This window comes from Rhodococcus marinonascens NBRC 14363 (assembly GCF_001894885.1).
Classification (GTDB): Bacteria; Actinomycetota; Actinomycetes; order Mycobacteriales; family Mycobacteriaceae; genus Rhodococcus_F; species Rhodococcus_F marinonascens.
Map to the genome: position 1 here is coordinate 115,344 of NZ_BCXB01000002.1, position 57,671 is coordinate 173,014.

Here is a 57,671-nt window from a genome sequence, read left to right on the forward strand (position 1 = left end):
ACGGCTACGGCGTGTTCGAGGTGAACAAACAAGGAGCACAGATGGACTGGTTCTACGTCAGCGATGTGACCGACCCGCACGCCACGGCCCGTCACGCAATGAGCTACGGTGTCGCCGACGGCACCCAGCAGACGCACCCGGTTGCGGCCCCGCTCGATCCCGCCTCCTACCGCCCGGGAACCGGCGCATGAGCGCCGCGCTGACCCGACGGGACTTGCTGATCGGTGGCACCGCGCTCGCCGGCGGAGTCGCACTTGCCGGATTGGCCGGTCCGGGAACAGCAGGAGCCGCCGCCTCCACGGTTCGTCCTGACCTCGACGTCCATGTGCTCGTCGTCGACGGCATGCGTCCCGACGAACTCGACCCGTCGCTCACTCCGACTCTCACCGGTCTTGCGGCTGACGGCACGTTCTACCCCAACGCGTCCTCGATCATGATCGCGGAGACGCTGCCCAACCACGCGGCGATGATGACCGGGGTTCTGCCCTACCGGAACGGCGTTCCCTGCAATTCGATCTACGACCCGGAAGCCGGTGAAACGCGAGACCTCGACCGCGCGAGCGATCTGCGTGCGGCGACAATGCTCGACCGGGTCCGGACGGAGTTGGGGCTCACCACGGCAAGTGTGCTCTCCAAGCACTACCTACACGGATTGTTCGGCGACCGAGCGTCGGTGGTATGGGATCCGTTCCCGCTGCTGCCGGGTACCGAACATGCGCCCGACAACTTCACCACCGGGGCACTCATCCAGATCGTCGGTGAGCATTCGCCGCGGCTGACGTTCACCAATCTCGGAGACGTCGACCGGGTGGGCCATCTCGACCTGTCGGGGCCCTCAACCCGGATCGCCCGCACCGCGGCCCTGCGCAACACGGATGGCCAGGTGCAGAGGTTCGTCGACTTCCTGCACGCGACGGGACGTTGGGAACGCAGTGTGCTGATCGTGCTCGCGGACCACTCGATGGACTGGTCGGTGCCGACCAACCTGATCGGCCTCGACCGGCCCCTGAACGCGGATCCCCTTCTCGCCGGACAGATCCGGATCGCCGACAACGGCGGTGCCGACGTGATCTATTTCGTGGGCGACGACGCGCAGCGCAGCGAGGCCGTCGAGCGAATCAAACGCATCGCTGCCGGTGTCATCGGAGTCGAATCGGTACGCACCCCAGCGGAACTCGACCTCGGTGACCGCGCCGGCGACGTGGTGGCGTTCTGCGCTCCGGGTTGGCGGTTCAGCGATCCGACGCCATTGTCGAACCCGATCCCCGGCAATCACGGTCACGCCGTCACAACGCCCATTCCGTTCTTTGTCACCGGCGGCCATCAGATGGTGGGTCGCGGCCAGCGCATCGACGATGTCCAGGCCCGCACCATCGACGTCGCACCGACCGTCGCGGACCTGTTCGGTCTTGCTGCGCCACAGGGTGGCTGGGACGGCGTCAGCAGGATCGAGGGCCTCGTCATCGCCTGACGGCTCAGTCCCCCGAGTCGATTCGAGATACCAACCGGGTCGACGAGGCTGTTGTCTCGGACGGATGGATCAACGAGCCCGATACTCGGGTCGCACTACTTCGGCGGTGCGACCCGAGTTCGTTCCGGCTCAATAAGCGCAGTTCAGCGTAGGGAACAAGGTCGAGAACGGAAGCTCAGGCGCGGACTGTCAGCCCAACCTTCTGGAACTCCTTGAGATCCGAGTACCCCGACTTGGCCATCGAGCGGCGCAGACCACCGACGAGGTTCAGGGAACCGAACGGGTCGTCGGACGGACCGGTGAGGACCGTATCGAGCGAGGGCCGGTCCCCGAACGAGACCGGCAGCATCGAACCGCGGGGAACCGAGGGATGCGCAGCAACCGATGGCCAGTACCAGCCGCCGCCGGGAGCCTCTGCTGCAACAGCCAGTGGTGCGCCCAGAACGGCTGCGTCCGCACCGCAGGCGATGGCCTTGGCGAGGTCGCCCGAAGTCGCGATGTCGCCGTCGGCGATAACGTGGACGTAGCGACCACCGGTTTCGTCCAGGTAGTCACGGCGAGCCGCTGCGGCGTCCGCGATGGCCGTGGCCATCGGAACCCCGATACCGAGGACCTCACCGGTGGTTGTGGCCCCCTCTGTGGAGCCGTACCCGACGACGACACCCGCCGCACCCGTGCGCATCAGGTGCAGCGCGGTCCGATGATCGCTCACCCCTCCGGCGACTACGGGGACGTCGAGTTCGGAGATGAACGTCTTGAGGTTCAGCGGCTCGCTGTCGCCGTGCACAACGTGCTCGGCGGAGATGATCGTGCCGTGCACGACCAGCAGGTCGACGCCTGCTTCGAGTAACAGCGGGGTGAGCGCCCGTGCGTTCTGCGGGCTGACGCGCACCGCGGTGGTGACGCCCGCCTCACGAACTCGAGCCACGGCAGCGGCGAGCAAACCTGGCTGCAGCGGTGCCGCGTGCAACTCCTGCAGCTTCCTGATCGGAGCATCGACATCGCCTGAATCCGCCAGTGCTACCAGTTCGGCAAGCTTCGCCTCGACGTCTGCATGCCGGCCCCACAGGCCCTCACCGTTGATGACCCCGAGGCCACCACGCTTGCCGAGTTCGATCGCGAACAACGGGGACACGAGCGCGTCCGTGGGATGCGCCAGCACCGGGATATCGAACCGGTATGCGTCGAGCTGCCAGGTCGTCGACACCTCTTTAGAGGAGCGGGTCCGCCGGGAGGGGACTATGTCGATGTCGTCCAGCTCATAGGTTCGTCGGGCTGTTCGGCCCATGCCGATCTCAACGAGGTCGCGCACACGCGCCCCTTTCTCGTGAATCGTGAATGGTTTCTAGCGGGCGGTGTAGTTGGGAGCTTCGACCGTCATCGTGATGTCGTGCGGGTGGCTCTCCTTCAGGCCCGCCGCAGTGATCTGCACGAACTGCGCCGTTTGAAGCTCCTCTATCGAGGATGCACCCGTGTAACCCATCGCCGCCCGCAAACCACCTGTGAGCTGATGGGTGACCTGGGACAGTGGGCCACGGAACGCGACCCGGCCCTCGATGCCCTCCGGGACCAGCTTGTCCTCGGACAGCACGTCGTCCTGGAAGTAACGGTCCTTGGAATACGACTTCGCGACACCACGGCTCTGCATCGCACCGAGGGAACCCATTCCGCGGTAGATCTTGTACTGCTTACCGTTCACCAGGATCAGCTCACCCGGCGACTCGGCGGTGCCCGCGAGGAGCGAACCGAGCATGGCCGTCGAGGCCCCAGCCGCAAGAGCCTTGGCGATGTCGCCCGAAAATTGGAGTCCACCGTCCGCGATGACCGGCACACCATGCGTCTTGGCCGCGGCGACCGCTTCCAGGATCGCGGTGATCTGCGGGGCGCCAACACCGGCGATGACGCGGGTCGTGCAGATGGAGCCCGGGCCGACACCGACCTTGACCGCATCCACACCGGCCTCGATGAGCGCGGTCGCGCCACTGCGGGTCGCGACGTTGCCGCCGATGATCTGTACGCGCTCGTCGACCTCGGCCTTGAGCTTCGAGATCATGCCGAGCACGCCGGCGGAATGGCCATGCGCGCTGTCGACGACGAGAACATCGACTCCAGCGTCGGTCAGGGCCATCGCCCGATTCCACGCCTCGTCACCCACACCCACAGCCGCACCGACGAGCAGCCGTCCGTCGCGGTCCTTGGTAGCGTCCGGGTGCTGCTCGGTCTTTACGAAGTCCTTGACCGTGATGAGGCCGGTCAACTTGCCCTTCCCGTCCACGATCGGCAGTTTCTCGATCTTGTGGCGGCGGAGCAGGCCCAAAGCCACCTCCGCGGTGACGCCTTCCTGGGTCGTGATCAGGGGTGACTTCGTCATGACCTCAGATACCTGGCGGTTCTGATCGACCTCGAATCGCATGTCGCGGTTGGTGATGATGCCGACGAGCTGCCCGGACTCGTCGGTGACCGGCAGTCCGGAAATCCGGAAGCGGGCGCACTTGGCATCCACCTCGGCGAGGGTGTCGGACGGCTTACAAGTGACCGGATCAGTGACCATGCCCGCCTCGGACCGCTTGACCGTCTCGACCTGTCCGGCCTGGGCATCGACCGACAGGTTGCGGTGCAGGACACCCATTCCACCTGCGCGGGCCATCGCGATGGCCATGCGCGCCTCGGTGACGGTGTCCATCGCGGAGCTGACGAGAGGCACTCGCAGTCGGATATCGCGTGTCAACTGGCTTGACGTATCAACCTGGCCCGGGATGACATTCGACGCCGCCGGCAGGAGCAGGACGTCGTCGTACGTCAGACCCAACATCGCAACCTTGTTCGAGTCATCACCGCCGGTGTGCACTTGCCCTGCTGAACTTGTCATGCGGTTCAGGCCCTCCATGGAAAGATAGATGCAGCGCCGGTGACGCCGTCTGCGGTCGGTCGGATCTTCGATCTGGCGCAAAGTTTCGGAATGCAGATACTGGGAAGGAACGGATCGACGATCGAGATTCCCGGCTCCACACATCATGATATCGGCTCGACGTGATCGTCACAGAGCCCACCCACGCTGGGCGTACGCTGAACGGCTGGCGCAGACGGGGATAACCTGCGTACCGTGGTGCTGTGCGTGATCAACTGCCTCCAGGTCTGCCCCCGGACCCCTTCGCCGGAGACCCCGTCGACCCGTCCGCAGCTCTCGATGCGATCGAGCCAGGTCAGCCACTTGATCCTCATGAGCGCCTTGCCGTAGAGGAAGACTTGGCTGACCTCACCGTGTACGAGTCGCTGCTGGCACATCGTGGGATCCGCGGTCTCGTCGTGTGCTGCGAAGACTGCCAGCAAGATCACTACCACGATTGGGACATGCTCCGTGCGAACCTTCTCCAACTGTTGGTCGACGGCACCGTCCGCCCGCACGAGCCGGCGTACGACCCGACACCCGAGGCGTACGTCACTTGGGACTACTGCCGTGGTTACGCTGATGCCTCGATGAACGACGCGCTTCACGGGGACGGCCTCGACGCCTGACCTGACCGCCCGATACAGACGACTGTGGCCCGACACCAGATGTGTCGGGCCACAGTCGTCTGTGCCTGGCGGTCAGCCTTCAGTGCCTGGCGGTCAGCCGTCAGTGCCCGGCGGTCAGCCGTCAGTGCCCGGCGGTCAGCCGTCAGTGCCCGGCGGTCAGCCCACCGAACCGCGGGCGGGAGGAGCAGGAAGCGGCGTAGTCGGGGCCAGCGGCACCGACGGGAACTCCTGAGTTGGTTGCTGAGTGGTTGGTACCGGGGGCGAGTTCTGTTCCGGTGAAGTCGGGGCCGGCGGGATAGTGGAGTCGGGAGTCGTCGACGGTATCGTCGTGGGCGGAATTTGCGGCAGCGAGGTGGCCGGCAGCCCCGGGATCTGAGAAATGGTTGTCGGCACAGTTCCGCTGGGCAGTGGCTCGGTACTCGGCACCGTGGATCCCGGTGTCCCGGCAACGGTTGACGGTGGCTCGGTTGTCGTAGTCGGCTCATCCGTGGTAGTTGCACCGGGGGCTGTCGTCTCGGCCGGTGCGGTGGGGGCTATCTTCTCCACCTCCGCGGCCAGCTTCGAACGCCACCCGTCAAGTTCGTTCCGCACGTCGGGTTCACGCACACCATCGGCACGGTCTGCGGCGTTGGCCAACATGTCCCTTGCGCGCGGGGCGTCGCCTACAGCGATCATCCGCTCGGCTTGCTGCAGCTGGGACGTCGTGTCAATCTTCGCGACGGTCGAATCTGCCTGCTGACTGAACACGACCGATTTGACGCTCCACAGTGGGTCGCCCGGTTCGGCGTTGTACGAGAAGATGGTGGCACCGCCCATGACGACCGCGATCGCGGCGGCAGCGGCGGCGATTGGTCGCAACAGGCGGAGCTTTCCGAGTGCAGCGCGGCGTGCAGAGCGTGCTTCCGAGGCGTCGATGGCCGCGATCACATCATCGAGCAGCGGCCCGGGCGGCATCGGCGTCGCCGCGATGTCCGCACGCCAATTGGTCAGCAGGAGCGCAAGCTCGTACTGCTCCGGCGAATCCGTTGCAACCGGACCATCGGAGGCGATAGCGTCGATCAACGAATCGTCGCGTCGAACGGCCGCTACGTCCACCGGCGCGTCGTCTTCAGGCAGATCGGCATTGGGATTGCCGCTGCGATTGATACCCCTAGCCAAACCTCTCACCTGCCCTCGTCACTTCTTTTTTCAGTTTCGCGATAGCTCGGTGTTGAGCCACGCGGACAGCTCCCGCGGTACTACCCACTGCCGCAGCCGTCTCTTCTGCCGACATACCGACCACGAGGCGGAGGATCAAGATCTCCCGGTGCTTCTCCGGCAGCGTGCTCAGCAGGTCGCTCATCTGCCTGCTCGCTTCCGAGTCCAGCGCCCTCTGTTCGGGTCCGTCGTCGTTAGCTACTACATCTGGTACTTCGGCGACCGGCTCCGACTTGTTACGTGCGGAGTTCCGATGCGCGTCGGCGACCTTGTGCGCGGCGATCCCATAGACGAATGCCATGAACGGCCGACCTTGATCCTCGTAGCGAGGCAAAGCCGTCATCACGGCGAGGCACACTTCTTGTGCCACGTCATCTGCCGAGAGTTGCCCCCTCTCCGCAGCGCCGACCCTAGCTCTGCAATAGCGCACAACCATGGGCCGAATGGTTTCCAGAATCAGAGCAAGAGCCGCCCGGTCGCCCTGCTTTGCAGCAGAGACGGCAGAGCCCAACTCCTCGCTCATATCAGTCATCGTGGCTGAACGTCCTGGCGTTACAGTGGCACCGCCCGACGTGACGGGTGGGCTCCCGCGCTCAGCGGAACACTCCAAGGGTAACGGTGCCTACCGAACGGTATTGAACCGGATTCGGACAAAATTCGGCCCGAACACATGCCGGTAGCGTCAACTCCGGAAGCGTCCACCCCTCGCCCGGATGAGAGCTTCGCACTCCAGGCGAACCGCCTCCGCACCCGAATCGCCCGACACACCACTCAGCAACATCGCAGCCGCCCACTTCAGGGGTATCAGGCCGTGTTGATCACACCGGGTGAGCACATCCGCAGCAAGCCGCGCCGCGGGGCCCAAATCGGACTCCCCCGTCATCGAGGCACTGCGCAACAGATCCGACTTGATGCGGTGGCGTACCGACCCGGCAACATCCGAAATTTCTGCCGCGGTATCGGCGTGGCGCCGTGCCGCGGCGAAGTCCCCGTCAGCGAGAGACAGTTCTGCCCTCACCCAGCGACTTCGCACGCGCTGTCGCCACATCTCGTCCGCGGCACCCCCCGGCAGGTACGCACCGCAGCGATCGAGCAACCGCCATCCCAGCGCAAGCCGACCACATCCCAGCGCGTCCGCGGCGAGTCCGGTCAGTGCGTCACACCGCGCTTCGCGTACGAGGACGCTTCCCTCGGCACCGTCACGCTCTGACCCGACCAGGGCGAGAGCCCGGCCATCGAATCCGGCGGCGACGCTGTGCCAGCCGAGTTGCCTCAGGAGCGAGGCCTGCGTGCTCCAAGCCAACGAGGTCACGGCATCCGCGACCCCGCCTCGCGTCAACATCGCCAATTCCGCGCGGGACCGGCTGTAGTGCCCCTGCCCGCCCTGCGCGACCGCCAGCATCCAGCGCTCGACGGGAAGAACAGACTCCGGCAGCGTCAGTTCTCCCGGACCGGCACCGAACGCTGCCCGGGTCAAGGATTTCGTCACTTCACGGCGGAGAATCGTCGGGTCGGGCACGCCGAGATCATCGCATCATCCGAGATCCAGCGTCACCCGACTGGCACGCCCTCATCGAGCAGCATTGCTCACATCGAGGCGAATTTTCGTTCACAAAGCCCGAACGCCGATCCAAGAAAAGGATGGAAAAAGATTTAACAAGTCTGTTTTCGGTCCATTATTCGAGTTGGCATCTTGCTTTTTTCGAATGGCAAGCATGCCGATTTCGGCGAATACGTTTCCATTTCGCTATCTGCATCTTCGGCCGTCTCTGCGGAGTTCACTCCCCCCGTCCCTATGCCTGCTGGATGCATTCCTCGGCGGTACAGACGATGATCTCCAAGATGATCTCCAAGAGGGTTCACGGAAGGCCCACACCGTACCCGCGACCCGAGTTCGGGCAACCCGGGGAGCTAAACCAAGCCGTCTGAACAGCAACGATACCGAGATTGCAGCCTCTCATCCCGAGTTCCGTCAGGCTCCGTTCGGGGCCGCGACGCTTGCGCTTCATTGCCCCAATCCGCGCCTTCCGAATGCGGGACGTAACCATAGAACCATTAGAATGTAAAGATTATTCAGGCTGATTTTTGGCATCTGGTATATGCAATTTCCCACTTCCAACGCTATTGACGTGATTTATCACACGGCCCTATGGTTAGTCAGGTAAACGATTCGGTGGCTCGAACTTTCCTTCGGGCCCGCGATCCACTCGTCGCCTGAGGCGAGTTCGCAAGTAAGGAGTCCACATGCCTTCGCCCAATAACCTTCCCGGCACCAACGCGGATATCTGGGATTGGCAGATGCACGGACTCTGCCGCGGAGTGGACTCCTCGATGTTCTTCCACCCTGACGGCGAACGTGGACGAGCACGAAGGCAACGAGAGATGCGCGCCAAGGAAATGTGCGGTCGCTGTCCTGCCCTCACCGAGTGCCGGAACCATGCTCTGAGAGTGTCCGAGCCGTACGGGATCTGGGGCGGAATGTCCGAGACCGAGCGCGAAGGACATCCACGACACCGTCGCCGGCGTATCGCCGCCTGACGGTCCAGTCCTGCTCACCGAGGCACCACACGCCCCGCGGTCCCCTAGCCACCCGCATACCGGCCGACGCGGGGAGATGAGTGGCTACCCAGGACGAGACGAACCCCCGCACATTGATCCGTGCGGGGGTTCGTCTCGAACGCAATATGTTCGAGCGGTCTCGACAGCCGCGACTAGTGGCCGTGCCCGTGGCCCGTCGAGTCTTCTTCCGCCGCCGGCTTCTCGACCACTGCACTCTCGGTGGTGAGGATCATCCGCGCGACGGAGGCCGCGTTGACGACCGCGGAGCGGGTGACCTTGACAGGGTCCACCACACCGTCGGCGAGCAGGTCACCGTAGGTCAGTGTCGCGGCATTGAAACCGTGGCCCTTCGGCAGTTCCGCAACCTTGCTGGTCACGACGGAACCGTCGAGGCCTGCATTGTTGGCGATCCAGAACAGGGGAGCCTGCAGGGCCTGGCGGACCACCCTGACACCCGTGGCCTCGTCGCCGGTCAGACCGAGGCCGTCGGCCAGCTCTACGCCGGCCTGGACCAGAGCGGAACCGCCACCGGGGACGATACCCTCCGCGACAGCGGCCTTGGCTGCGTTCACGGCGTCCTCGACGCGGAACTTTCGCTCCTTGAGGTCGGTCTCCGTTGCCGCACCCACCTTGATGATGGCGACACCGCCGGCCAACTTCGCCAGACGCTCTTCGAGCTTCTCGCGATCCCAGTCGGAGTCGGTGTTTTCGATCTCCCGACGTAGTTGCGCGACGCGACCTTCGATGTCCGCGGCGGTGCCCGCACCGTCCACGATCGTGGTCTCGTCCTTGCTGACCACGACGCGGCGCGCGCTACCGAGCAGATCCAGCCCGGCATCCTTCAGCGTAAGGCCCACATCCGAGTTGATGACTGTGCCACCCGTGACGACGGCGAGGTCGTCGAGGAACGCCTTGCGTCGGTCGCCGAAGAACGGCGCCTTGACGGCGACGGTCTTGATGGTCTTGCGGATGGAGTTGACCACCAGCGTCGAGAGCGCCTCTCCCTCGACGTCCTCCGCGATGATGAGGAGCGGCTTGCCGCTCTCGGCAACCTTCTCCAGCAACGGCAGGAAGTCGGGCAGGGAGCTGATCTTCTCGCGGTACAGCAACACGAGAGCGTCCTCGTAGACAGCCTTCTGTGCATCGAGGTCCGTGACGAAGTACGGCGACAGGAAGCCCTTGTCGAACTGGACGCCCTCGGTGATCACGAGTTCGGTCGCGACGGTGGAGGACTCCTCCACCGTGACGACTCCGTCCGTGCCGACGCGAGTGAGAGCCTCGCCGACCAGTTCGCCGATCTCCTCGTCCCGCGAGGACACGGTAGCGACCTGGGCGATGGACTTCTTGCCTGCGACCGGGGTGGCTGCGGCGAGCAATGCCTCGACGACTTTTTCGGCTGCGGCGGTGATACCGACGCCGAGCGCCATCGGGTTCGCACCTGCCGCGATGTTCTTCAGACCGCCCCGCACGATGGCTTGCGCCAGCACGGTAGCCGTCGTCGTGCCATCTCCTGCGACATCGTTGGTCTTGGTGGCGACACTCTTGACGAGCTGCGCGCCGAGATTTTCGAACGGGTCCTCCAGCTCGATCTCCCTTGCGATACTGACACCGTCGTTAGTGACCGTGGGGCCACCGAACGCCTTGGCCAGTACTACGTGGCGGCCACGCGGACCCAAGGTCACCTTGACCGCGTCGGCAAGCTTGTCGACCCCACGCTCGAGTGACCGGCGCGCGGTTTCGTTGAACTCAATCTGCTTGGACATATGTTCTGTCTTCTCCTGGATCTCAGGGTTTTACGCGCGTGAACGCACTCCGCCCCGGGATCCTGTAGGGACTCCGGGGCGGATCACGTATGTCTTACTTAGAGACGACAGCCAGCACGTCACGTGCCGACAGGATCAGGTACTCCTGACCGGCGTACTTGATCTCGGTTCCGCCGTACTTGGAGTAGATGACCGTGTCACCTTCCTTGACGTCGACCGGGATGCGCTTGCCCTGCTCGTTGACGCGGCCTTCGCCGACGGCGACGACGGTGCCCTCCTGGGGCTTCTCCTTGGCCGTGTCGGGGATGACCAGGCCGGAGGCGGTCGTCGTCTCTGCCTCATTGGCCTGGACGAGGATCTTGTCCTCGAGCGGCTTGATGTTCACGCTCGCCACGATGAGCCCTCCACTTTGGGGTATCTCGGTCCGAGGACTTCCTCGGACTCCTGTTTGAGTGTTCCGTTTACGGCACTTCACACAGCCCCGTCGTCGCGGGTGCCGGAGCTCGATCGGCGCCACTTGGCACTCTATACGTGAGAGTGCCAACCCTCAAGGTGGAGGGTAGCGAATCAAGTATTGCGGAATTGTGAACTCTAGGTGAAGCGGGTGTGAATCGAGTATTGCGGAATCTCTAGCCTCTCGAGTATGGTTCCCGCGTGGCTGACATCACTCGACGTTCATTTCTGACTTTCGCTGGGCTCGGAGCGGTAGGGGCGGTGGGATTGGGAACGCGCCCTTGGGGTTTGCAATATGCGGGCGCGCAACCGCTACCCACCTCCGGCGCCGGCACTACCCTCGAAGCGGTGGCCCGCCCGGCCGGTAGCTCCGGATATCGCAAGCTCGAGGCGGGACCGGGCTGGGGGATGATCGTCCGCGACGAGCTCGCCGACGCCCAGACCGGTCGCGAGGACCGGCGCACCGCACTCACCTCCTTCGTACAAGTGACCGACGTCCACATCGTCGACGCCCAGTCCCCCGCTCGCGTCGAATACCTCCATCCCGTCGAAGGCTCCGCCCACCGTCCCCAGGAGACACTCACCACTCAGGGCCTCGCCGCCCTGGTCAGGCGGGTCAACACGCTCGCCGCCGGTCCGCACACCGGGCGCGGCTTCGACGCTGTCGTGTCCACCGGCGACAACACCGACAACAAGGAAACCGTCGAACTGAACTGGTTCCTCACCGCCATGAACGGCGGCACCATCGTCCCCAACACCGGTGATCTCACTACCTACGAAGGCGTGCAGAACTCCGGTGCCGACCTGTACTGGAACCCAGGCTCAGAAATCCGGGACATGTACAAGAGGGTTGGCTTCCCCGATCTACCGGGACTGCTCGACGCCGCGCTCACCACGTTCTCGAGCCCCGGCCTGAACACCCCGTGGTACTGCGTGTTCGGCAATCACGACGATTCGGTACAGGGCACCCTCCCGAACGGCATTTCGCTGCTCGAAGACATGTATACGGGCTCAAAGAAGTTCGAGGTGCCCTCGGCGAAGGAGTCCAGTTCGCTGGGCTCTGCCTCCAGTTCCGGCAGCGCGGGAGACGTGTTCACCGCATTGTCCGCGTTCACCTCGAAGCCGCGGACGGTCACAGCCGATCTCTCCCGAAAGCCATTCACACCGGAAGAATTCATTGCCGAACACCTGAGACCGGAGAACACCGGCCCGGGACCGGTCGGCCACGGTTTCGCACCGGACGCCGGCCAAACCGGGATCGGCTACTACTCCTTCGAGATCGCCCCCGGCGTCATCGGAATCAGCATGGACTCCACCAACCGCGCCGGCTACGTCGACGGCTCGCTCGGCGAGGCACAGTTCAAGTGGATCGAGCAAACCCTGATTGCCGGGAGCAGTCGGTACTACGACACCGACGACTCACCGGTCTCGAATCCAGGCAATGACACGTGGTTCATCCTGTTCAGCCACCACACCAGTGGCAGCATGGACAACCTGAACTCGGATCCGACAGACCCGTCCGAACGCCGGATACCCGGTGCCGAGGTGCTGGACCTGCTGCACCGGTTCCCGAACGTGCTCGCGTGGGTCAACGGCCACACCCATGAGAACAAGATCACCCCATGGCAAGGAAGCACTCCGGATCGGTCGTTCTGGGAGATCAACACGGCATCGCACATCGACTTCCCCCAACTCGGGCGGATCATCGAGGTGGCCGACAACAACGACGGCACTGTTTCCCTCATCGCCACCCTGTTCGAGGCCGACAGTCCCTATTCCGTCGGCTACACCGACCTCTCACCCCTAGGACTGGCGTCGCTGTACCGGGAGTTCTCCTTCAACGACATTCACGCCACTCCAGAACTACGCACCGGAGACGAGGGCGACCGTAACGTCGAACTGTTACTCCCTTCACGTGCCTGAGCCCGCATTCACTGTGGGTGCGAAATTATGCGGCCCGGGTGTCGGGGTGTAACACGCTGTCGAACAAACAGTGATCCACCCCGATCCTTCGGACCGTTCCCGGACTGCGCATGGAGGACTCGAGACGAAGTTTCGACAGTTGGGGACGCTCCGCACACTGCTGCCGCCAACAGCGGGTGCCTGACCGTGCGCCACGGCAGTCGACCGCGCTCACAGCCAGAGCGATGTGATGGGCATCACATGTAGTAGGTATTACAGAAACCGTCGTCGATCGATTAATCCTCACGTACGGTTCCCGCGTGGCTGATATCACTCGACGTTCATTTCTGACTTTCGCTGGGCTCGGAGCGGTAGGGGCGGTGGGATTGGGAACGCGCCCTTGGGGTTTGCAATACGCGGGCGCGACTCCGTTGCCCACCTCCGGCGCCGGCACCACTCTCCAAGCGGTCGCCCGCCCGCAAGGCAGCTCCGGATACCGCAGACTCGAGGCGGGGCCGGGCTGGCAGACGATCGTCCGCGACGAACTCGCCGAGGCAGCGAGCGGCCGCGAAGACCGGCGCACCGCACTGGCCTCCTTCGTGCAACTGACCGACGTCCACATAGTCGACGCCCAGTCCCCCGTTCGCTTCGAATACGTCGAAGGGTTTGCGGGTTCCGCTTACCGCCCCCAGGAGACACTCACCACCCAGGGCCTCGCCGCCCTCGTCAGGCAGGTCAACACGGTCGCCTCCGGTCCGTACACCGGGCGTGCATTCGACGCGGTCGTGACCACCGGCGACAACACCGACAACAAGGAAACCGTCGAACTGGACTGGTTCCTCACAGCCATGAACGGCGGCACCATCACCCCCAACACCGGTGATCCCGACACCTACGAAGGTGTGCAGGACTCCGGTGCAGACCTGTACTGGAACCCCGGGTTGTCGATCCAGGACATATACAAGAAGGCCGGTTTCCCCGACCTGCCGGGACTGCTCGACGCCGCGATCACACCCTTCACCAGCCCCGGCCTGAACACCCCGTGGTACTGCGTGTTCGGCAATCACGACGATTCGGTGCAGGGCACCCTCCCGAACGGCATCACACTGATCGAAGAGATGTACACGGGCTCACGAAAGTTCGAGTTGCCCCCGACGAAGGAGTCGATGTCGGTCGGCTCTGCCGCCAGTTCTGGCCGCGCAGGAGACGTTCTCACCGCATTGTCTGCGGTGACGACGCCGCGACGGACGGTCACGGCCGACCTCTCCCGGAAACCGTTCACACCGGAAGAATTCATTGCCGAACACCTGAAACCGGAGAACACCGGCCCTGGACCGGTCGGCCACGGTTTCAACTCGGACGCCGGTGAGACTGGGATCGGCTACTACACATTCGAGATCGCCCCCGGCGTCATCGGAATCAGCATGGACTCCACCAACCGCGCCGGCACTACCGAGGGCTCGCTCGGCGAGGCACAGTTCCGGTGGATTGAGAAAACCCTCAGGGACGGGAGCAGTCGCTACTACGACACGGACGGCTCACCGGTGGCGGGACAGGGCAGCGACACCTGGTTCATCCTGTTCAGCCACCACACCAGTTGGAGCATGGACGATCTCGAACCGGATCCGACACACCCGTCCGAACGCCGGATCCCGGGTGCCGAGTTGGTGGACCTGCTGCACCGGTTCCCGAATGTACTCGCGTGGGTGAACGGCCACACCCATAGGAACAGGATCAAGCCCTGGGAAGGATCCAGCCCGGATCGGTCGTTCTGGGAGATCAACACGGCGTCGCACATCGACTTCCCCCAACTCGGGCGGATCATCGAGGTGGCCGACAACGCCGACGGCACCGTCTCACTCCTCGCCACTCTCTTCGAGGCCGACAGCCCCTATTCCGTCAATTACACCGACCTCTCACCCCTAGGGTTGGCGTCGCTGTACCGGGAATTCTCCTTCAACGACTCTCCGGATTCCAATAGCAATAGAGAGGGCAAGGCCCGGGACCAGAACGTCGAACTGTTGCTCGAGTCGGGCCGTTCCTGATCCTGGACTCACTGTAAGCGTGCCCGCTCTGCGTGAGCTAACTCCGTCGTCGTCTTGACCAGCCGACGACGGCCACGACTAGTCGGATACCCACCCCGATGGCAATCATGTTGCCGATGATCTGCAGGCTCACGACGGCTCTGGCCGGATCGGTCGACGCGACGATGTCGCCGAACCCGACAGTCGAGAAGACCGTGAGCGAGAAGTACAGTGCCCCCATCCGAGTGAGGGGTTCGGAAAAATACTCGGGAAATCGCTCGGACATCAGCAGATAGGTGGCCGAGAAGCCGAGGAGATACACGGGCAGGATCACGGCAAGCGCTTCGACGCCCTGGAGTACCGGGGCTTCCGAGGTGATGATGCGCTGCAGCTGCCAGGCCGCCACGGCGAGAACGACAATTAGACCGCCGACCAGGAGACCTGGCACAGAAAGGTCGTCGATGGACGTCCAGGGCAGGACGAAGTAAGCCACTACGCAGATGGCCACCATGAACAGCGGGCGAATGACCGCGCGCCACAACAGTCGACGACGCTCACTGTGAGTGAGGTTACGAGAATCACTCGCGCGTCCCATAAGGTTCCTTTGGACAACTATGCAGGTGAGTCGGGCTATCGAGCGCAATCCTCCGCCCCTGGTTCTGAAGCCGGGAGCAATGTCCGCGAATTTTCTGTAACGTTCGGGTAACATTCGCCGATGCAGCGGGTAGGAATTCTCGGCTGAGGTGGACGCTCCGACAGAGACAGCAGGTCACGCGTCGAATATGCAAGGTGGTGTGCGATGGGTTCGTCGTTGGGGATGTCTATCGGTGCAGCAGGCGTCGGTTCTGCCCTCGTCACCACCTCGTCGAACGGTGCGCAGAACGTCGAGTTTCGCTTCCTCTCTGCGGACCAATCGCGTTCCGATCTCAGCCATCTGGTCCGGTCATCGATCTCACTGATGACCACGCAGGTTCCCGTGGCCCCCGCCACCCCCGATGCGGTCGCTGTCGCCTATCGAACCCCCAAACAGGCCCGCGCGATTCGGAACGCCGTCAGCAGACAGCGGCACCGCGTGCATCTCGTACCCGAGGCCGTCGCGGCGCTCTCCTACTTGCGGCACACCGGCCAGGTCGCCCAACACGCCACCGTGGCCATTGCCGACTTCGGCGAGTCCGGACTGTCCGTTGTCGTGGTCGATCAGGTGACCGGCACTGTGCTACACGCCGACCGCACAAGCGATGTCAGTGGCCGCGGAATTGACGACCTCATCTATGGCCACGTAATGGGCAGTCTCCCAACCCCGCATCCATTGCGCTACTTGGACAGGGCCCTGCTCTCGGCTCGATGCCGCGTCGCCAAGGAGCAACTGTCTTCGGAGCCGAGCGCGCATGTGGACGTCGATCTGCAGGGCGTTCGGCCGGTCGAGATCAGCCGTACCAGTTTCGACGAGATCGCCGCACCGACCGTCCATGCCGCCGTCGAGTTCATCCGTGCCACGATCGCCGACTCGGCGCGCCCTCCCGACGCCCTGGCCCTGGTCGGCGGTGTCGCGAACATTCCCACGATCAAAGCCACCGCTACCGATGCCCTCACCATCCAGGTCGTCACGGTGCCCGAACCCGACACCGCGACGGCAAGGGGCGCGGCGCTGCTCGCCGTCTCCTCGACCATCCACGAGTATCCAGCCACCGGATCGAACCGCCCAGTCTCAATCTCGAGAGTATCCGGCACCCTCGCCGGGGCTCTCGTGGTCGGCGCACTCGTTCTCAGCTTCGGTGTCCATGAACTCATACCCCCCGCCGCTCCCAATGTGTTCCCGGTGGGCACCGATATGTTCCAGGCCACCGAACGTCTCGCGACCACGACGAAAGTGCCCACCACTTCTCAGGTTTCGTCCTTCGACCCCCCGCCGACCTCGGAACACTCTCCGGGTGGGGTCGTTCAGCACACATCCAAGCCGGAGATTCGCGATGCTCACGCGCGAGCATTCGATTCGACGACCCAGACCACCACCACGCGGTCGATTCCGATCAATCCGGCGCAACGCCCGGCGCCGCGCATCGAGTGGCCGGCCACTCCGCCCCTTTGGCCACAGGTTCCGGGAGAATCCCCCCTGCGGGAGCTGACAACCTCCGAGCCCGAACCGGCAGTTCCCACCGCATCCCCCGCCACACTTGAGGAACCGCTCCCGATGATTCCGGGATCCGGCACAACCTCGCCGGATCCCGGCGAGACGCAATCTGTCAGCGACGCCGACACAGTCCCCGGCGACGCTCAACCCAGTGTGCGCATGACCCTCCCAATCACGGATGTGGCCACGGAGGCATCGGTCAGCTGAACACCTGGCTGGTCGCGACGGACAGACCGGGATCACTCGCCGTGGTGAGCAGCGAGGGTTCGGCACCGCCCGCGATCAGGTGCGCGCCAAGCGACGCGATCATCACTCCGTTATCGGTGCACAGTCGCGGTTTAGGGATCCGCAGCGTCAGAGCGGCTTCCGCGCAGCGCTCCTCTGCAAGTGCGCGAATGCGCGAGTTCGCCGTGGCACCGCCACCGAGCACCAGTGTGTCCACCCCGACGTCGCGCGCGGCGCGTACCGCTTTCATCGTCAGAACGTCGGCGACGGCTTCCTGGAAGCTCGCCGCGATGTCAGGCACAGACCAGGACTCGCCCGCCCGCTCCTTGGACTCCACGTAGCGTGCGACAGCCGTCTTCAGTCCAGAGAAGGAGAAATCGTGGCGCGCATCCCTCGGCCCGGTCATGCCTCGAGGGAAGGGGATGGCATTCCCGTCGCCCGACTGTGCCGCGGCATCAAGGGCAGGGCCACCGGGGAATCCAAGTCCGAGGAGCCGGGCCACCTTGTCGAAAGCCTCCCCGGCAGCATCGTCGACGGTAGTGCCGAGTTCGGCGATCGGCTCCGCGAGATCCTCGACGTGCAGCAGGTGGGTGTGTCCACCCGAGACGAGCAACGCCACACACGGCGGCATCGGTCCGTGTTCGAGAGTGTCGACTGCAACGTGGCCGCCAAGATGATTCACCGCGTAGAACGGCACGTTCCAGGCCGCCGCATACGCTTTCGCGGCTGCGACACCTACGAGCAGGGCGCCGGCGAGACCGGGGCCAATGGTGACGGCAAGCGCGTCCGGCTTGGAGATCCCGGCGACTGCGAGAGCGCGCCGCATGGTCGGAACGATCGCCTCGAGGTGGGCGCGGGATGCGACCTCAGGTACGACCCCGCCGTAGCGGGCGTGCTGGTCGACGCTGGATGCCACCTCGTCCGCGAGGAGTTCACACGTGCCGTCGCCGTTCCACCGAACGATCCCGACTCCGGTTTCGTCACAAGAGCTTTCGATACCCATGACGATCATTGCACTTGCTCCTCACGCGATCCGGACCGCCGCATCGTGAACGCGTCGGCACCGCTCGGTTGGTAGTACTTCTTACGGGTTCCCACGATCTCGAATCCAACATGTCGGTACAGCGCGATTGCCGCATCGTTATCCGTTCGCACTTCGAGATACACCGGGCCGCCGTGAGCATCGGCCCTTCGGAGGAGTTCGTCCAGGAGAGCGCGGCCGACACCCCGGCGCCGGCATGCCGGATCCGTCCCGATCGTGTGTATCTCGGATTCGGGCTGCGAACTGTTGCCCAACAGTGCGATTCCAGCGTATCCAACGAGTTGACCCACGTCGTCCCGCGCCACCGTGTAGTGCGCGTGCGGGGCGACGAGTTCCGCCCGGAAAGCCTCAGCGCTCCACGGTCCGTCACCAGTGAAAAGAAGTACCTCTAGTTCCGCGCACCGCTCCGCGTCCGCTCCCGCCATTGGTTCGATGCGGAACGTCATTTCTTCCGGTCCGCCAACTCGACCGCATCCGGGCGCCGAAGGTAGAGCGGTACGAGCGGATCAGGCGTCGCGCCACCAAGCAGTGCGTCCGCTGCCACCGAGACAAGACCTGCGGGCGAAGGTGTTTCGACGGGTTCCACCGGAAGATCGAACAAGTCGACATGCGAAGGAGAACCTGCCACCACCTCCGACGGCATGGGCTCGAGTTCGCGCGGCTTCACGACGGCGGGGCCCTCCACCCGCTGCCCTGCCGAGTACCGCGCCCAGTACACCTCGCGGCGGCGGGCATCGGTGACGACGAGCAGGTTTCGATCGCCGTCTACCTGCGCTGCGATGGCATCGAGGCTGCACACTCCGTGGACCGGAATACCCAGTGCGTCCGCGAATGCGGCGGCGGTGGCCATCCCCACCCGCAGACCGGTGAACGGTCCCGGCCCCGTACCGACCACGACCACGTCGAGATCCGCTGCCACGTGACCTGACGCGGTGAGGCACTCCAGGATGTGTGGAGTCAGCACTTCCGCGTGCGCGCGCGGGTTGACCGTCACGCGCACCGCGAGGGTATCCACCGCTCCCACGGTTGCAGAGTCGCCCGAGACGCGGACGACCCCGGCGGTCACGGCAGGCGTGGACGTGTCAATGGCGAGAACAAGCACGGTAATTGAGAGTACTCGCACGCCGGAATCGCTCCCGACACCTGACCCTTCAAGAAGTCCACTCCCAGTGCGCCGTCCGGACATCCATCTCCGGTTCACGGCGCAGGCGCACACGCAGGTGACGATCGGTCAACTGTTCGACGATGCCCTCTCCCCATTCGACGACCACCACTGCGGACGCCAGGTCGGTATCGAGGTCGAGGGCGTCGAGTTCGTCCAGTGCGTGCGGTCCGCTTCCACCCAGTCGGTAGGCGTCCACATGCACCATACCGACCGGCGTGCCCCCGTCTGTTCTTGTCCCCGGCCGATGTTCGCGCGCGATGACGAAGGTGGGGGATGTTACTCGGCCGCGCACCCCGAGTCCCGCTCCAATACCCTTCGTCAGTGCGGTTTTCCCCGCACCGAGGGGTCCGTCGAGTACTACGAGATCACCCGCAACGAGTCCCCTCGCGAGGGTTCGCCCGAACTGTTCGGTATCCGCCGACGTGGGCAACACCACTGTCCCGCTCATGGCGAGCCCACCGTCCTCAGACGACATCGGACTCACGTCGGCGTTCCACCGACGTAGCTGCGCACGGTGCGTCCTCGCACCCCGGTCACCACCTCATAGTGGATGGTGTCGAGTTCGTCGGCCCACGCCTGCGCGGTAGGTTCGCCGAGATCCCCGTTGCCGAAGAACACCGCGGTATCGCCTTCGCTGACTCCGCCGCCATCGGGTCCTAGGTCTACGACCACCTGGTCCATGCAGACGCGGCCGATACCGGGACGGCGCGACGAGCCGAGTTGGACCTCGAATCGACCGCTGAGCGCACGGGGGAGTCCGTCGGCGTATCCGAACGGAAGCAACGCCACCGTCGTGTCGCGGGGTGCCACCCACTGATGCCCGTAGGACACGCCTTCGCCTACCGAAACCTTCTTCACCAGGGCCACCCTCGATCTCAGGGTCATCGCCGGACGCAATCCGTACTGACCAGGAACGGGAGATAAGCCGTATATCGCAATTCCCGGGCGGACCATGTCGAATCGAAGGTCGGGCCGGGTCAGCGTGGCCGCAGAATTGGAGAGATGGACCACTTCGGGGATCAGGCCCTGACGCTTGGCGTCCCCGACAGCACTCACCAAGCGTTCCTGCTGAGAGTCAATGGTGGCATGGTGCAGATCGTCGGCGTGGGCCAGATGCGAGAAGATACCGCGAAGCCGCACCGAACCCTCGGCCTGTGCACGCGCCAGATCGACCAGAACCTGCTCCAATTCGTCGGGTGCCACACCGTTGCGGTTCAGTCCCGTGTCCACCTTGATCGTGACGATCGCCGTGGTCCCGACTCTGTGCGCGCCCGCGACCACTGCGGCGACATGGCGCGGCGAGGACACCCCCAACTCGACCCCTGCCAAGATCGCGGGCGCGAAATCGGCGTCGACGGTGTGCATCCAGGCGAGGACGGGCGCGTCGATTCCCGCTCGTCGCAGTGCAAGTGCCTCCGACACCGTCGTCACCCCGAGTTCCGACGCTCCGGCGGCCAACGCTGCCTTCGCGACGGGCACGGCGCCATGGTTATAGCCGTCCGCCTTCACGACGGCCATCAGAGCGGCGTCGCGGGCGCTTTCGCGCAGAATTCGGACGTTGTGGGCGATCGCAGCCAAATCCACCACCGCTTCCGCCTGCGGCGCAGGCTTCGCCCGGGCTCGGGCTACACGGCCTGTGTGGTGGCCGCGCTCACCCGACGACACTGTTTCAGCGAACCTCATGTGCTCGATCTTCTCATTCACGATAGATCCGACATTCTCTCGGGTGAAATCCCCGCACGCAGGACCCTGATCGATTCCCTGAGGTGCGCGAGCAGCGCCCCGGCCGAGATCGGAGCGGCCCCACGTCCTGCAGAGGGGCCCGCACACTCACCTCGGGCGGCCAGATTCGCAGCCAGTGAGTGTGCGCGCGCGCCCATCGCCGCTGCGCGGTTCGGGGCGATGCCCGCGGCCATCAGTGATCCCACGATCCCGGCGAGCACGTCCCCCGCACCTGCTGTGGCCGACCACGAACTACCGGCCTCGTTGACGAAGACGTGACCACCAGGTTCCGCGATCACCGTGGCCCTGCCCTTGAGTAGCACGTGAGCCTGCCAGTCGGCGGCGAGGGCACGTACCGCCGCCATCCGGTCCGGCCCTGGATCCGTCCCGGTCAGTCGGGCGAACTCGGCGGCATGGGGGGTCAGCAATGTCGGCGCGGTCCGGAAACGCACCAGGTCGGGATCCTCGGCGAGCAAGGTGAGACCGTCCGCGTCGACCAGCACCGGAACGTCCGACTCGAGCACCGTCCGCAGCGTGCGACGACCCGCGTCATCCGTGCCCATGCCCGGTCCCACCGCCCAGCACTGGACGCGCCCCGCTTTCGCGAGGTCGGGGGTCGCGATCACCTCCGGCGAATGCGCGAGCACCTCGCTCGTGCAAGGGCCGACGTAGCGGACCAGTCCGGATGTGGCGGTGACCGCTGCGCCGGTGCACAGGACGCCCGCGCCGGGGTATCCCTCGCTCCCCGCCACCACCCCGACCACACCCTGCGAGTACTTGTCGTCCTCGGCTCCCGGAGTCGGCCACGCCGCGCCCACCTCGGCGGGTTCGAATGCGCTCGTCCCAGCCTCGCCGAGAGACAAGCCGATGGGCACCAACTCCACCCGGCCGCAGTGCGTCGCCCCGAGCACATGGACCGGTTTGAGCGCACCGAAAGCCACGGTGACCGCGGCATGCACGGCAGGACCTTCGACCGCCCCGGTATCCGGGTCCACTCCGCTCGGCAGGTCCACCGAAACAATCGGAACCTCGATCCGGCGGACCAGCGCAGCCGCGTCAGGACGCAACGGACCCTTTCCGGAGAGCCCCACGATCCCGTCGATCACGAGGTCCGGTGGCCCCAGTCCGTCTGTGTGAGCGGCAATCCGCCCCCCGGCGGCCATGAAGGCTGCCAACCCTTCCTTGTGGGCCTTCTCCGGTATCAGCAACACCGCGGAAACTGCGACCGAGCGCTTACGCAGCATCACCCCTGCCCAGAGTGCATCACCGCCATTGTCGCCGGACCCCACCAGTAGCGTGACGACGCGACCCGCGACCCCACCCGTCCGCACCCGCAGTTCGGACGCCACCGTCGACGCGAGCCCGCGCGCTGCGCGCCGCATCAGTGCACCTTCGGGAAGAGACGCCATCAGCGGCGCCTCTGCGGATCGAACCTCGTCAGCGGTGTAGTAGCCCCTCATGGGAACTCCTCATCGAAAAGGGTCGGTACGGGGCTCAGACTACGCTCGACAGCATGCTTGGACGTGGAAAGTCGTGGGTCGCCGGAATAGTTGTCGCCGCCGGTATTTCAACCGCGGGCGTCGTCGCCGGCTGTGGTTCGGGCAATCAGGAGGTCGCCGACTTGCCGGGCAGCCCGGTCGTCGAGGTCGCGAATATGGCCTACGCACCCGCAATGCTCACCATCAGGGCAGGGGAAACCGTCACCTGGAATTTCGACGACAGGGGTGTCACCCATGACGTGACGGGAATCGGCGCCGCGAAGAGTGTGCTGAGGAGTCAGTTGATGCGGACGGGCAGCTACACCCACGCATTCACAGAACCTGGAACCTACGAATACACATGTTCACTGCACCCCGACATGCGGGGCACGGTCGTCGTGACCCAATAGGGTGCGGTCCGTGCCCGCCCCGTAGGTGCCGCCCCGGTAGGCGCTATTCGACGGTGACCGACTTCGCGAGGTTACGCGGCTTGTCGACGTCGTAGCCTCGGGTCTGCGCAACCTCGGCCGCGAAGACCTGCAACGGCACCGTCGACAGCAACGGTTGCAGCAGCGTCGGCGCCGCCGGGATCTCGATCAGGTGGTCGGCGAACGGGCGCACGGCCTCGTCTCCTTCCTCCGCGATCACGACGGTCCGCGCACCCCGGGCCTGAATCTCCCGGATGTTGCTGAGCAGCTTCGAGTGCAGCACCGCCCGGCCCTTCGGCGACGGCATCACGATGATCACCGGCAGACCGTCTTCGATCAATGCGATCGGTCCGTGCTTGAGCTCACCGGCCGCGAACCCCTCGGCATGCATGTACGCCAGCTCCTTGAGCTTGAGCGCACCCTCCAGTGCCACGGGGTAGCCGACGTGACGGCCCAGGAACAACACCGTCGACGACGACGCCAACTCTCGCGCCAGGGCACGCACCGGTTCGACAGTCCCGAGGACCCGGCGGACCAGATCAGGCATCGCCTCGAGGTCTGCGTACTCGCGCGCGACCTCGTCTGGATACTTGGTACCGCGCGCTTGGGCGAGCGCCAGGCCGACCAGGTAGTTCGCTGTGACCTGGGCGAGGAAAGCCTTAGTTGACGCGACACCGATCTCCGGACCTGCTCGGGTGTAGAGGACGGCGTCGGCTTCGCGAGGGATCTGGGCACCATTCGTGTTGCATACCGCCAGGACCCGCGCCTTCTGATCCTTGGCATGGCGCACGGCTTCGAGGGTGTCCGCCGTCTCACCGGACTGAGAGATCGCCACGACCAGCGTGGACCGGTCCAACACCGGGTCGCGGTACCGGAACTCGCTGGCCAGTTCCACCTCGACAGGCAGGCGCGTCCAGTGCTCGATCGCATACTTCGCGAGTAGACCCGAGTGGTAGGCGCTGCCACAGGCGACGACGAAGACTTTATCGACGTCGCGCAGCTCCTGATCCGACAGTCGCTGCTCGTCGAGGACGATTTTCCCGTCCGCGAAGTGACCGAGCAGGGTGTCCGCGACAGCGGCCGGTTGTTCCTCGATCTCCTTGAGCATGAAGTAGTCGTGGCCGCCCTTCTCTGCGGCCGCAAGATCCCAGTCGATGCGGAACGGTCGGCCCTGCGCCTCCGAACCGTCGAAGTTCAGAATCGAGTACCCATCGGCTGTGATCACCACAACCTGATCTTGACCCAGTTCCACCGCGTCGCGGGTGTGCTCGATGAACGCCGCGACGTCGGAACCGAGGAACGTCTCTCCCTTGCCGACACCGATGACCAACGGCGTCGAGCGACGCGCCGCGACGATGGTATCCGGGTGGTCAGCGTGCGCGAAGACAAGAGTGAATGCACCCTCGAGCCTCCGCAGCACGCTCAGCGCGCTCGCGACGAAGTCACCAGCAGTCTCGCCCGCGGCGTACGCGCGGGCGACGAGGTGTACCGCGACCTCGGTGTCGGTGTCGCTGGCGAACTCGACTCCGTCGCGTTCGAGTTCTGCCCGCAGCGGGGCGAAATTCTCGATAATGCCGTTGTGCACCACGGCGACCGTGCCGTTCGCATCACGGTGCGGGTGCGCATTCCGGTCGGTGGGGCGACCGTGCGTCGCCCATCGCGTATGGCCGATCCCCGTACTACCGGTGAAGGCCGGTGCGCCTATCTCGTCGAGTTCGGCCTCGAGATTCGCCAGCCGACCGGCCTTCCGCTCGACCGTCATCCCACGGTTCCCGTCGAGAACGGCAATTCCGGCAGAATCGTATCCGCGGTATTCCATCCGCCGCAAAGCTTCCACCACAACAGTCAGAGCCTGACGGTGGCCGACGTATCCCACGATTCCGCACATGGTTGATCAGGGTACTGCGGCCGTGGGCCGCCGCGAAGTCGGAGTGCGGGCCGCACCGGATGTTCCAGTGGAGACCCCATCGGCTCTCTCGACGACTCAGGGATCGGATAACGTTCTCCTCGTGGCGCCGAATCCGAAGACCCTGGCCCGTGAACTGTCCAAGCGGGGACCGCACCGCGTACTGAGGGGCGACCTCGCCGTGGCGGGACAGCCGGGAGTCGTATACACGCCGGAATCAGGCTTCGACCTGCCCGCCGTCGCATTCGCCCACGGCTGGATGACCGGCGCCGACCACTATCGGAAGACGCTCGAACACCTCGCTTCCTGGGGAATCGTCGTGGCTGCCCCCGACAGCGAACGCGGTCCTCTGCCCTCCCACCTGGGTCTCGCTACAGACCTGAAAGCCACAATCGACATCTGCGTGGGTGTGCGCCTCGGTCCCGGTCAGATCAGCGTGCACCCCGGTCGGGTGGCTCTCGCGGGTCACGGAATGGGTGCGGGAGCGGCTGTCCTCGCCGCCGCCCGGCGGGACGTGTCTGCGGTCGCCGCACTCTTCCCGGCACCGACTGCCCCGAAGGCCGAGAACTATGCGTCCGAGATCACAGCTCCGGCGCTCATCGTCGCCGGCACCGACATCGACACCATGAACAGCAACGCCAAGTCCCTCGCCGCGGCGTGGGGCGGAGAGCAGATCCTCCGCGCCGTCGATGACGCGTCGGATTCCGGTCTCATCGAAGGTCGCCGATTGCTCGGCGCACTCGGGGTCGGTGGCTCCGAGCGGAAGACCCAGCAGACCACACGAGCCCTGTTGACCGGCTTCCTGCTCTATCGCCTTCTCGGAGACAAGAAGTACGAGATGTTCGCGGAGCAAGATGCCGAACTCCCCCACACGACGCTCGTCGATCCGCACGAGGAGCGCGCGGGCGCCGATTTCGAAGGCCTGCGCTCCCACATCTGAAGTAGGTCCGTCGTCGCAACCGGCTACCGCGATCCGATACCCTCGTTCGGCCCTGAGACAGAACTCAGGACTTCACCCACAAGAGCGGGACTTTATGAGCAAGGCCCACAGCGCCATTCGAGCGCTGGCGGCGACGGCGCTCGCTGCGGCGAGCGTTATCGGATTGACCGGTGTCGCGTCGGCACAGGAGGCGCAGCCGCCTGTCCTCCGCCCCGATGTATTCAAGCGGGGCGGCATCTTGGGAGACGATGTCGTCCACTTCCTCAGTAGAGGATGCGGCGGCGTGGTCCATACGAGAATTCAGGACCACCCCGAAGAGCCGGGAATGGCGACCATCACCCTCACCTCTCAGGGAAGAGCCGCCCCGGGCTGCGACGCCACCATGAAGGCGATCTGGGTCGACGGGGTTTTCCCATTCGAGCACGTACAGTATCTCCCGCTCGACGGCGGGGTCGGCCCGCAGGAGCCGGTCAGCTACCAAGTACCCATCGGGGCCGGAGTAAGTCTCATGTCAATCGGCTCTGCCTCACACATCGCCAAGGGCGTGTCCCACTACATCTACATCAGCTAGCCTGAATGCTCGCTCTCTTCGCGGCGATCACACCGCGGGCAGGGTAGGGCGGGGGTCGGGTCAGAACAGCCTGGCCCCGGAGATCGAACCGACATTGCCCAGACCCGCTGCCGTACCAGCGCATTCAACCTGATCGGGAAGTACCTCCGGCTACACCAGCCAGCTACGCGGACGGTAGAATTCGTCATCGTCTTCGACTGGTTCGCGCCTCGGTGCAGAAGACCTCGATACCGACTCTGCCTCGGGTCGGGGAACATGTCGGGGAACATTGGGTCCGGCACGACGGTGATCGGCCGCCACGTCGTCTCTCACCCGGCGTTCGGCGATCCGCTCCCGAAACACCTCCAGGTCGGCTCTCATCTGGGTACGGTGCGCGCGCAACTGTGCGGCACGATCACTCACAGGGGGCCGGCCTCAGCCAACTCGGCGCCGCTGTCGCCTGTTTCCGTGCCGAGCTCAGATTCGGGGATCGGCAACGATTCCCGTAACGGCTGAGGCTCCGAAGACGAGTCGGGAGCCGATTCGTGCTGTGTCACGATCAACGGTTGCGGCGCACCTGCGGGCGCTTCGTCCGGCGCGGGAAGCAGTACCTCCTCCTGCTGGGGTGCACAGACCGCGGGGCTGGCTTCGAGCACCGACTCTGCAGTCGACCCTTCGCCTTGGTCCCCTCCGATGCCGGGATCCTGCGAATCGGGCACCACGTCCGGTGTCGCCTCGGAAGGCACCTCGCTCGCACCGGTTTCCTCCACGATGCGAGGCAGTCCGTCCGGGCCGATCTCGACGCCGAACCTGGACGTTCCGCCCTGCCCGTCAGTCATCTCGAGGTGAATGCCCCGATCGTCCTCGTCGATCGAGAGCGTCCACGACTTTCCGTCGATGATCAACTCGAGATTCTTCTCGCGAACTGCTCCGGCGAGGCCGTCGTGAACCTCTTCTTCGCGTGAATCACCAAGTTCGTCGCGGAGATCTTCGTCGTGCGTCCTAGCGAGCCCCGACACGGCGTCGTCGATCAGCGGGCGAATGATCGAACCGAGTTCGCCCAGACCTGCTGCCAGCCCCTGTCGCACATCGGCGGAATCACCCGAGACGGGTGCAGCTCCGACACCGGGGAACGCGCCCAACCCCGGGAGACCGCCCCAGCCGGGTACGCCACCCGGTGTGGGAGCGAGGCTCGGACCAGTCGGCGCGACCGGCCCCGGCACAACGGACGGGGACGCAGCAGGTGCGGTCGAGGCAGGGGCAGAACCCCCGCCGCCACCGGGCTGACCGGCCTGCGCGGCTGTAGTGCCCGCACACCCGGGATCCGGCGGCGCCGCGATCGGTCCCGGGTGGGGTGCTGGTGCGCTCTCAGCGTTGGGAACTCCGTTGCAGTCGACTATCGGTCCTTGATCAGCGATGCCCTCAGGCCGGATACCCTTCTGCGCCTCGATGGTTCGCGCCTCGGCGATCGCGCTGTCGTAGGCCGCGTCGACTGCTTCGGAACAGTCCTCGCACGCCGCCGCGAATTCCCGCTGCTTCTCCTCGTACACCCACCGGAAATTTGAGGCGAACCAATCCTTGACGATTCCGGCCGCCCGCCGCACGACGTCGTCTCGGTCGAGTCGGCGAAGATTGCCACTGCCGCCGTCCTTGTACAGGCCGTTTATGTGGCGGTAGTCGTCGTCCGCGAGTTCCGGGAACCAGTACGACGCATCTTCCATACAATCTTTCGCACGGGAATTGTCGCCGTCCTTGCCATTGACATAGATGTCGGCGAGGACATCGATTTGCGCGGCGCTGTACCCACCGACGGTGGATTGATGCAGTGACACCACCTTGAATGCCTTACTCGTCACCGCAGCACTCAGTGTCAGGTTGGCCTCGAACAACACCTCGGCGAGACCGTCCAGCCGGGCGAGACCGGCCTCGGCCCTCGCGTTCTGCCGATCCGCCGTCTCCATCGCTGCCGTAGCGGCGATCCCGCTCCACCCCGAGCGCACCGTGGACAGACACTTCTCGTGTTCGCTCAGTTCGGAGCGCCCAGCGTCGAGACTGCGGCCGAGGATGTCGAGGTCGTGGCCGAGTGACTGCAGGCGCATCCCCCGCTCGGCGTCGAACCGGGCGTAGTAGTCGGTGAGCAACCTGCTCTCGTACCCCAGCTTTCTTGCCGCCGGAAGGAACAGTTCGAACAACTCGAGACCGCGCGCGCCCAGGTCGAGCATGTCATCGGGCTCATTCAGGGAATCCGGACGAATCCGCTCCTCCAACTCGAGGCGCGATGCGTTCGCTTTCTGCGCGTCGTCTCCGTCCCGAAGGAGTTTGGTGTAGCGCTGATCGGCGGCCGGCGTCTGGTCACGCTCACCGAGCCGGTACTCGTCCAGATAGGGCTGCCACGAAGCCTCATCGCCCTGACGTGCGGCCGCCCATGCCCGCAGGAGCTGCACCTTGTACTCGCGGCTCAGGTTCGGATCGTCGATCAACGCCCTCGGATCGGTACTCACCATCGCACCTCGCCGATGTTCGCGGAGAAGTTCGTGTCCGTTCCCGAGTACCGCGCCGCGGCTGCCTCGAGCGCGCGGCCGACCGACTCGGCGTCCGCGGCCCATTCCCCGAAGACAACTCCCACGACACCGAGTGCGTCGCGCAAAGCCTCGCCCTTAGCGGCATAGTCGCGACCCGCCTGCGCCCCGCAGAACTCGAGTCGATCGAGATCGATCGTCTGCTGTCTCAGAACCTCCGCGGACCGCACCATTCTCGCCCCGGCGTTAATCACCGCCGTGACATCCACCTCGAGTCCATCGCTCATTGCCCCACCCTCCCTCGGCGACCTACTGCATTAGACGCGACAGCGCATCGATCGGTTCCCCTGTCCGACCGGCGCCCCGTGATCGATTACACCGCGACCGACTACACCGCGACCGACTACACCGTGACTGATTACACGGAGACTGATTACACGGAGGCGACGGTGCCTGCCAGTTCGTCGGCAAGTTTTCGAGCAATGTCGAAGTCCGAGGCCTCGACCATCACGCGTACGAGTTGTTCAGTGCCCGACGGGCGCAGCAGTACCCGGCCGTTCTCTCCGAGGCTTCGTTCGGCCGCAGCTACCGCCTGCAGCACGGCCGAAGACCCGGCGACGGCCCGCTTGTCAGCGACCTTCACGTTCACCAGGACCTGCGGAAGCGTCTTCATCGCAGACGCGAGTTCCGCGATCGGCTGTCCGGTCTGCGCCATCCGCCCCATCAGTAGCAGTCCCGTCAGGACCCCGTCGCCGGTCGTGCCGAACGCGGGGAGCACGACGTGGCCCGACTGCTCCCCGCCCAGGCTGAAGCCACCGGATCGGAGTCCTTCGAGGACGTAACGGTCACCGACGGCGGTCGTAACGAGTGAGATCCCGGCCTCGCGCATTGCGATGTGCAGGCCGAGGTTGCTCATGACGGTCGCGACGAGAGTGTTGTCGACCAATTCCCCCGCGTCACGCATGCCCAGCGCGAGCACCGTCATGATCGCGTCTCCGTCGATCAGCGAGCCGCTCGCATCAACCGCGAGGCATCGATCGGCGTCTCCGTCGTGCGCGAGTCCGAGATCGGCGGCGTGATCGAGAACTGCCTTCTGTAAGCCCTCGATGTGCGTGGACCCGCAGCTATCGTTGATGTTGAGTCCGTCGGGTTCGGCATTGATCGCGACCACGGTGGCGCCGGCAGCCCGGTAGGCGGCGGGAGCCACACCGGACGCGGCACCGTGCGCGCAGTCCACAACCACGGTCAGGCCCGCGAGGCTGCACTCGAGTGCTGTGGCCAAGTGCCGCAGATACCTGTCGGCAGCGTCCGGCACGGTGTGAACGCGTCCGATGCCGACACCGGTCGGTGCTCGTCGGGTCAAAGTTCCGGCGGCAACCGCCTCGATCCGGTCTTCCACTTCGTCGTCGAGTTTGTGTCCCCCCTCCGCGAAGATCTTGATGCCGTTGTCCGGCATCGGATTGTGCGAGGCGGAGATCATGACACCGAGGGCCGACTCCAACTCAGCGGTCAGGAAGGCCACGGCAGGCGTCGGCAGCACCCCGACGTTCAGAACGTCCACCCCAGCAGATGTCAACCCTGCGATGACGGCTGCCTCGAGCATCTCGCCGCTGGCCCGGGGATCCCGCCCGACCACAGCTGTCCGGCGGGCCGACCCCGGCGCCAAGACTGTCGCGGCGGCGACGGACAGCTGCAATGCCAGCTCGGCGGTCAGCTCGGTATTCGCCAGACCGCGAACCCCATCCGTCCCGAACAACCGACCCATAGACCAGACCCCTCGCATCTTGGAAATCCACTACATCTCGGATAACGCCCGAGAGCAGGCGTCCGGTAACCATGGACGCCTGCTCTCGGGAAGAACAGGTGCCGAGGCCGACCTCGCGGGCCGACCTCGGCGGCACATCAGCGCTTTGAGTACTGAGATGCCTTGCGGGCCTTCTTCAGACCGTACTTCTTGCGCTCAACGGCGCGGGCGTCACGCGTGAGGAATCCGGCGGCCTTGAGGGCGGGGCGGTCCTCCGGCGTGACCTCGATGAGCGCGCGGGCGATGGCCAGGCGCAGGGCGCCGGCCTGTCCGGACGGTCCGCCACCGTGCAGCAGTGCGACGATGTCGAAGGACTCTGCCCGCTCGACCGTGACCAGCGGAGCCTTGATCAGCTGCTGGTGCACCTTGTTCGGGAAGTAGTCCTCGATCGTGCGGCCGTTGAGCTTGAAGTCTCCCGAACCGGGGGTCATACGGACGCGGACGACCGCTTCCTTACGGCGACCGACGGTCTGGATGGCCCGATCGATCACGATCGGGGCTTGCGAAGCAGTCGCGACCTCGATGTCCTCTGCGACCTCAACGGACACGTACTCGTCCGCCGCGACCTCGACAGCCTCGGTGATCTCTTCGGGGTTGGACACGTTCTGCTCCTCCGGCGCCGTCACTGGGCCACCTGCTTGATCTCGAATGGCGCCGGCTGCTGCGCGGCGTGGGGGTGGTTCGGGCCCGCGTAGACCTTCAGCTTGCTGCTCATGGCGCGGCCCAGCTTGGTCTTGGGGAGCATGCCGACGATGGCCTTCTCCACGAGGCGGTCGGGGTTCTTGTCGAGAACCTCACCGACTGAGCGGGACTTCAGACCACCGGGGAATCCGGAGTGGTGGTACAGGAACTTGCCGTCGCGCTTGTTGCCGCTGATGGCAACCTTGTCTGCGTTGATGATGACGACGAAGTCGCCACCGTCGATGTGCGGTGCATAGGTGGGCTTGTGCTTGCCGCGCAGCAAGTTGGCTGCCTGGACGGCAAGGCGGCCGAGCACCACGTCAGTGGCGTCGATGACGTGCCACGTGTGGGTCACATCTCCGGCCTTCGGGGTGTACGTAGACACAGAACTTCCTCGTCTTGTTCAATCCGCTGCTGGCCATTGCGTATCGTCGAAGCGATTCTCGGCGGCCAGTTGAGACCCGAGAACCGCCAGCCACTGCGACACGAGGACACAGCAACGCACGGCACGCCAACCGAGAACGATACCGGTTGCGCGCCCCTGGGGTCAAAATCACCCGGCAAGCGCGGCGGCCAGTTGTTCTACCGCCCATGTCAGCTCGTCACGTTCGATCACCAACGGCGGCGCGATGCGGATCGTCCCCTCGTGAGCGTCCTTCGCGAGAACCCTTCGCGCGAGAAGTCGTTCACAGATCACCCGTGCGGAAGGCATGCCGTCAGCCAGCTGCACACCCGCCCACAATCCGCGTCCCCGCACCTCCGACACATGGGCGGGAGGCAGTTGCGACAACATGCTGTGAAGGTAGTCACCCAGTTCGCGGCTTCGCTGCTGATACTCGCCGGTCTCTAGCAGATCGACAACCGCGCTTCCCACCACGCAAGCGAGCGGATTGCCTCCGAACGTGCTCCCGTGCTGTCCCGGGCCGATCACCGACATCACCGGCCAGTCGGCCACGACTGCGGAAATCGGCACCAAACCACCACCGAGAGCCTTCCCCAGAATGTAGATGTCGGGCGTCACGTCCTCGTGATCGCACGCGAATGTGTCGCCCGTTCGCCCGAGACCACTCTGGATCTCGTCGGCGATCATCAGGATCCCGCGGCGGGTGCAAATATCGCGCACTGCCGCCAGATAGCCCGGCGACGGCACCAGGACACCCGCCTCACCCTGGATCGGTTCGAGGAGCACCGCCACGGTGTCGCACGTGATCGCGGACTCGAGCGCGTCCGCGTCGCCGTATTGCACGGAACCGAATCCGGGGGGGTACGGCCCGAATCCCGTGTACGCGTCCGGATCGGACGAGAACCCCACGATCGCGATGGTGCGACCGTGGAAATTCCCGGTACACGTGATCACCTCGGCCCGCCCCGGCGGCACGCCCTTGACGTCGTACCCCCACTTACGGGCCAGCTTCAGCGCGGTCTCGACTGCCTCCGCGCCGGTGTTCATGGGCAGAACGGTTTCCTTGCGGCACAGCCTGCTCAGGTCCTCGCAGAAAGAAGCAAAACGATCGTGCTGAAACGCTCGGCTCGTCAGAGTGAGCCGACCCAGTTGCTCGCGCGCCACCCGCACCAGGGTGGGATGGGAGTGACCGAAATTGAGTGCCGAGTATCCAGCAAGCACGTCCAGGTAGTCGACGCCGTCGATTCCCTTCACCCATGAGCCGGCGCCCGACTCGATCACAACCGGCAACGGAGAGTAGTTGTGCGCGCTGTGGGCATCAGCCCTGCTCAGCTGCGCCCACGTGGCATCCGACACGGAAACGACACCGTCCTGCATTGATTCTCACCCCTGATTTCCGGCGTCGCGGAGTTTGCGGAAGCCGCGAAGTTCCAAAGTGCAGCACTTGATTCCGCCCCCCGATTTGAGGAACTCCGAATAGTCCACCGGCACGGGTTCGTACCCGCGGTCGGACAACTGTTCTGCGAGACGCGCGGCCTGCACCGGCAGGACCACATTGGCGCCGTCGCTCACCAGGTTGAGCCCGAGCCAGTCGGTGTCCGACTCGGCGGCAACTACCGCATCCGGGAACATGCGCTCGAGCAGTGCGCGGCTCTCGGGGGAAAACGCCGCGGGAAGATAGGCGATGGTGGCGTCGTCGAGCACACCCACCGCGGTATTGAGGTGGTAGAAGCGAGGATTGACCAGGTTCAACGTGATCACCCGGCGATTCAGATGCGCCGACGCCTCGGCGTGCGACCGCGGGTCGGACCGGAACCCGGTCCCGGCGAGGATCACGTCACCGACGACGAGAAAGTCGCCCTCGCCCTCGTTCACGTATCGCGGCACTGCCGGCCTGGTCAGCCCGTTCTGCTGAAACCATCGGAACACGTGGCCGGCCTCGGCCCGCCGTTCGGGGGATCGGTAGCGAGCACCGAGAGCCACGCCGTCGACGACAAGCCCGCTATCGGTGACGAATACCATGTCTGGGAGCCCCGGGGCCGGGTCGATCGTCAGAACTTCGTGCCCGAGTCGCCGGTAGGTGTCCGCGAGCTCGCACCACTGCGACATGGCCCGATCACGATCCACCGGTTCGCCCGGCCGCATCCAGTCGTTGATGGCGTAGACGACGTCGAAATATGTCGGCGGGCACATCAGGTAGCTGCGCATGCGAGCCTGCCGAACCGCGCGGGCGGCATCGCCCTGCACCTCCGCAGTCCCCTCGTACGGGTGTTCGGACTCGATAGCAGTGGGCGCCATCTCCACTCCCCTCGATCGGTGTCGGTGTCGGTGAAATCAGTATCCACCATCGAAAGGGCTCGAGATGCGCCCAATGACGCACAAAAGTGCCCCGGCAGCCTGCACCGCCGGGGCACTTCGGGTGAGCGAGAGAATCAGAGCCAAGCAGCCGCGTTCCGGTCTTCCGCACTCTGCATGTCGATGGCGCCGTCCTGGACGACCTTCGAGATCGTCTGCAGAACCTGGAGCAGGTCGTTGTGTGCGCTGTTCCACCGCGCCTGGGAGGCCTGGTAGTTCTCCTGAGCGCCACTCTCCCACTGCGCGACGAGTCCCTGCACGTAGCTCTGGAGCTCCTCGTGGGTTTCGCGCAGCTTGCCTTCGTTCGACTTGATGTCGCTCGCGAGGGCCTGCAGCTCGGCAAATCCATACTTCAAAGACATTCCGTGCTCCTCTTACGTTTCGTAGGTGATCGCGAACTCGAAGAGTCCCTAGATGTCGAGTGAACCCGAATTTCCGGCCGAATGGATTGCATCCTGGTTCGCCTGTTCAGCGGCGTCGTAACCCTTGCCGTTCTCACGGATCTTCACCGCGATGTCGGCCAGCGACTCCTGCTGCCTGCGCGAGGCATCGGCGTAGCGGACCATCAGTGCCTGGAAAGCATTCTGCGCTCCACCGGCCCACGCCGACGAGGACTCCTCGCAACGACCCTTGAGTCCGTTGATGGTGGACTGCAACTGCGCGTTCACCGTCTCGACATGGTTGGCCGCAGCCTCCATCTGCCCGACATCGGTAACAACTCCCGCCATTGTGACTCCTTCTGTTTCTAGGTGTGGCGGCCCCCGCTGGACTGCCCGATCCACCCCTACACAAGATTGGACGCATCAACAGCCCAATCGGTTCCACCGAAGTGGAAGATATTCTAACGGCGAGAATCTCTACGATCACTCTGCGATGACCAGTGACCGCACGACCTCCTCGCATTCGCTGGAAATCGAGTCCCAATCCCCGGACAGGAACTGACAGCCGACGCTCACCTGCAAACCATCGTCGACGAGCACATGCCATGCCACCGACGAACTTTCGTCGGGAAACTCACTGTACGAGATGCCGAGTCGGTCACCGAAAACGACGTCACGCTCCACTTCCCCGAACAGGCCGGGGAGGCCGCGCTCAGCAATTTCCGCCGATAGCCCCGTCGCCACTTCGTCGTAGCCGGCACCATCCCGAACCACATTCTGCGCGATGATAATTCGTTTGTCGGATCCGCCGCCAGGGACCAACTCCACCCGATTGCTCGTTGACGTCGGTGCAGATGCCTCCCGCTGCGACCACCCGTCCGGCAGCGTCACGCGAACACCGTCCAGGCCGAGGTCCGCTGTCCCTGCGGTCGGAGCGGTGCTCGCGGTCGCGATCGGTGTCCGTGCTGCATCTCCGTCCAGGGCGCGTACGGATTCACTCGTGCGATCTGACTCCCTGAAAGCAAACGCCAGAATCGTCGCGAGGACGACTGCCACCAATGCGGCCACCGCCGCAAGAGTCGGCCATGAGCGCGTTCGACGACCGCGTTCGGATTGCTGCAATGCCGGTCCGAGCCAGTTCGATTGCGGTACAACCATGTTCGGCACCACTTCGAGTCCCTCACGCGCGCCTGATTCGAGTGCGCGGGCGATCTCGTCGCCGGCGATGCAATGAACCTGGACATTCGAGGCAAACGCGGCGAGCGCGGCGTCACGCATCGATTCCCAATTGGACGTGTCGAGGGTGCCAGTCACGAGGATTCCGTCGACGGGCCGATCACCGCAGGCCCGCTTCCCGAGTTCCACGATCGCCTCGGCCTGCCCCTCCGACGCCTCGTCGGCGCAGAGCATCGAATCGTGCTCGCACGCGATGACCCGGTAACCACCGACCTCACCGACCACGTAACTGGCAGTTGCGCCCACGGTCCGGCATTCGAGCACTACCCATCGGCTGCCAGGGGCCGAGACGCCGACGGGGACCGAGACGCCGACGGGGACCGAGACGCCGCTTGGGACCGAGACACTGTCGGCAGCCGCGACGGCGACGGGCACCAGAATGGTGCCGGACGCGACCCTCGCGCCTGCATCGGCGAGAATGTTCCGCCGCGCGGAATCCCATTCCGTCGGATGAGACAGCACCGCAGTCCCGATCGGCAGCGACTCCCCGGCGGCATCGATCCCGAAGCGTAGGACGGCGACCAGCGCATCCGACACCGCAACGACACCGCCGTCGACATCGACGTACTCGTCGTCGACGAAGCAGACGGGCGTCATCTCGTGATCGGCCTCGGCTGCCACGAACGCGGATACCGATTCGTCGCTCCCGGCGCGAACCTTGGGGAACGTCGCCGACGTTGTACGCCGGCCACAGGACCACATGCAGCATTCCGTGAGGTGAATCGAGACCATAGCCGTCACTGCGAGGGCATCCACGCGAGCTGAACAAGGCCGTTGCCGCCCCGAGTCACCAAGGTGCCGCGGCCCGGAGGCATGGCACTCGCACGCACCGTTCCGATGAGGTTACCTTCGTCACGGCTGCCACTCATCACGAGACCTGCGGACACCAGGTCGCGCATCCGCGCAATCACGGGCTCGTACAGTGCACGCGCCGCACCACCGGAACGGCGGGCGATGATCAGATGAAATCCGATATCCCGGGCATGCGGCAGGTATTCGACGATTTCAGCGACGGGGTTCCCGCTGGACGTCACGACGAGGTCGTAGTCGTCGATGATCACGAAGATCTCCGGACCGGTCCACCAGGATCGATCCCGCAGTTGTTGCTGGCTCACGTCTGCGCTCGGCATACGTGACTGCAGCAGGTGCGCAAGGTCCTTCATGTTCGTCGTCAACAAGTCCGACGACGGAGCGTAGGCGGCCAGGTGCTCGGATTCAACGACTCCGAGCATCGTGCGCCGGTAGTCGCCGAGAATGATTTTCGCCTGCCTACCGGTGTTCGACGCCATGATGCCTTCGCAGATGTTGCGCAGCAGTGTCGTCTTTCCACATTCGCTGTCCCCGAACACCATGAAGTGCGGCTGCTCCGCGAAGTTCAGGAATGTCGGCGCAAGCTCGGCCTCGTCGAGACCGATGGGAATCTGCAGGCACTTGCGCTCTGGGTCGACGTACGGCGGCCATGACCCCGCCGCGTGAAGAAGTTCGTCGCGCGCGATCTGAGCGGGCAGCATGCGCACGGCCGGCGCGTGCCTGCCTTGCGTTGCGGCGGCGGCGGCGGCGGCGGCGGCGGCGAGGGACGACACCGCGTGCGCCACGCCGGACGCCAGGTCGGTCGGGTCGGGGCTCCCGTCGATTCTCGGCAAGCCGATGAACAGGTGCAGGCTGTCTCGCGTCATGCCGCGTCCCGGCCTGCCCTCGGGAACGAGAGCTGCCGTCTTACGGCCGAGATCGGAGTCCGACGGATCACCCAGGCGCAGTTCGATTCGTGTGCCGAGTTGGTCCTTGAGCGCCGGCCGGACTTCACCCCAACGTGACGCCGTGAGCACCACGTGAACACCGTACGACAGACCCTGCGACGCAAGGTTGGTGATCTGCTGCTCGAGCGCCTCGAAGTCTTGGCGGACGCTGCCGAAGCCGTCGATGACCAGGAAGACGTCTCCGAACGGATCCCGACCGACCCCTGCCGCCGCAGCACCACTGTCTAGGTCGGCTGCCCGCAGTCGCCGGAACTCTGCCATCGACTCGACGCCGAGGTCGCGGAAACGCTCCTCACGCTGCCGCACAATGGTGCTCATCTCCGCGATTGTGCGGCGAACTCGGTCGACGTCGAGTCGGTTGGCAACCGAACCTACGTGCGGGAGCTCTGCCAACCCGGACAACGTGCCACCGCCGAAGTCGAGGCAGTAGAACTGGACCTGCTCGGCGGAATGCGTGGCGGACAACGAAGTGATCAGCGTGCGGATCGCGGTCGACTTGCCCGACTGCGGACCACCGACCACCGCCATGTTGCCGGTGGAGCCGGACAGATCCACGACGAGCAGGTCGCGTCGCTGATCGTAGGGGCGGTCGATGATGCCTATGGGCGCGCGTAGCGAACTGAGTGCGGGAACCGGTTCGGTGAGTACGGACCTCGGAAGCATCTGATCGAGGGTCGGTGCCTCGTCGAGCGGCGGGAGCCACACTTCGTGCGCCTTCGACCCGTGATTCCTGACCCGGTCGACCACCACGTCGATGGTGCTTCGCGTCTCTGCCGGAATCTCGGTCAGGTCGAATGACGGTGGTTCGTCGGGGAGGTCGACGACATCGACGGCGACCGGTGAGGCTGTGAATATCTTGGGGCGCAGTTCGAACGTCGCACCGGCCGAGCGCTGCGCGGCGGCGACTCGTTCACCCTCATATGTGCCAGATACGTAGGAGGCTTGGAAGCGAACGATCTCAGCTGAATCGCACTTGAGGTATCCGGCGCCCGGTGTTGCGGGCAAATGATAGGCATCGGGAACGCCCAGGACGGTACGTGATTCGTTGGCCGAGAATGTCTTGAGCCCGATGCGGTAGGACAGGTGACTGTCGAGCCCACGCAATTTGCCCTCTTCGAGTCTCTGACTCGCCAGGAGCAGGTGTATATGGAGCGACCGGCCGAGTCGCCCGATGGCGACGAAGAGGTCTGCGAATTCAGGCTGCTGACTGAGCAACTCCGAAAACTCGTCCACCACGATGAACAGAGCGGGCAGAGGATCGAGGTCGGCGCCGGCCAGCCGCGCCTTCTCGTACTCGGTGACGTTCGCGAAGTTACCCGACGATCGGAGAAGTTCCTGACGCCGGTTCATCTCCCCGGCGAGTGCGTCTCGCATCCTGTCGACCATGGCCAGTTCCTCGGCCAGGTTGGTGATGACCGCGGCGACGTGAGGTGCGTCCTCGAGTCCGAGGAAGGTGGCGCCGCCCTTGAAGTCGACGAGGATGAGGTTGAGCGCATCGGGCGAATGCGTCGCAATGAGCCCGAGGACCAAGGTTCGCAAGAATTCGGACTTACCCGATCCGGTGGCGCCGATGCACAGGCCGTGCGGACCCATCCCGTTCTCCGCCGACTCCTTCAGGTCGATCTCGACAGGATCACCGTCGACGCCCAAACCGATCGGAACCCGGAGCCGATCACGGCCCTGTCTGGGAAGCCACGCGTGGTCCGGGTTGAGGCGACCGACGTCTCCGACACCCAGCATCTGGCTCCACGTCTGGGCGGGCTGATCGTCGTCTCCGGCATCGACTGCCGTCTGTGATGCCGTCCGGTACGGCGCAAGACGCCGGGCCAGGGTCTCCGCCTGATGCGCGCTGACGAGGTCCGCTCTCGCGAACATTTCCACGCCCGTCCCGCTACGGGCACCTACGGATCCGTCCTCGGACACCAACCGGAGTCCGCGCGAGGCGGTCAGTCGTGGACAGAAACCGCTGATGTCGAGGACGGTCGCCGAATCGACTCCACCATTGGTGATCATTCCGGACTCGCCCTCGAGAATGCCGCCGTCCACGACGATCACAATCTGCGGCACACCCGGAGCGGCAGGAGCGGTGCGCGAGAACCGATTTCGCATCGACAATTGGGGGCCCAGCGCTGATTCGAGTTCGAGGACCGACCCGTAGATCATGCGGGAAGAGCCGACACCGTCGAAAGATTCCGGATTCTGCGAGTGCGGCAGCCACTTGGCCCAGTTCCACTCGCGCTCGGTGGCGGGCCCGCACACGACTGCAACCAGGAGGTTATCCGGCCCGTGGAATGCGCACAACTGCATCAGCATCGACCGCACCAGTGATCGTGCGGTACCGCGATCGCCCTCGACCGAGATCGCGGCAAACCCGCGCAACGAGACTGCCGTGGGCAAATTCTGGACCACCGAATGCGCACGGACGAACCGTCGCAAAGACACCGCGGAGACCGGTTCGAGATCCTCGACCGGTCCTGTCTCCGGTGCGATCAGGCGGGTGGCGAGCCTCTGACTCCCCCGGCCGACGCGCACGTGGCAGTAGTCGGGATCGGTGGTGCGGCGCTCCCACATACGGGCTGTGCCCACAATCGTCCACAACAGAGCGGGTTCCGGATGACTCCAGTCCAGCGCCTTGCGCTGCTGCTCGCCCGTTTCGTTAACATCGCGCCGCAGTTGGTCGAGATAACGGAGGTAGTCCTTGCGGTCTTCGTTGGCCTCAGAGGCTTTCGGGCCGCCGCGGCCACCACCCGCCAACATGCCGAGCATCGACACCATCATCATGACGGGAAACAGCATCGACATCGGGTTTCGGGCAATCCCCGATGTGAACATCAGGGCCACCATCCCGAGCATCGCCACGACCATGACGAGAGGAAGGAGTTTGGTGACAAGGTTCCCCGGAACGAGGCGGGGTATCTCCGGGGGGGCTTGCAGGCTCACTTCACCGCCCGGAATGCGCGGGATCTCGCGGCGCGCCTTACGCACGAACCGAATAGTGCTCACTAGCCCAGTCCCCCCATAGCTCCAACGAACCCCGATCCCGCGACAGATCCGATCCCGGAAACCCCGGGCACCCCCTGCCCTCGGGCCGCGACGTTCGAGGCTAGCTCATGGCGGACCGTCCACAGATTAGAGGTCCATCGGTCGCGCGTGAGCCCCTCCGTCCGCCCACATGCTGGTGACCACGACCGTCGTGACGTAGGGTTCCCGTGATCAAATCGGACGACGATCTGTGACCGATCGTCGATCATGTCGCCGCGGCGCAGCGGGGTTGTCGCGCCAAAGAAGTTGGGGGAAATACCAGTGTCCATCGCCCACGACGAATCGCGAGGGACGACGTCGTCCGTCCGTCAGAGCGCCGCCACCGAGTTGTGCCGGATCACCGTGCTGTCGACACATTCGCAGGTCGACATGGCCGTGCCATTCGGCGTGCCCCTCGCCATCCTCATTCCCGGGATCGTGGACACCATCCGCAGCCATCGCGGCACCAACGACTTCGACGACTCGCTCGAGCAGTACGAACCCAGCGAGTGGGTGCTCGCGAAGATCGCCCAGTCTCCGCTGTCGAGCACTCTGACATTGCACGAGCACGGAATTCGCGACGGCGACCTGCTGATCTTGGAGAGTGCGCAGGCCAGCGCCCCGCCACCCCTGTTCGACGACATCATGTACAACGTCGCGATCGCCGACGCCGAGAGCGACCGCGAGTGGACGCGAGGTGCCGCGCGGGTCGTGGGCTCCGCCGCTGCCGTATTAGGCATCGTCGTCGGCTCGTACGCACTCCTGTGGTCCGAGTCCGGAACGACGGGGTTCCTCGGGGCGGGTTGCGCTCTCTTGATGGGAATACTGTTCCTGATCGCCGGGTCGGTCACCGGTCGCGTCTATCAAGACGCAGCAGGCTCCGTCGTCCTCAGCGGGTGCGCTGTTCCGCTCGCGTTTGCCGCGGGCATGCTCTTCGTGCCCGGTGATCTCGGCGCCCCGCACGCCCTGCTTGGACTCGTTCTGGCAGGCACCACCGCAGTCCTCGCACTGAGGCTGGGCGGTGTCGGACTGAGACTGTTCACCGGGTTGTCGGCGATTTCCCTGTTCGGCTCTCTCGCCGCGCTCGTAGCGATGCTGACAGCCAATTCGGTGGCCTCGGTCGGAGCGGGGGTTGTTGCGGCCTCGTTGATCGGCCTGGCCCTCTCTGCCCGAATGTCGATCCTGCTGGCGAAGCTTCCGCTGCCGCCTGTCCCGGCGCCGGGTACCTCGGTCGATCCCTCCGAGGTCGATCCGGACGACGACGTGACGATGCCCTCGTTCGATTCTCTGGCACAACGCGCGGCGCGTGCCCGCAAGTACCTCACCGGTCTGGTCGGCGCGATGACTATCCTCGTCGTGGCCGGTGCCCTGATGGCTGTTCATCCCGGTGCGCACGCCGGGATCTCCTGGTCGGGTGCGTCACTTGCCGTCGCGGCGGCTGCAACCCTGATGTTCCGAGGACGGACCTACAGCAGCGCCGAGCAGGCTGTCCCGCTGATCGCAGGCGGGGTAGCGATCCTGGTCCTGTTACTCACCGCCGCGGCCGTTGCCGTGCCCGACATCGCCATCGCCTTGTTCGCAGCCGCAATTGCGTTCGCCGTCGGTGCGTTGGTACTCGGAATCCTGGCCCCTAGTCAGGAGTTCTCACCCGTCATGCGGCGTATCGCCGAACTGATCGACCTGGCATTGATCGCGTCGATCGTTCCCCTGGTGTGCTGGGTGACCGGCCTCTACTCGCTGATGCGCGGACTGTGAGGCGCCGGCCCACCCACCTCGTCCTGGTCACCGCGGTAGTGTCCATCACCGCGATCATGGGTCAGGGCGGGGCTTCCGCTGTGGTTCCCGCTCCCGTCGACGCCGGACTCGTTCCGCCGCCTGACAACACGCCGGTCGAACAGCGCCGACAGTGCAATGGCGCAGTGAACGTACCGGACGGCCCGGACGTCCAGGTCGCCCAACGCGACCTCGACTTCGAGTCGGTCTGGCCCATCACCCGCGGGCAAGGTCAGATGGTCGCGGTAATCGATACCGGAGTCTCGCGACATCCGCGCCTTCCCGATCTCATCGACGGTGGCGACCTCGTGGCGAACGAGACGGGGACGACCGATTGCGACGCCCACGGTACCCTCGTCGCCGGCCTGATCGGCGCCAAACAGGCTCCAGGTTCAGGATTCTCGGGTGGCGCACCGGATTCCCAGATCCTCTCCATCCGCCAAACGAGCAGTGCATACAGTGCGGTAGGCCAGGTCGATGAGGTCGACGATGCGGGAAACTCGGTCGGTGGGTACGGAAACGTCAAAACGATGGCCGCAGCGATCCGGCTAGCCGCCGACCGGGGCGCAACCGTCATCAATATCTCCGAGGTCGCCTGTAAAACGGCCGCTGAGGGAATCGGTAGCGGCGACCGGTATCTGGGGTCGGCCGTGAAGTACGCGGTCACGGAGATGGACGCCGTAGTTGTGGCCGCTGCTGGCAACTTCGGTTCCGGCGAGTGCAAAATCCAGAATCCCCCAGTCGACCCGCTCCGGCCGGAAGCCGACCTGTGGGACTCGGTCGGCACCATTGCGAGCCCCGCCTGGTACGACGACTACGTCCTCACGGTCGGATCCGTCGATATGAATGGATCACCGAGCGATTTCAGCCTGGCCGGTCCGTGGGTCGACGTCGCTGCGCCCGGAAGCGGTATCACCTCGCTGCATCCAACGACCGGCGCCCTGACGAACACGGTATACAGCGCACAGGGCAATGCGAGCGCCGTGGAAGGGACGAGTTTTGCGGCGCCCTTCGTGTCGGCGACGGCCGCGCTGGTCCGGTCGCGATTCCCGCTGTTGTCTGCGCAGCAGGTCATGGCCCGGATCGAAGCCACGGCGCACGCCCCGGCAGAAGGCTGGAATCCGTCGGTCGGTCACGGCATCATCGATCCGCTCGCAGCGGTCACCGCCGATATTCCGCTCGAGGGAGTTGCTCTCCAGCAGCCTCGTTCGGTTGAGATCGATGCCCTTCCTCCTGCCACCCTCCCGGATCAACGACCTCGTGACGTCGCCTTGGTGGCTGCCGGAACCCTCGGCACTCTCCTTTTGCTCGGCGTCCTGGCGTCGTTCCCTATCCGTCGGCGTTTCCAGTCCGCAACCGAGAGAGGCTGAACGGCACTGCCCTTCGGTACGGCTCGGGCCGGCACGGATATCCGTGCAGGCCCGAACTTCTCTTCGCTGTCTCAGTTGGAACCGGACGCTCAGTTGGACCCGAATACTCAGTTGGACCCGGACGCCACCGGTGCGGGGTTGAGATCGGGAGTCACCCCGTCGTGCGCAACCAGCGCCGACGACTTCCCCAGCGACGGTCCCGGAGCCAGGAGTCCGAGAATCTGCCACGGTGCGAGAGGTTGCGTGCCCACTAAACCCAATGCCTTGGCGGAGTCTTCATCGGGGATGCCGAACCTGACTCCCGTGTCCGCGACGAAGAAGGTGCTGTCGCGTCGCGTGCTCGTGGGCTCGATCCCCGTGGATTGGACGAATCCACTGGCACCCGGCCGAACATAGACGGAGTCCGCTTTGTCACCGGCGCCGTCCGCCTGCGCCAGCCTGACCGGGCGGGCGTCGTCCGGGATCGGGAGCGTGCGCCCCGCGAAGAGTGTCAGCGCTGCCGCGGGACCACTCGAGTCCGTGTCGTCCGCGGCACGGAGCGGCTTCCAGGTCACGCAACTCACTGGACTTCCCGAAGCGTCGACGATCTCCGGAGCCGACTCCGGAAAATGTTTCACCGCGATCTGTTCCACCGAAGGAATCCGCTTGATGGCATCGGGCGTCACGCTGGACATCTCGGTGTCACCGTGGGAGTTCGAGAGGAAGATCAGGTTCGCGACCGCCGAACTGATCTTCTGGATTCCATCCGGCAGTACAACGTAGTGCGCGGTCTCGGAAGGGAGCCGAGACTGGAAGACCGAGCCCACGACCTTGTCCTGCAGCGCGTATCGCGGCTGATCGTCGGCCCCGGGGATGATCGGGGTCGTGAGTGGCAGCACCTCGGGAACGGCGTTGACAAACCCTGCACTGACCGGCCGGGGCAGGGCCCCTTCGAGACCCAGCGCACGGGTGACCGCCGGATCGTCCAGATCGATCTTCGCGCGCTTGCCGTCGTACATCAAGTACGACGCATCGCGTGTCGAGACAAGTAACCCTTGATTCTCTGCCAGGGCCGCGCCGTCCTCGATGCCTTCCGTGTCACCGATGATGATCGATGTCGTGACGGAACGATTTCCGTCGGCGGCGATCGAGTCGCACACGGTCCACGGGGTCTTCGCCCCGGGGTCTCCCGCCGGCAATGCCGACGGTGCGCCGGGGATCCCGACGAGCGCTCCGCGAGGTCGCGTATCGATCTCGGATTCCTTGACGGTCACCGGGTTCTCGGACTTTCCGATGATCAGCCTGGCGGACGCGAGGTTGAGCACGGGTCGAAGCATGTCTCCCATCACAACGAACATTGCGCCCGAATCCTTGCCGACGACTATCGACGCGTTGCCGATCTTGTCCTGCGGGCGGAACAGGGCCAGCGCCGCACACGCGGCGAGTCCGAGCGAGGCGATCACGACTCCCACGACGAGTGCACGCGACTGTGACCGCATGGGGTCGTGGAGCATTCGAACGTCGCGACGCACCAACGCGTGCTCCATCCGCCTGATCAGAAAGCGATACCCGTTGACCTGCCACCGAGTGGTGGGTGTTGAAGCCATTGTTCCTCCCCCGTGCTGCGCTGCGCTCGAGGTGACACAGTACAGTTTTGTCGAAAGTCTTCACGGCAGACGGTAGCGGTCTGCTTGGTCAGGTATTCGGGGAGGGACCGTGGACCGTTCGCGCGTCAGAGGTCGGGCTTTGTCACATCGGTTTTCGGCAAGCACTGTGATCGTTGCGCAATTGCTGGGCATTGCGGGAGGCACCCTGGCCTCATTGTTCGGGCTGGTGTGGTGGGGCGCGCTCGCCGTAGCCGCCGTACTCGTTCTCGTCGCGCTCGTCCAGGTAGGGGGCCGGTCGAGCGTCCACTGGCTCCGGACCTCCTGGCGCTACTTCGCCAAGCCCGAGCAGGCGCTGTCCCGAACCGTCAGCTTCCAGGCACCGACGGGTCTGTCCGTCGGACTCCGCTGGGAGGGCGGAAGCGTTGTCGCCGTCGTCGAGGTCCTTCCACCCGCGGGGAGCCTGACCCAGATCACCCGCGACGGATTTCAGATGACGCACGCACTTCCCACCGACGCGCTCGCCGCGTGCCTCGAACAGCACGACATCTCGTTGAGCGGAATCGATATAGTCAGCCACGGATATCGCGCAGCTTCGGGTACACCCGCTACCGACGTCTATGACAGGCTCGTCGGCCCGCTCCCGGCGACGGCTACCCGGATGGTGTGGCTCGCCCTGCGATTCGACGCCGCAGAGAGCATCCAGGCTGTGGCCAGGCGCGGTGGCGGCGAAGAAGGCGCCTCCCGCGCCATCACCATCGCCGCGAGTCGCGTTGTTCGCGCCCTCTCCGAATCCGGCTGCCGAGCGCGCATCCTCACCGCACCGGAAGTCGACTCCACCGCCTCGCAGATCAGTCGAGGCGTCGACCCGAGGACCTTCACCGAGACGTGGAACCACGCGCCACTTCCCGGGGTGTGCAACACCGGCTACGGCGTCGATCCCCAACACCTGACGAGAGATTTGCTCGCCAAGCTGTGGGTTCCCTCCAGCCTCGGTACGACCGTGACGATCCGACTCCGCCCCAGCGGAATCGACGGCCAGGTCAAAATCGGCGCTGCCTGCCGGGTGACGACCCGGACCATGCCAGAACCGCTCACGATTCCCGGACTCATCTCGATGCGGGGTCGCCACCGGGATGGCCTGCTGTCGAACCTTCCCTTCGCGGTGTCCGGTTTGGACGACGTGATGCCGCTGACCGACGTTCCAGTCGACGACCTCCGCGCACTGCAGTTGCCGCCCGCCGGCTGTGGCCAGCTCATCGGTTCCGATGACAACGGTCACGGAATCACCGCTCGCATCGCGGGTTCCGGTGTCAGTTTGGTCTATGTCGCGGGCGAGTTGTACCTTGCTCAGCAACTGATGTTCCGAGCCATCGCCACGGGGGCCCGGGTACTCATTCACACCGATCGCCCCGAGGCGTGGTCGTCGTTGATCGACTCGATCGCGACTCCGGACCGCCTCCGGATCGCTGGGCGCAGCCCACAGTCCGACAACAGATTCAACACCGTGGTGTTCGACGGCGTCGATGCACTGCCCCCACGAGCGGGCGTCACCGCGATATACCTCTACGGGGAGCCAAGCCAGTGGCCGGGCGCCGAACCCGACCTGTCCATTGTTCAGCCGGACGCACTCGGCGACCGGATCCTCCTGTCGACTGGTGGGACCAGCATCGAACTGATGCTCGTCACGATATCCTCCGAGACCGCGTTCATCGGCCGACCTCGAGTTGTAGACGAGTACCAACCGGCCTACCAGTACCACTAACCGGGATATGGGTCTTTCGCGCGCTGAACGCGGACCGACTCAGCCCACCACACCAGTTGGGCCATCATGCGATCGGCAGAATCAATCGCGGCACCGTCCGTCGTCTCCCCTTCGACATCGAATCTCTTACGCACCTGATGGAAGCTCACGCTCTGCCGCACCGACACCATGTGCAGTTCGGCAACCACCTGGCGTAACTGTTCGGTAGCCCTGAGCCCACCCGACAAACCTCCGTATGACACGAATCCGATCGGCTTCGAGCGCCATTCGTGCTTGACGCTGTCGAACGCGGTCTTCAGCGCCGCCGGATATCCGTGGTTGTACTCGGAAGTGACCGCAACGAACGCGTCGGCACGTTCGATCCGCTCCCGGAAACCCTCAGTGATGGGCGAACCGGCGAAATCCTGCGGGAGTGGAGTCTCGGCGAGATCGATTACCCCCACGTCGAGTCCCGGATAGCCCCGAGCCCGTTCGACGAACCAGTCGGCGACGACGGGGGCGATGCGACCGACCCTCGTGGATCCGATGATGATCTCGACCCGAACGGGTGCGATTGCGGTCATGTACAGCCTCCTTCTCCCCCAGGCCATCGTAGGTCCTCGCCACACCGTCACGGCGATGGTGATCAGCGACGAAGGTCCACTGATACGGTCCAGGTATTCGGTATATTCAGTGCGCCAATGACTTCCAATTTGGTCGGCTTCTCTAGGTCTGGTCGGTCCGATGCCGGCATTGGCGTCGGGGGTGACACTGGTTAGCGCGGTGAAGTCGCGGACCACTTGCCGCCAGGTGTCGATATCGGGGTAGCTCTCGTGGCGGATTTCGCGGTAGGCCCACTCCGGGTCCGTCGAACAGTTCAACGTTGTGGCCGGTGCCGGTTGCTCACGAGCCGGGTGCGCCCTGAACCATCGCTGAACGGTTAATGCGCGTACATCGGTTACCGGGGCTGGGTCACCGACCCGGAGAAGCATGGCTGGCCGGTTCCTGACAAGGTACGCTACAGCCCCGAGCTGACTCGCGAGGGGCAGCGGAGGGGACGCTTGAGATCTACTGTTCCAGCACTCGAGATGTTGATGTCACTTACGCTCAGGAAACTCGCGCTCTGGTGTGGTTGTCGCGTCGAATGGGATCTTCCGCACCCAGTGCCGTACCCGACTTACCTTGCGCAGCAGCACGGACTTCCCTCAGTCGCCGCAACAACCGCCTGGCAACGTCCGAACATCTCGGGTGATCTGATTGCGTGCCGCCAGGTCCGCATCTGCGGGATAGTCGACGCGTACGAGTGACAAACCGTGAGCCGGCGCCACCAGGATCGAACTCGACCGCGACTTCTCGCGAAGCAGACCCTCGATCCACTCGACATCGCGGCGTCCCTCTCCCATCGCCAGGACGGCGCCCACGAGACTGCGCACCATCGACCAGCAGAACGCGTCGGCACTGACGAAAGCCGTGAACACGTCACCGTCGCGCTCCCAATCGAAACGCTGCAGGTGGCGAACTGTCGTCGCGCCCTCCCGTCGTTTGCAGAACGCGGCGAAATCATGCAGGCCCAACAGTGCCGCGGACGCCGTGCGCATCAGTTCGAGGTCGAGGACCTTCGGGAAAGACACGATGTCCCGGGCCCTGAGTGGATCCGCGCCGTAAACCGCCGAGGTCAACCGGTACTCGTAGTGCCTGCGCATTGCGGAGAATCGTGCATCGAAATGTTCGGGCGCGAATGAAATTCGCGTGATCCGCACGTCCTTGGGGAGGAACCGCGCGAGCCTCCGAACCAGTCGGGACGGATCGGCCGGCAGGGCGTCGGTCGGGACGTCGACGTGCGCCACCTGACCGCTGGCGTGAACCCCCGCATCGGTCCGCCCCGCGACCGTGAGCCGCAGTGGGGTACGGAAGACGGCTCCGAGTTTCTCCTCGAGTTCCCCGCACACCGTGCGCAAGCCAGCCTGACGGGCCCACCCGGAGAAATTTGTTCCGTCGTAGGCGATGTCCAGCCGCAAGCGCCTGGTCTCATACGAAACGGGCCCGCCGTCCCTCCGTGGGACGACGGGCTCGTTCGATTCAGCTGCTGCCGAAACCAAGTGGACTAGTCCTTCTTGGCCTCGTCGGCTTCGGAAGCGTCGGCCGCGGTGGCAGACTCGTCCTCGATGGCCTCGACGACGGCGTCAGCGTTCTCGACCTCGGCTTCGGACGCCTCTGCCTCGACGGCCTCCACAACGTTCTCCTCGGTGGAGGAATCCTGCGAAGCCTTCACGCGACGTGCGCGGTCGGCCTCGGAGGTGACGGTCTTCTCCTTGACGAGTTCGATGACCGCCATCGGAGCGTTGTCACCCTTGCGGGGGATCGTCTTGATGATGCGGGTGTAGCCGCCGTCGCGATCGGCGTAGAACGGGCCGATCTCCGCGAACAGGGTGTGTACGACATCCTTGTTGCGGATGACCTTGAGAACCTCGCGACGATGAGCCAAGGTTCCGGCCTTGGCGTGCGTGACGAGCTTCTCGGCGTACGGGCGCAGGGCCTTGGCCTTGGACTCCGTGGTGGTGATACGACCGTGCTCGAAGAGCGCGGTTGCCAGATTGGCGAAGATCGCCTTCTGGTGCGAAGCCGACCCGCCGAAGCGGTAACCCTTCTTGGGCTTGGGCATGATGATCTCCTAGTAAAGGACCGTGAGCTAGAGCTGTTCGGTCTCGGCGTAGTCCTCGGTGCCCTCGGCATCACCGAGGGAACCGGTGTCCGTGTCGCTCCACGTTCCGGTGACGGCGTCGTAGCCGGCAACAGTGCTGGGATCGAAGGACGCGGGGCTGTCCTTGAGTGCCAGGCCGAGCGAATGCAGCTTGACCTTCACCTCGTCGATGGACTTCTGTCCAAAGTTGCGGATGTCGAGCAGATCGGACTCGGTACGGCCGACAAGCTCACCGACGGTGTGAACACCTTCGCGCTTGAGGCAGTTGTAGGAACGGACCGTCAGGTCCAGGTCCTCGATAGGCAATCCGAACGAAGCGATGTGATCGGCCTCGGCGGGCGAGGGCCCGATCTCGATGCCTTCTGCTTCGACGTTCAGCTCACGGGCGAGGCCGAAGAGCTCAACCAGGGTCTTGCCCGCAGAAGCAAGCGCGTCCCGAGCGGTGATGGAGTTCTTGGTTTCCACATCGAGCACGAGCCGATCGAAGTCGGTGCGCTGCTCGACGCGGGTGGCTTCCACCTTGTAGGTGACCTTGAGCACCGGCGAGTAGATCGAGTCCACCGGAATCCGGCCAATCTCGGCGCCGGAGGCCTTGTTCTGTACGGCGGGGACGTAGCCGCGACCGCGCTCGACGACGAGCTCGATCTCCAGTTTTCCCTTGTCGTTCAGGGTGGCGATGTGCAAATCCGGATTGTTCAAGGTGACGCCGGCAGGGGGCACGATGTCGCCTGCGGTCACAGCGCCGGGGCCCTGCTTGCGGACGTACATGGTGACCGGCTCGTCCTCTTCGGAGCTCACGACGAGACCCTTGAGGTTCAGGATGATGTCGGTGACATCTTCCTTCACACCGGGAACTGTGGTGAACTCGTGCAGAACGCCGTCGATGCGGATGCTGGTGACAGCAGCGCCGGGGATCGACGAGAGCAGCGTGCGCCGCAGCGAGTTGCCGAGGGTATACCCGAAGCCTGGCTCGAGGGGCTCGATGACGAACTTCGAGCGGTTGTCAGCGATGACCTCTTCGGTCAGCGTGGGTCGCTGAGAAATGAGCATTTGATTCCTCCTGTACGGGCGTCCACTATTTGACGCCCACGATGGGAAAGGCCTACGCCCCGCATGTGGTCGAGGAGTTCGGAAACTCCTCGACCACGCACAGGCAGGCGGTGCCTACTTCGAGTAGTACTCGACGATCAACTGTTCCTGCAGCGGAACCGTGATTTGCGCACGCTCCGGAAGCTGGTGAACCAGAATCCGGAGACGTCCACCGACAACCTGCAGCCAACCCGGGATCGGGCGATCGCCCTGGGTCTCACGTGCGACCTGGAAGGGAAGCGTGGACAGCGACTTTTCCTTGACATCGATGATGTCGTACTGGGAGACGCGGTAGCTGGGGATGTCGACCTTCTTGTTGTTCACAAGGAGGTGGCCATGGGTGACCAGCTGACGAGCCTGGCGGCGGGTGCGAGCCAGTCCGGCGCGGTACACGACGTTGTCGAGACGCGACTCCAGGATGCGGAGCAGGTTCTCACCGGTTTTGCCGGGGCGCTTGTTCGCCTCCTTGTAGTACAGGCGGAACTGCTTCTCCATGACGCCGTAGGTGAAGCGAGCCTTCTGCTTCTCCTGCAGCTGGAGCAGGTACTCGCTCTCCTTGATCCGCGCGCGACCGTGCTGGCCCGGCGGGTAGGGACGACGCTCGAACGCCTGGTCGCCTCCAACGAGGTCGACGCGCAGACGACGCGACTTGCGGGTGATGGGTCCGGTATAACGTGCCATTTTCTTCTACCTATCCTTCCCGCTAGACCCGACGCCGCTTGGGCGGACGGCAGCCATTGTGCGGCTGGGGGGTGACATCGGAGATGGTGCCGACCTCGAGGCCTGCAGCCTGAAGCGAGCGGATCGCGGTCTCACGGCCGGAGCCGGGACCCTTGACGAAGACATCGACCTTCTTGACACCGTGCTCCTGCGCCTTGCGGGCTGCGTTCTCGGCAGCGAGCTGAGCGGCGAACGGGGTGGATTTACGCGACCCCTTGAAGCCAACATGCCCCGAGGAGGCCCAGGAAATCACGTTTCCGGCGGGATCCGTGATGGACACGATGGTGTTGTTGAACGTGCTCTTGATGTGAGCGGCACCGTGCGGGACATTCTTCTTGTCCCTGCGACGCGCCTTCTGGGCCTTCTTGGGACCGGTGCTCCGTGACTTGGGGGGCATTACTTCGCCTTCTTCTTGCCGGCAATGGTGCGCTTCGGACCCTTGCGGGTGCGGGCGTTGGTCTTGGTGCGCTGACCACGCACGGGCAGACCACGACGGTGGCGCAGGCCCTGGTAGCAGCCGATTTCAATCTTGCGTCGGATGTCCGCCTGGACCTCGCGACGAAGGTCACCCTCGACCTTGAGCGACTCCTCGATGTACTCGCGGAGCTTCGCCAGATCCTCGTCCGAGAGATCCTTGCTCCGCAGATCCGGGCTCACGCCGGTGGCGTCCAGGATCTCGTGGGAGCGAGTACGGCCGATGCCGTAGATGTATGTCAGTGCGATCTCCATCCGCTTTTCACGGGGAAGATCGACACCTGCGAGACGTGCCATAGTGGCATTTCCTATCGGTGTGCGGAGGTCTGCTCCCAGTCCATCCCCTGTGCCTCTTCAAACGCCGGCGGTCTCGCGACCGACATTGCTTCAACTAACTCAGTGGGGCCCCGGCCTCCGTGCCGGGGGTGAACCAGTACCTGCTCGAAAGCCGTGAGTGCTGGCTGGTGCTGGGAGGTCATCTTTTGCTTGTTGCCAAGCAGATCCTCGAAAAGCGGAGATCTAGCCCTGACGCTGCTTGTGACGCAGGTTCTCGCAGATCACCATGACCCGGCCATTACGGCGGATCACCTTGCACTTTTCGCAGATCTTCTTGACGCTCGGCTGAACCTTCACGTCTTCTGATCTCCTGTTTTGTGGCAGCCCACTACGCAGTTCCGCAGCGGACGTACTTCTCCCCGACCTGGTCGGACGGGGAAACTCCTATTTGTACCGGTAAACGATGCGGCCACGCGACAAGTCGTAGGGCGAAAGCTCCACGACAACGCGATCTTCCGGGAGGATGCGAATGTAGTGCTGACGCATCTTTCCGCTGATGTGGGCGAGGACCTTGTGGCCGTTCTCGAGCTCAATGCGGAACATCGCATTGGGCAGCGGCTCGACTACTCGTCCCTCGACCTCGATGGCCCCGTCTTTCTTAGCCATATCCTCCCGCGATCCATGTGGTTTGGCGTGCTTATTGCATCTGTTTCCGTTACCGTGGCGCCCGATGGGTTCTTAACCGACCCAAACATGACGAATCCGGATCGGATCCGACACTAGGCACGCAGACAACCGGCGCGCATAGCGCACCGCTGGTCGATGTTACGGGAATTTGCTCACCAGGCCAAATGCGACTCGCACCGGGCTCTACCACCTCGGTGAGGATGGCCTGGATTCATCGCGGCGACACTACGGTTCACCACGTGAGCCGTTCGCGCCTGCGGCGCGCAGTCCTCCTGCAGATTCGACAATGCTCAGCCGAGAGCCTGCTTGTCGGAGCCAGACCGCAAAGTCTCCGGAGAAGCAAGGCAACCTCACACAGCCGATCGGGTTTCGAATGCCAACAAGAAAATCATCGAGGCCTCTTCCCTGAGCGGCGCATCCACTATCGGAGCCGACGCAGGACCGACAACCTTTCGCTCACTTATCGAAACGACCTCCGTCTGGTACCCTGATGTGTTGTCTACCACAGTGTCTCAGCAAGATTCCGAGGGGTATGACGAGCGGTTCCACCGGAAACATCCAGTTATCACCACTCAAGAGGTATCCATGCAGTTTCACAAGACTGCGGGCGCGGGAGTTCTGGCGCTCGCCCTGGCAGTAGGTTTCGCCAATAACGCATCTGCTGAGGAGATTGCGCCGGACCAGGCCGTGTCCGCCGCAGATGCCGCTGTCGCCGCACAAGGAGCTCCACCCTCAAGCGCGCCGCAGGGTTTGACCGTCGATCTTCCTTCAGCTGGCAAACCTGTGGCTGCGGCTCGAGCAGCAGATGGTTCGACCGTCACTCTCGAATCGTCGACTCCGTCGACAGGTGTCAGTCCTGTCGGAGGGAAGAGTGTCAAAACACTCTCCGTTCCCAGCTCGTCGGTTGTCACGGAGTCCGTTTCTGACGGTTTCCGGAAGCTGGTGGTCATCGGCTCTGCCAACTCCCCCACCCATTTCGATTTCGATCTCGGTCTGCCGCAAGAAATAGTGGCGCGACCAGTTTCCGACGGGTCGATCCTGCTCCAACAGCCAGGCGACAACGGGTTGGCGGCCACAGTTGGGAAGATCGAGGTTCCGTGGGCGAAAGACGCCAAAGGTGCTGACGTTTCCACCCGCCTGGAGATGAACGGTGAGGTACTCACGCAAGTCGTAGACCATCACGGTGCCGCATACCCGGTGACAGCTGATCCGATGCTCGATTTCGGTTCGGGTGTGGATCTGAACCTCACCGGCGAACAGATCAGGGAATTCGAGTTCGGCGCCGGTGCGGCGATCTCAGCATTGGCACTGGCCGGTTGCGGGCTCGCCACGCTGCCCACCGGAGTTGCCGGCGCTGTGGTCAAAGTGGCCTGCGCCGCAAGCGCGACTCCGAACGCCATCGACTACCTGACTTCACTTATGGATGGGTCCGCGGCTGAGGAGTACGACGCAGACACTTGCTATCAGACGAGCATCCTCCCGCCGACTGGTGAAGTCGTACCCGTTGCAGCGAGCAACTGCGAATAGCTGAAATTCAGATGTCCTTGACAGATCGCACGCGAGTTCGTATCAACGGCGATCCGGTGTAGGCTGTCAATCGTGACGCCGAGAGTCGCCCTGTCTGTCTGATCCAGGAACGCTCTTGTGGGCTGCGGTCTCGCCGCCTACTCAGGCCGCAGAGTGAGAATACGAGGGCCGTCTTCGGTAACCGCGACCGTATGTTCCCAATGCGCAGCGCGCGAGCCATCGGTGGTGACGACGGTCCAATCATCCTCGAGAACAACGGTGTCGGTAGTGCCGAGCGTCAGCATGGGCTCGATCGCCAGAACCGAACCGACCACGAGTTTCGGACCCTTACCCGGGGTTCCCTCGTTGGCGAGGAAGGGTTCCATGTGCATTTCCCGGCCGATACCGTGCCCGCCATAGCCGTCAACGATGCCGTACTTCCGGTCATGCGCACCCTCCGCTGCACGGGTGCCGAGTTCGATCGCGTGCGAGATATCGGTGAGGCGGCTACCGGGCAGCATCGCAGCGATACCCGCCTCCATCGAGAGTCGGGTCGCTTCGCTCAATTGCTGATCCGCCTCGATGATGTCGCCCACACCGAAAGTCCACGCGGAGTCACCGTGCCAGCCGTCGAGGATGGCACCGCAGTCGATAGAGACGAGGTCTCCCTCGGCGAGAATGTCTTCTGCCGAGGGAATTCCGTGCACCACTCGATCGTTCACGGACGAGCAGATCGACCCGGTGAACCCGTGGTAGCCCTTGAAAGACGGCACCGCGCTTGCACCACGGATGACCGACTCGGCCACCTCGTCGAGTTCGAGCGTGCTCACACCGGGCTTCGCCGCAGCGCGGACCGCCACCAGAGCCGCACCTACGATGGCGCCGGCCGCCGCCATCGCGTCGAGTTCGCCGGAGGTCCGGAACGGAACGACCTTGCGCCTACGCCCAAAGCCCATTACTTGCCCAGCGCTGCCAGTGCGCGAGCGTTGACCTCGCCGACCTCACCCAGGGCGTCGACGGTGAGCAGCTCTTTCTTGTAGTAGTCGAGCAGCGGAGCCGTCTCCTCTCGATACACCCGGAGACGGTTGCGGATGACGTCTTCCCTGTCGTCTGTGCGGCCACGGGCCAGCATCCGCTCGACCACGATGTCCTCGTCCACAGTGAAGGACAGCACGCCGTCGAGCTTGGTGTTCAGTTCCGCCAGGATCGCGTCGAGTGCCCGAGCCTGGTTGATCGTCCGCGGAAAGCCGTCGAGGAGGAAACCGTTGGCCGAGTCCGGCTCGGCAACTCGGGCCTTCACCATGCTGTTGGTGATCTCGCTGGGTACCAGATCCCCGGCGTCCAGATACTTCTTCGCTTCGAGCCCTAGAGGAGTTGCCTGGCCGATGTTCGCCCGGAACAGATCGCCCGTCGAGATGTGGGGAACGCCGAGCTTCTCGGAGAGAATCGCGGCCTGGGTGCCCTTGCCGGCGCCTGGAGGACCGAGGAGGACAAGTCTCACTTGAGAAACCCTTCGTAGTTACGTTGCATCAATTGACTTTCGATCTGCTTGACCGTGTCCAGGGCGACACTGACGAGAATCAACACAGCCGCACCGCCGAAGATACTGGTCGCCGTCTGACCCCCCGATAGGAAGATTTGGGGCAGGACCGCGATGGAACCGAGGTAGATCGAGCCGGGCACAGTGATGCGGTTGAGCACGTAGGTCAGATAGTCCGCGGTCGGGCGACCCGGGCGGATACCGGGAATGAAGCCGCCGAACTTCTTCATCTCGTCGGCGCGCTCTTCCGGGTTGAACGTGATCGCAACGTAGAAGAACACGAAGAACACGATCAGTCCGAAGTAAATGGCCATGTAGACCGGGTTGTTCGGATTCACCAGGTACTCGTTGATGAACCGTTGCCACCAGCTCGGGTCCAGCGAAGTCGTAGCTCCGGTGAGCTGCGCGATGAGGTTCGGCAGATACAGCAGCGAGGACGCGAAAATGACGGGGATGATGCCGGCCTGGTTTACCTTCAGCGGCAGGTATGTCGACGAACCGCCGTACATCTTGCGACCGACCATACGCTTGGCGTACTGCACCGGGATCCGCCGCTGGCCCTGCTCGACGAAGACGACACCCGCAATGATGGCGAGCGCGCCGGCGCAGACGATCGCGAAAACCAGCCCGCCGCGGCTGTCGAGGATGGACTTCCCCTCGGACGGCAGGCGAGACGCGATACCGGCGAAGATCAGCAGCGACATTCCGTTGCCGACGCCGCGTTCGGTGATGAGTTCACCGAACCACATGACGAGGGCGGCACCGGCGGTCATGACGAGCACGATGATCACCAGGCCAAAGATGCTGTCGTCCGCGAGGATCGCCTCCTGGCAGCCCTGCAGCAGTTGGCCGCGCGACGCGAGCGCCACAATACCGGTGGCCTGGAGGATCGCCAGCGCAACCGCGAGATAACGCGTGTACTGCGTCATCTTGGCCTGGCCGGACTGGCCTTCCTTCCGAAGTTCCTCGAACTTCGGAATGACGACCGTCAACAGTTGAACGATGATGCTGGCCGTGATGTACGGCATGATGCCGATTGCGAACACCGACAGTTGGAGCAGCGCACCGCCGGAGAACAGGTTGATCAGCGAGTAGATACCCGCCGTATCGCCGCCGGACAGCTGATCGATACACGCACGCACGTTGCCGTAGTTGACGCCCGGAGAGGGCAGCATGGCGCCGACACGATAGAGCGCAACGAGGCCTAGCGCAATTAGGATCTTCCGCCTCAGGTCCGGGGTCCTGAGGGCCGAGACGAAGGCGGAAAGCAAAGATCCTCCTGGCACGACGGTGGGGAGACGAGCCATTGAAGACTTGTCCGTGGATGAATTCTAGAACTCTAACAGTGGCGACTACACACACAAGTCGGGAGACCTGAGGCAGCGCCGAGCTGCGCAGCCTGCAATGGCCGCAGTACAGCACGAGGCTGCACTGCGGCCATCTACTGGCAGCGGTGATTGCTCACAGCTCGGTGGCGATACCACCGGCAGCAACGATCTTTTCCTTGGCGGAGCCCGTGAACTTGTTCACAGTCACCTGGACCGCAACAGTCAGTTCGCCGTCGCCGAGAACCTTGACAA

General features: G+C 64.4%; 54 protein-coding genes (2 of these 54 cut by a window edge). 14 read left to right on the forward strand and 40 right to left on the reverse strand.

All coding sequences use genetic code 11. The features are described from left to right. Positions 1–191, forward strand: partial view of an alkaline phosphatase D family protein gene (locus RM2_RS02705; protein ID WP_072687307.1) — the end only. Its footprint begins 1,501 nt before the window's first position; 191 of the gene's 1,692 nt are visible here — the last part of the coding sequence; its start codon lies beyond the left edge, outside the window; it ends in the stop codon at positions 189–191. Then, entirely contained in the window at positions 188–1,471 is a 1,284-nt protein-coding gene (locus RM2_RS02710) for an alkaline phosphatase family protein (RefSeq protein ID WP_072687308.1), read from the forward strand. The genes RM2_RS02705 and RM2_RS02710 overlap by 4 nt, the downstream gene beginning before the upstream one ends. 175 nt (positions 1,472–1,646) lie before the next feature. Here the strand turns inward: RM2_RS02710 and RM2_RS02715 are convergent, their stop codons facing one another. Then, on the reverse strand, positions 1,647–2,783 hold the full coding sequence (locus RM2_RS02715; protein WP_072687309.1) for a GuaB3 family IMP dehydrogenase-related protein: 1,137 nt from the start codon (positions 2,781–2,783) through the stop codon (positions 1,647–1,649). A 33-nt stretch (positions 2,784–2,816) separates the two neighbouring features. Continuing rightward, positions 2,817–4,340, reverse strand: coding sequence for an IMP dehydrogenase (gene guaB / locus RM2_RS02720; RefSeq protein ID WP_072687310.1), 1,524 nt, complete (start codon positions 4,338–4,340; stop codon positions 2,817–2,819). 242 nt (positions 4,341–4,582) lie between these two features. On the opposite strand from guaB, the gene RM2_RS02725 reads away from it, so the two are divergent. After that, on the forward strand, positions 4,583–4,987 hold the full coding sequence (locus RM2_RS02725) for a DUF5319 domain-containing protein (protein WP_072687311.1): 405 nt from the start codon (positions 4,583–4,585) through the stop codon (positions 4,985–4,987). Between the two features lie 156 nt (positions 4,988–5,143). Here the strand turns inward: RM2_RS02725 and RM2_RS02730 are convergent, their stop codons facing one another. The 3 genes from RM2_RS02730 to RM2_RS02740 form a co-directional block, all read right to left on the reverse strand. Beyond that, positions 5,144–6,154 carry an anti-sigma-D factor RsdA gene (locus tag RM2_RS02730; RefSeq protein WP_072687312.1) on the reverse strand — a complete coding sequence of 337 codons (1,011 nt, stop codon included), beginning with the start codon at positions 6,152–6,154 and terminating at the stop codon, positions 5,144–5,146. After that, positions 6,138–6,716 (reverse strand): sigma-70 family RNA polymerase sigma factor, encoded by a 579-nt coding sequence (locus RM2_RS02735; protein WP_072687313.1) that lies wholly within the window; start codon positions 6,714–6,716, stop codon positions 6,138–6,140. Before RM2_RS02735 ends, RM2_RS02730 begins: the two co-directional genes overlap by 17 nt. 150 nt (positions 6,717–6,866) lie before the next feature. After that, entirely contained in the window at positions 6,867–7,703 is an 837-nt protein-coding gene (locus RM2_RS02740; RefSeq protein ID WP_072687314.1) for a hypothetical protein, read from the reverse strand. A gap of 725 nt (positions 7,704–8,428) precedes the next feature. Between RM2_RS02740 and RM2_RS02745 the strand changes: the two genes are divergently transcribed. Further along, positions 8,429–8,722 (forward strand): WhiB family transcriptional regulator, encoded by a 294-nt coding sequence (locus RM2_RS02745; RefSeq protein ID WP_072687315.1) that lies wholly within the window; start codon positions 8,429–8,431, stop codon positions 8,720–8,722. 173 nt (positions 8,723–8,895) lie between these two features. On the opposite strand, the gene groL is transcribed toward RM2_RS02745, so the two are convergent. Then, the gene (gene groL, locus RM2_RS02750; RefSeq protein WP_072687316.1) at positions 8,896–10,506 is read right to left on the reverse strand and encodes a chaperonin GroEL; all 1,611 of its coding nucleotides are present in this window, start codon (positions 10,504–10,506) and stop codon (positions 8,896–8,898) included. A 94-nt stretch (positions 10,507–10,600) separates the two neighbouring features. Continuing rightward, the gene (gene groES, locus RM2_RS02755) at positions 10,601–10,900 is read right to left on the reverse strand and encodes a co-chaperone GroES (RefSeq protein WP_072687317.1); all 300 of its coding nucleotides are present in this window, start codon (positions 10,898–10,900) and stop codon (positions 10,601–10,603) included. A gap of 260 nt (positions 10,901–11,160) precedes the next feature. Here groES and RM2_RS02760 point away from each other — a divergent pair, with 260 nt between their 5' ends. Then, positions 11,161–12,882: a TIGR03767 family metallophosphoesterase gene (locus tag RM2_RS02760; RefSeq protein ID WP_072687318.1), complete on the forward strand. Its 1,722-nt coding sequence runs from the start codon at positions 11,161–11,163 to the stop codon at positions 12,880–12,882. A gap of 299 nt (positions 12,883–13,181) precedes the next feature. Continuing rightward, complete coding sequence (locus RM2_RS02765) at positions 13,182–14,906, forward strand: TIGR03767 family metallophosphoesterase (RefSeq protein ID WP_072687319.1); 1,725 nt, start codon at positions 13,182–13,184, stop codon at positions 14,904–14,906. A gap of 37 nt (positions 14,907–14,943) precedes the next feature. On the opposite strand, the gene RM2_RS02770 is transcribed toward RM2_RS02765, so the two are convergent. Then, the gene (locus tag RM2_RS02770; RefSeq protein ID WP_072687320.1) at positions 14,944–15,480 is read right to left on the reverse strand and encodes a potassium channel family protein; all 537 of its coding nucleotides are present in this window, start codon (positions 15,478–15,480) and stop codon (positions 14,944–14,946) included. Between the two features lie 204 nt (positions 15,481–15,684). Between RM2_RS02770 and RM2_RS02775 the strand changes: the two genes are divergently transcribed. After that, positions 15,685–17,223, forward strand: a complete 1,539-nt coding sequence (locus tag RM2_RS02775) for a DUF7159 family protein (RefSeq protein ID WP_072687321.1) — start codon at positions 15,685–15,687, stop codon at positions 17,221–17,223. Here the strand turns inward: RM2_RS02775 and tsaD are convergent. From tsaD to RM2_RS02805, 6 genes are read right to left on the reverse strand one after another with little or no spacing between them, the layout of a single operon-like run. Beyond that, positions 17,216–18,253, reverse strand: coding sequence for a tRNA (adenosine(37)-N6)-threonylcarbamoyltransferase complex transferase subunit TsaD (tsaD, locus tag RM2_RS02780; RefSeq protein ID WP_072687322.1), 1,038 nt, complete (start codon positions 18,251–18,253; stop codon positions 17,216–17,218). The two genes, RM2_RS02775 and tsaD, sit on opposite strands and share 8 nt — an antisense overlap. After that, complete coding sequence (rimI, locus tag RM2_RS02785) at positions 18,250–18,729, reverse strand: ribosomal protein S18-alanine N-acetyltransferase (protein WP_072687323.1); 480 nt, start codon at positions 18,727–18,729, stop codon at positions 18,250–18,252. The genes tsaD and rimI overlap by 4 nt, the downstream gene beginning before the upstream one ends. Further along, positions 18,726–19,385, reverse strand: a complete 660-nt coding sequence (tsaB, locus tag RM2_RS02790) for a tRNA (adenosine(37)-N6)-threonylcarbamoyltransferase complex dimerization subunit type 1 TsaB (protein ID WP_072687470.1) — start codon at positions 19,383–19,385, stop codon at positions 18,726–18,728. The genes rimI and tsaB overlap by 4 nt, the downstream gene beginning before the upstream one ends. A 49-nt stretch (positions 19,386–19,434) precedes the next feature. Then, positions 19,435–19,923 (reverse strand): tRNA (adenosine(37)-N6)-threonylcarbamoyltransferase complex ATPase subunit type 1 TsaE, encoded by a 489-nt coding sequence (tsaE, locus tag RM2_RS02795; protein ID WP_072687472.1) that lies wholly within the window; start codon positions 19,921–19,923, stop codon positions 19,435–19,437. Between the two features lie 5 nt (positions 19,924–19,928). Next, positions 19,929–21,131 (reverse strand): alanine racemase, encoded by a 1,203-nt coding sequence (alr, locus tag RM2_RS02800; RefSeq protein ID WP_072687471.1) that lies wholly within the window; start codon positions 21,129–21,131, stop codon positions 19,929–19,931. 17 nt (positions 21,132–21,148) lie between these two features. Continuing rightward, positions 21,149–22,630, reverse strand: coding sequence for an NAD(P)H-hydrate dehydratase (locus RM2_RS02805; protein WP_072687324.1), 1,482 nt, complete (start codon positions 22,628–22,630; stop codon positions 21,149–21,151). A gap of 53 nt (positions 22,631–22,683) precedes the next feature. Here RM2_RS02805 and RM2_RS02810 point away from each other — a divergent pair, with 53 nt between their 5' ends. Then, the gene (locus RM2_RS02810; protein WP_072687325.1) at positions 22,684–23,058 is read left to right on the forward strand and encodes a cupredoxin domain-containing protein; all 375 of its coding nucleotides are present in this window, start codon (positions 22,684–22,686) and stop codon (positions 23,056–23,058) included. 43 nt (positions 23,059–23,101) lie between these two features. Here the strand turns inward: RM2_RS02810 and glmS are convergent, their stop codons facing one another. Further along, positions 23,102–24,964 (reverse strand): glutamine--fructose-6-phosphate transaminase (isomerizing), encoded by a 1,863-nt coding sequence (gene glmS / locus RM2_RS02815; RefSeq protein ID WP_072687326.1) that lies wholly within the window; start codon positions 24,962–24,964, stop codon positions 23,102–23,104. 121 nt (positions 24,965–25,085) lie between these two features. Here glmS and RM2_RS02820 point away from each other — a divergent pair, with 121 nt between their 5' ends. Together RM2_RS02820 and RM2_RS02825 are read left to right on the forward strand one after the other, a co-directional pair. Beyond that, entirely contained in the window at positions 25,086–25,922 is an 837-nt protein-coding gene (locus tag RM2_RS02820) for a dienelactone hydrolase family protein (protein ID WP_072687473.1), read from the forward strand. A gap of 94 nt (positions 25,923–26,016) precedes the next feature. Further along, entirely contained in the window at positions 26,017–26,493 is a 477-nt protein-coding gene (locus RM2_RS02825) for a hypothetical protein (protein WP_072687327.1), read from the forward strand. Between the two features lie 398 nt (positions 26,494–26,891). Here the strand turns inward: RM2_RS02825 and RM2_RS02835 are convergent, their stop codons facing one another. The 11 genes from RM2_RS02835 to eccCa form a co-directional block, all read right to left on the reverse strand. Then, the gene (locus tag RM2_RS02835) at positions 26,892–28,976 is read right to left on the reverse strand and encodes an ICP22 family protein (RefSeq protein WP_072687328.1); all 2,085 of its coding nucleotides are present in this window, start codon (positions 28,974–28,976) and stop codon (positions 26,892–26,894) included. Next, positions 28,970–29,278, reverse strand: coding sequence for a hypothetical protein (locus RM2_RS02840; protein ID WP_072687329.1), 309 nt, complete (start codon positions 29,276–29,278; stop codon positions 28,970–28,972). Before RM2_RS02840 ends, RM2_RS02835 begins: the two co-directional genes overlap by 7 nt. Positions 29,279–29,424: 146 nt before the next feature. Next, positions 29,425–30,756, reverse strand: coding sequence for a phosphoglucosamine mutase (glmM, locus tag RM2_RS02845; RefSeq protein WP_072687330.1), 1,332 nt, complete (start codon positions 30,754–30,756; stop codon positions 29,425–29,427). A 137-nt stretch (positions 30,757–30,893) separates the two neighbouring features. Continuing rightward, entirely contained in the window at positions 30,894–31,421 is a 528-nt protein-coding gene (gene rpsI, locus RM2_RS02855; RefSeq protein WP_072687332.1) for a 30S ribosomal protein S9, read from the reverse strand. Next, positions 31,418–31,861: a 50S ribosomal protein L13 gene (gene rplM / locus RM2_RS02860; protein ID WP_072687333.1), complete on the reverse strand. Its 444-nt coding sequence runs from the start codon at positions 31,859–31,861 to the stop codon at positions 31,418–31,420. Before rplM ends, rpsI begins: the two co-directional genes overlap by 4 nt. 168 nt (positions 31,862–32,029) lie before the next feature. Next, a complete protein-coding gene (gene rocD / locus RM2_RS25035; protein ID WP_072687334.1) occupies positions 32,030–33,256 on the reverse strand; it encodes an ornithine--oxo-acid transaminase in 1,227 nt (408 codons plus the stop codon). 6 nt (positions 33,257–33,262) lie between these two features. After that, positions 33,263–34,177 (reverse strand): dimethylargininase, encoded by a 915-nt coding sequence (gene ddaH / locus RM2_RS25040; RefSeq protein ID WP_084721612.1) that lies wholly within the window; start codon positions 34,175–34,177, stop codon positions 33,263–33,265. Between the two features lie 134 nt (positions 34,178–34,311). After that, the gene (locus tag RM2_RS02875; RefSeq protein ID WP_072687335.1) at positions 34,312–34,596 is read right to left on the reverse strand and encodes a WXG100 family type VII secretion target; all 285 of its coding nucleotides are present in this window, start codon (positions 34,594–34,596) and stop codon (positions 34,312–34,314) included. A 48-nt stretch (positions 34,597–34,644) separates the two neighbouring features. Beyond that, the gene (locus RM2_RS02880; protein WP_072687336.1) at positions 34,645–34,962 is read right to left on the reverse strand and encodes a WXG100 family type VII secretion target; all 318 of its coding nucleotides are present in this window, start codon (positions 34,960–34,962) and stop codon (positions 34,645–34,647) included. A gap of 135 nt (positions 34,963–35,097) precedes the next feature. Beyond that, entirely contained in the window at positions 35,098–36,552 is a 1,455-nt protein-coding gene (locus RM2_RS02885) for a type VII secretion-associated protein (RefSeq protein ID WP_245813709.1), read from the reverse strand. A 35-nt stretch (positions 36,553–36,587) separates the two neighbouring features. Next, a complete protein-coding gene (gene eccCa / locus RM2_RS02890) occupies positions 36,588–40,610 on the reverse strand; it encodes a type VII secretion protein EccCa (protein ID WP_072687338.1) in 4,023 nt (1,340 codons plus the stop codon). Positions 40,611–40,910: 300 nt separating this feature from the next. On the opposite strand from eccCa, the gene eccD reads away from it, so the two are divergent. Further along, positions 40,911–42,383, forward strand: coding sequence for a type VII secretion integral membrane protein EccD (gene eccD / locus RM2_RS02895; RefSeq protein WP_072687339.1), 1,473 nt, complete (start codon positions 40,911–40,913; stop codon positions 42,381–42,383). Further along, entirely contained in the window at positions 42,380–43,771 is a 1,392-nt protein-coding gene (gene mycP / locus RM2_RS02900) for a type VII secretion-associated serine protease mycosin (RefSeq protein ID WP_072687476.1), read from the forward strand. The genes eccD and mycP overlap by 4 nt, the downstream gene beginning before the upstream one ends. 107 nt (positions 43,772–43,878) lie before the next feature. Here mycP and eccB read toward each other — a convergent pair whose 3' ends face one another. Then, on the reverse strand, positions 43,879–45,357 hold the full coding sequence (gene eccB / locus RM2_RS02905; protein WP_072687340.1) for a type VII secretion protein EccB: 1,479 nt from the start codon (positions 45,355–45,357) through the stop codon (positions 43,879–43,881). Positions 45,358–45,466: 109 nt separating this feature from the next. On the opposite strand from eccB, the gene eccE reads away from it, so the two are divergent. Beyond that, on the forward strand, positions 45,467–47,119 hold the full coding sequence (gene eccE, locus RM2_RS02910; protein ID WP_072687341.1) for a type VII secretion protein EccE: 1,653 nt from the start codon (positions 45,467–45,469) through the stop codon (positions 47,117–47,119). On the opposite strand, the gene RM2_RS02915 is transcribed toward eccE, so the two are convergent. From RM2_RS02915 to infA, 9 genes are all read right to left on the reverse strand, one after another. Further along, positions 47,116–47,682 carry an NADPH-dependent FMN reductase gene (locus tag RM2_RS02915; RefSeq protein ID WP_072687477.1) on the reverse strand — a complete coding sequence of 189 codons (567 nt, stop codon included), beginning with the start codon at positions 47,680–47,682 and terminating at the stop codon, positions 47,116–47,118. The genes eccE and RM2_RS02915 overlap by 4 nt on opposite strands. Positions 47,683–48,303: 621 nt before the next feature. Continuing rightward, entirely contained in the window at positions 48,304–49,116 is an 813-nt protein-coding gene (gene truA, locus RM2_RS02920; protein ID WP_072687342.1) for a tRNA pseudouridine(38-40) synthase TruA, read from the reverse strand. Positions 49,117–49,202: 86 nt separating this feature from the next. Beyond that, positions 49,203–49,760, reverse strand: coding sequence for a 50S ribosomal protein L17 (gene rplQ, locus RM2_RS02925; RefSeq protein ID WP_072687343.1), 558 nt, complete (start codon positions 49,758–49,760; stop codon positions 49,203–49,205). Positions 49,761–49,787: 27 nt separating this feature from the next. Further along, positions 49,788–50,849: a DNA-directed RNA polymerase subunit alpha gene (locus RM2_RS02930; protein ID WP_072687344.1), complete on the reverse strand. Its 1,062-nt coding sequence runs from the start codon at positions 50,847–50,849 to the stop codon at positions 49,788–49,790. A gap of 114 nt (positions 50,850–50,963) precedes the next feature. Next, complete coding sequence (gene rpsD / locus RM2_RS02935) at positions 50,964–51,569, reverse strand: 30S ribosomal protein S4 (RefSeq protein WP_072687345.1); 606 nt, start codon at positions 51,567–51,569, stop codon at positions 50,964–50,966. Between the two features lie 22 nt (positions 51,570–51,591). Continuing rightward, positions 51,592–52,005, reverse strand: a complete 414-nt coding sequence (gene rpsK / locus RM2_RS02940; RefSeq protein WP_072687346.1) for a 30S ribosomal protein S11 — start codon at positions 52,003–52,005, stop codon at positions 51,592–51,594. Then, positions 52,005–52,379: a 30S ribosomal protein S13 gene (gene rpsM, locus RM2_RS02945; protein WP_072687347.1), complete on the reverse strand. Its 375-nt coding sequence runs from the start codon at positions 52,377–52,379 to the stop codon at positions 52,005–52,007. The genes rpsK and rpsM overlap by 1 nt, the downstream gene beginning before the upstream one ends. A gap of 222 nt (positions 52,380–52,601) precedes the next feature. Beyond that, positions 52,602–52,715, reverse strand: coding sequence for a 50S ribosomal protein L36 (rpmJ, locus tag RM2_RS02950; protein WP_003938068.1), 114 nt, complete (start codon positions 52,713–52,715; stop codon positions 52,602–52,604). A gap of 87 nt (positions 52,716–52,802) precedes the next feature. Then, positions 52,803–53,024, reverse strand: a complete 222-nt coding sequence (infA, locus tag RM2_RS02955) for a translation initiation factor IF-1 (RefSeq protein ID WP_003418601.1) — start codon at positions 53,022–53,024, stop codon at positions 52,803–52,805. Positions 53,025–53,630: 606 nt separating this feature from the next. Between infA and RM2_RS02960 the strand changes: the two genes are divergently transcribed. Continuing rightward, positions 53,631–54,572 carry a hypothetical protein gene (locus RM2_RS02960; protein ID WP_072687348.1) on the forward strand — a complete coding sequence of 314 codons (942 nt, stop codon included), beginning with the start codon at positions 53,631–53,633 and terminating at the stop codon, positions 54,570–54,572. Between the two features lie 137 nt (positions 54,573–54,709). On the opposite strand, the gene map is transcribed toward RM2_RS02960, so the two are convergent. The 4 genes from map to rplO form a co-directional block, all read right to left on the reverse strand. Beyond that, positions 54,710–55,507, reverse strand: coding sequence for a type I methionyl aminopeptidase (gene map / locus RM2_RS02965; RefSeq protein WP_072687349.1), 798 nt, complete (start codon positions 55,505–55,507; stop codon positions 54,710–54,712). Continuing rightward, positions 55,507–56,052, reverse strand: coding sequence for an adenylate kinase (locus RM2_RS02970; RefSeq protein ID WP_072687350.1), 546 nt, complete (start codon positions 56,050–56,052; stop codon positions 55,507–55,509). Before RM2_RS02970 ends, map begins: the two co-directional genes overlap by 1 nt. Beyond that, positions 56,049–57,362 (reverse strand): preprotein translocase subunit SecY, encoded by a 1,314-nt coding sequence (secY, locus tag RM2_RS02975; protein WP_072687478.1) that lies wholly within the window; start codon positions 57,360–57,362, stop codon positions 56,049–56,051. Before secY ends, RM2_RS02970 begins: the two co-directional genes overlap by 4 nt. A 190-nt stretch (positions 57,363–57,552) precedes the next feature. Further along, on the reverse strand, positions 57,553–57,671 hold the final stretch of the coding sequence (gene rplO, locus RM2_RS02980) for a 50S ribosomal protein L15 (RefSeq protein WP_072687351.1). Its footprint extends 322 nt past the window's final position; 119 of the gene's 441 nt are visible here — the last part of the coding sequence; the start codon falls outside the window, past its right edge — the gene reads right to left on this strand; the stop codon is at positions 57,553–57,555.

Excerpts from the sequence above, each read along its gene's own strand:
- groL (WP_072687316.1), bottom strand. The coding sequence starts at position 10,506 with ATGTCCAAGCAGATTGAGTTCAACGAAACCGCGCGCCGGTCACTCGAG.
- alr (WP_072687471.1), bottom strand. The coding sequence starts at position 21,131 with ATGAGGTTCGCTGAAACAGTGTCGTCGGGTGAGCGCGGCCACCACACA.
- RM2_RS02880 (WP_072687336.1), bottom strand. The coding sequence starts at position 34,962 with ATGGCGGGAGTTGTTACCGATGTCGGGCAGATGGAGGCTGCGGCCAAC.
- rocD (WP_072687334.1), bottom strand. The coding sequence starts at position 33,256 with ATGCAGGACGGTGTCGTTTCCGTGTCGGATGCCACGTGGGCGCAGCTG.
- RM2_RS02810 (WP_072687325.1), top strand. The coding sequence starts at position 22,684 with ATGCTTGGACGTGGAAAGTCGTGGGTCGCCGGAATAGTTGTCGCCGCC.
- RM2_RS02710 (WP_072687308.1), top strand. The coding sequence starts at position 188 with ATGAGCGCCGCGCTGACCCGACGGGACTTGCTGATCGGTGGCACCGCG.
- RM2_RS02805 (WP_072687324.1), bottom strand. The coding sequence starts at position 22,630 with ATGAGGGGCTACTACACCGCTGACGAGGTTCGATCCGCAGAGGCGCCG.
- map (WP_072687349.1), bottom strand. The coding sequence starts at position 55,507 with ATGGGCTTTGGGCGTAGGCGCAAGGTCGTTCCGTTCCGGACCTCCGGC.
- guaB (WP_072687310.1), bottom strand. The coding sequence starts at position 4,340 with ATGACAAGTTCAGCAGGGCAAGTGCACACCGGCGGTGATGACTCGAAC.
- RM2_RS02835 (WP_072687328.1), bottom strand. The coding sequence starts at position 28,976 with ATGGTGAGTACCGATCCGAGGGCGTTGATCGACGATCCGAACCTGAGC.
- RM2_RS02875 (WP_072687335.1), bottom strand. The coding sequence starts at position 34,596 with ATGTCTTTGAAGTATGGATTTGCCGAGCTGCAGGCCCTCGCGAGCGAC.
- glmM (WP_072687330.1), bottom strand. The coding sequence starts at position 30,756 with ATGGGTCGGTTGTTCGGGACGGATGGGGTTCGCGGTCTGGCGAATACC.
- RM2_RS02735 (WP_072687313.1), bottom strand. The coding sequence starts at position 6,716 with ATGACTGATATGAGCGAGGAGTTGGGCTCTGCCGTCTCTGCTGCAAAG.
- rpsM (WP_072687347.1), bottom strand. The coding sequence starts at position 52,379 with ATGGCACGTCTCGCAGGTGTCGATCTTCCCCGTGAAAAGCGGATGGAG.
- rplQ (WP_072687343.1), bottom strand. The coding sequence starts at position 49,760 with ATGCCCAAGCCCAAGAAGGGTTACCGCTTCGGCGGGTCGGCTTCGCAC.
- tsaE (WP_072687472.1), bottom strand. The coding sequence starts at position 19,923 with ATGTCGTCTGAGGACGGTGGGCTCGCCATGAGCGGGACAGTGGTGTTG.
- RM2_RS02960 (WP_072687348.1), top strand. The coding sequence starts at position 53,631 with ATGCAGTTTCACAAGACTGCGGGCGCGGGAGTTCTGGCGCTCGCCCTG.
- RM2_RS02930 (WP_072687344.1), bottom strand. The coding sequence starts at position 50,849 with ATGCTCATTTCTCAGCGACCCACGCTGACCGAAGAGGTCATCGCTGAC.
- eccB (WP_072687340.1), bottom strand. The coding sequence starts at position 45,357 with ATGGCTTCAACACCCACCACTCGGTGGCAGGTCAACGGGTATCGCTTT.
- RM2_RS02840 (WP_072687329.1), bottom strand. The coding sequence starts at position 29,278 with ATGAGCGATGGACTCGAGGTGGATGTCACGGCGGTGATTAACGCCGGG.
- RM2_RS02745 (WP_072687315.1), top strand. The coding sequence starts at position 8,429 with ATGCCTTCGCCCAATAACCTTCCCGGCACCAACGCGGATATCTGGGAT.
- RM2_RS02915 (WP_072687477.1), bottom strand. The coding sequence starts at position 47,682 with ATGACCGCAATCGCACCCGTTCGGGTCGAGATCATCATCGGATCCACG.
- tsaD (WP_072687322.1), bottom strand. The coding sequence starts at position 18,253 with ATGATCGTCATGGGTATCGAAAGCTCTTGTGACGAAACCGGAGTCGGG.
- RM2_RS02825 (WP_072687327.1), top strand. The coding sequence starts at position 26,017 with ATGAGCAAGGCCCACAGCGCCATTCGAGCGCTGGCGGCGACGGCGCTC.
- rimI (WP_072687323.1), bottom strand. The coding sequence starts at position 18,729 with ATGACGTTCCGCATCGAACCAATGGCGGGAGCGGACGCGGAGCGGTGC.
- rpsD (WP_072687345.1), bottom strand. The coding sequence starts at position 51,569 with ATGGCACGTTATACCGGACCCATCACCCGCAAGTCGCGTCGTCTGCGC.
- glmS (WP_072687326.1), bottom strand. The coding sequence starts at position 24,964 with ATGTGCGGAATCGTGGGATACGTCGGCCACCGTCAGGCTCTGACTGTT.
- RM2_RS02885 (WP_245813709.1), bottom strand. The coding sequence starts at position 36,552 with ATGTGGTCCTGTGGCCGGCGTACAACGTCGGCGACGTTCCCCAAGGTT.
- RM2_RS02775 (WP_072687321.1), top strand. The coding sequence starts at position 15,685 with ATGGGTTCGTCGTTGGGGATGTCTATCGGTGCAGCAGGCGTCGGTTCT.
- rpsK (WP_072687346.1), bottom strand. The coding sequence starts at position 52,005 with ATGCCCCCCAAGTCACGGAGCACCGGTCCCAAGAAGGCCCAGAAGGCG.
- infA (WP_003418601.1), bottom strand. The coding sequence starts at position 53,024 with ATGGCTAAGAAAGACGGGGCCATCGAGGTCGAGGGACGAGTAGTCGAG.
- ddaH (WP_084721612.1), bottom strand. The coding sequence starts at position 34,177 with ATGGCGCCCACTGCTATCGAGTCCGAACACCCGTACGAGGGGACTGCG.
- RM2_RS02770 (WP_072687320.1), bottom strand. The coding sequence starts at position 15,480 with ATGGGACGCGCGAGTGATTCTCGTAACCTCACTCACAGTGAGCGTCGT.